This window comes from Vreelandella sulfidaeris (genome assembly GCF_042429665.1).
In the GTDB taxonomy this organism is placed as follows: Bacteria; Pseudomonadota; Gammaproteobacteria; order Pseudomonadales; family Halomonadaceae; genus Vreelandella.
The window spans coordinates 113065-168827 of sequence record NZ_JBHMAC010000002.1; the positions used below are offsets into that span (position 1 = coordinate 113065).

Consider the following 55763-nt stretch of genomic DNA (forward strand, 5'->3'; position numbering starts at 1 on the left):
AGCCGAATGCCATCAAGGGGCTAATCTCCGGCCTGGAATCAGGGCTTGCGCATCAAACCCTACTCGGGGTAACCGGGTCGGGTAAAACGTTCACCATGGCTAATGTGGTCGAGCAGCAACAGCGGCCCACCATTGTGATGGCGCCGAATAAAACCCTGGCCGCCCAGCTTTACGGCGAGTTCAAGTCATTCTTTCCCGATAACGCCGTCGAGTACTTCGTTTCCTACTACGATTATTATCAGCCTGAAGCCTACGTCCCTTCGTCGGACACTTTCATCGAGAAAGATGCCTCGATCAACGACCATATTGAACAAATGCGCCTGTCGGCGACCAAGGCGTTACTGGAGCGCCGGGATGCGCTTATCGTGGTATCCGTGTCGGCCATTTACGGTTTGGGCGACCCCGATCAATATCTAAAGATGCGGCTACATTTCACCCGCGGTGAACTGATCGACCAGCGTGCCTTTCTACGTCGGTTGGCAGAGCTTCAATACACCCGTAACGATATGGATTTCCGTCGCGGTACGTATCGGGTCCGTGGCGATGTCATCGATATTTTCCCCGCCGACTCTGATGAGGAGGCGGTACGTGTGGAGCTATTTGATAGCGAAATAGACACGATACGGCTGTTTGACCCTTTGACCGGCGCTGTCCATGGGGAAGTGCCGCGCATGACTATCTATCCTAAATCGCACTACGTGACGCCGCGAGAAACCATCTTGGGGGCGATTGATGCGATTAAAGGAGAGTTGAAAGAACGCCTGGAATGGATGCGTAAGCATGAACGACTAGTGGAGGCGCAACGCCTGGAGCAGCGTACGCTGTACGATATAGAGATGATGCTGGAGCTTGGCTACTGTAACGGTATCGAAAACTACTCCCGTTACCTCTCAGGACGTGCACCCGGCGAGGCGCCACCGACGTTTTTCGATTACTTACCCGATGATGCCCTGCTGTTTATCGATGAGTCCCACGTCAGTGTGCCTCAGGTAGGCGGGATGTATAAGGGCGATCGCTCGCGTAAAGAAACCCTGGTGGAGTATGGCTTCCGGTTACCTTCTGCGCTGGATAACCGGCCAATGAAGTTCGAAGAGTGGGAGGCGATTTCACCGCAGACGATCTTTGTTTCAGCCACTCCCGGTCGTTATGAAGGTGAACACGCCAGCCAAACCGTGGAGCAGGTAGTGCGCCCGACGGGACTACTCGATCCTGAAATCGAGGTGCGCCCAGCCAGCACACAGGTAGACGATCTGCTTTCCGAGATTGGCCTGCGCACCGCGGTGGGTGAGCGGGTTCTGGTGACCACGCTGACCAAGCGGATGGCCGAGGATCTGACCGAATACTTCGATGAGCACGGAATCCGGGTACGCTATCTTCACTCCGATATTGATACCGTCGAGCGGGTTGAGATCATTCGAGATTTACGCTTGGGTAAATTTGACGTGTTGGTGGGGATTAACCTGTTGCGAGAAGGTCTGGATATTCCTGAGGTCTCGCTGGTCGCCATTCTGGACGCGGATAAAGAAGGGTTCCTGCGCGCCGAGCGCTCGTTGATACAAACCATCGGGCGTGCTGCTCGTAATGCTCACGGCAAAGCGATTCTGTACGGTGATCGGATTACCGACTCGATGCGCAAAGCCATGGATGAAACCGAACGTCGGCGGGCCAAACAGCAAGCGCATAACGAAGAGCATGGCATAACTCCTACGACCGTAACGCGTTCTGTAGCCGATATTCTTGAAGCCGCACAAGCGCCCGGCAAGAAGAGCAGCCGTCGTCGTGGCAGCGAGCGTAAAGTGGCGGAAAGCAGCGCTGAGTATGATGTGGCTTCTATGAGCAAACAAGATCTGCTGGGCGCCATCAGTAAACTTGAAGATGCCATGTTTGAAGCGGCGCAAAATCTTGAGTTTGAAGAGGCCGCCAGGCTTCGTGATCAGCTTCATCAGATGAAAGAAAAACAGCTGGCACTGGGCTAACGGTATGCCGGAAGGCCCAGAGATTCGACGCGCTGCGGATCGCATTCAGCAGCAAATAGGTGGGCGGGTGATCGATTACGCCTGGTTTGCTTTTCCAGCCCTTGCTGATCAAGCCACCTCGCTTATCGGTATCCAGGTAACGCGAGTGGATACCTGGGGCAAAGCGATGTTGATCCGCTTTGCCGACCAGCGTGTGCTTTACTCGCATAATCAGCTCTACGGGGTGTGGAAGCTGCATCGTGACGACCAGCCGCCTGCCACCTCACGTGTATTGCGCGTTCGCTTGGGGGCAGAAGGGCGCTGTGCCAGCCTCTACAGCGCCTCCGATATTTCTCTCTGGCAAGAAGAACACCTTGCACAACACCCGTTCCTGTCACGCCTGGGGCCTGATTTATTGAGCCACGACGTGACTGCCGAGGACGTTTACCAACGCTTAATGCTCAATAGGTTTCACAAGCGCAGATTAGGGACTTTGCTGCTCGATCAAGGGTTGGTGGCAGGACTGGGTAATTATCTACGCTCAGAAATACTGTTTTTTGCTCAGCTTCCTGCCGATGCTCGCCCGGTGGATTTAACCCACGCCCAGTTGCGCGTGTTGGCTCACTGCATCATTGAAACGACTCACTGCGCTTACCATAACGCGGGTGTCACTAATCGTGATGTCTGGATTGAAGAAGCCAAGGCAGCGGGCGAGCCGCGTAGGCAGTGGCGATTTGCGGTATTTGACCGCGCAGGGCTTGAATGTCATCGCTGTGGGGCGCTGGTAGAGCGCGCGATGGTGAGTGGGAGAAGGTTGTATCGGTGCTTGGTTTGCCAACCTTCACTGACCTCATAAGGTTATCGCTCATAATATTTATACCGTTATCTTGCGTGCTGATAAAAATATAACATTAAGCCCTAACAGTTAGATAACGCTAGCCAGGTGCTGCCGTGAAAAGGGCAATACGTTATACTTGCTTTATGCTAAGACGGCACTTTTGCCAATGCGAAAGAAGGCCGCTGACTAGACGATAACCTAGGAGCAGTTAGTTCATGACCGTGATTCGCCAGGACGACGTTATTCAAAGCGTTGCCGATGCACTGCAGTACATCTCTTATTATCACCCGAAAGATTTTATTGATGCGATGGCGGCCGCTTACGAGCGTGAAGAGAACCCGGCAGCTAAAGATGCTATCGCCCAGATTTTGATTAACTCGCGTATGTGTGCCACCGGGCATCGACCGATTTGCCAGGATACAGGTATCGTTACCGTGTTCGTTCATGTGGGGATGAACGTGACCTGGGAAGCCGACATGAGCCTCGACGAGATGGTCAACGAAGGCGTTCGGCGTGCTTATCTGCTTCCTGATAATGTTCTTCGGGCATCGGTGCTGGCGGATCCAGACGGCAAACGCGCCAATACCAAAGACAATACGCCAGCGATTATCCATCACTCGATTGTACCCGGTGACCGTGTTGATATTCACGTGGCCGCGAAGGGCGGTGGTAGTGAAGCAAAATCCAAGTTTGCCATGCTCAATCCTTCCGATAGCGTAGTGGATTGGGTAATGGAGCAGCTGCCGAAGATGGGCGCAGGCTGGTGCCCACCCGGTATGCTGGGCATTGGCATTGGCGGCACCGCTGAAAAAGCCATGATGATTGCCAAAGAGGCACTGCTGGATCCTATCGATATTCAGGATTTACAGGCCCGCGGCCCTAGTAATCGCGCTGAAGAAATACGCCTTGAGTTGTTTGATAAGGTCAATAAGAGCGGCATTGGCGCTCAGGGGCTAGGCGGTTTAACCACCGTGCTGGATATTAAAGTAAAAGATTATCCCACCCATGCGGCCAATAAACCGGTGGCGATTATTCCCAATTGCGCGGCCACTCGGCATGCTCACTTTACCCTGGATGGTTCTGGCCCCGCGGTGCTTGACCCGCCCAAGCTGGAAGACTGGCCAGAAATTACCCGTGAAGCAGGCGATAACGTCAAGCGGGTTGATCTTGATACGGTAACACCTGCTGAGGTCAAAACATGGCAGCCAGGTGACACGCTGCTGTTAAACGGTAAGTTATTGACCGGTCGTGACGCTGCGCATAAACGGATGGTCGATATGCTGGCGAAAGGCGAGCCTTTGCCTGTCGATATGAAAGGGCGCTTTATTTACTACGTTGGCCCTGTTGATCCCATTGGTGATGAAGTCGTTGGGCCAGCAGGACCCACCACCGCGACAAGGATGGATAAGTTTACCCGCACCATGTTGGAAGAAACCGGCCTGTTGGGCATGGTGGGTAAGGCGGAGCGCGGTCAAGCAGCCATTGATGCCATTCGTGACAACGAGGCGGTCTACTTAATGGCGGTCGGTGGCTCTGCTTATCTGGTCGCACAAGCGATTAAAAAATCGCGGGTAGTGGGATTTGAAGACCTTGGAATGGAAGCCATCTATGAATTTGAGGTAGAGGATATGCCGGTCACTGTGGCCGTCGATAGCCAGGGAACCTCCGTGCATCAGACCGGTCCTGCCAAGTGGAAAGAGATTATTGCCCAGTCAGCGTAACGGGAATGGTAAGATTGATTAGGCTTTAACGCATAGGGCTTACAAACAGGTCTAATAAGTAGAGCTAATAAACAAGGCTAATGAACAGGGCCTCGCTGTCGGCGAGGCTCTTGTTTTATAAGGAAGCAGCTATGACCTCCTGGTTGATCGGAACCAGTCTTTTATTAATCCACCTACTGGGTATTGTGTCAGCGATTATGGCGCTGATGTCCAGCCGTACCTCCCAAGGTGCCGTTGCGTGGATTATATCGCTGCTGACCTTTCCCTATGTTGCACTTCCCGCCTACTGGTTTTTTGGACGTCCGCGATTTTATGGCTATGTGTCGGCAAGAGGTCAACGTGACAGCGTATTGAGGCGCGTCTGGCTGCGCTACCGAGTCAATGTACAGCCGCACGTGGCCCCCTCAAGCAATGCAGACATCAAGGCAGTCGAGCAGCTTGCCATGATGCCGTTAACGCAAGGTAATCAGGCAACGCTGCTCATTGATGGCTTAGCCACATTTGAGAGTCTTTTTGACGGCATAGACCGTGCTGAAGAGTACGTGCTCATGCAGTTTTTTATTGTGCGCAGCGATTCCCTTGGGCAACGCCTTAAAGAACATTTAAAGAAAGCTGCCCAGCGCGGTGTACGAGTCTATTTTCTCTACGATGAAGTAGGGAGTCGCAAGTTAGGCGATCGCTACTTCAATGAATTGATCAGTGATGGGGTGGCAGTAACCCCATTTCGTTCGTCTCGGGGCTTTAAACATCGCTTTCAGCTTAACTTTCGTAATCACCGTAAAGTATCGGTCGTCGATGGCAAAGAGGGCTGGGTGGGTGGTTTTAATGTAGGGGTCGAATACCTGGGCGAGGACCCACGCCATGGTGCTTGGCGCGATACCCATTTAAAGCTCGAAGGGCCCAGCGTGCTGGGGTTACAGGAGGCCTTTTGGGAAGATTGGCATTGGGCGACCAATGAGGTTATTAGCCTTCACTGGACACCGCATACATCAGCCTCAGCTGACCATCACGTGGTCATTGTGCCTTCTGGCCCAGCGGATCGACAGGACACTGCTGGTTTATTGGTGCAGCAGGTAATACATAGTGCCAAGCATAGGTTATGGGTCACCAGCCCTTATTTTGTGCCCGACCAGGGAGTGCAGGACGCTTTAAGGCTAGCGGCCATGCGGGGCGTGGATGTCAGGGTGATGATCCCGGAACGACCCGATCACCTATTGGTATTTTTATCAGCGTTCTCTTTTTTACCAGATATGCTGAGAGCGGGTGTAAAAATATACCGTTATCTTCCTGGTTTTTTACATCAGAAGGTAATCTTGATAGATGATCAAGCCGCAACCGTAGGCACTGTGAATCTGGATAATCGCTCATTTCGCTTAAACTTTGAAATCACAGCGTTTATGCCAAGCCAGGAGGTGGCTGCCAATGTGGAAGCAATGTTGGAAAATGATTTTGCACAGTGTCGACGCGTGACCATCGATGAAATCAACCAGCGCTCAATGTGGATGAAGGTCGTTTCGCGTGCTGCTTATTTAATGGCACCAGTGCAATAAATGAAGTCAGCGTAAATAAGGGAGTTGGTATGCGTGCACAACGGGTGAAACAAGGAGTGGTGGGGTGAATCTTGAAACAAAATGGCTTGAGGATTTTGTCGCGCTAGCCAATACGCGTAGCTTTTCCGCCTCTGCCCGCCAACGACATGTAACGCAGCCAGCGTTTAGCCGACGCATCCGGGCGTTGGAACAAGCCGTAGATGTTATTTTAGTGGATCGCTCTACCACGCCTGTGGGCTTAACCCCAGAAGGGCAGCTGTTTTTAGTCACTGCGCGTAACTTGGTTGAGCAATTAAACGAGTCACTTAGCCATTTGCGGGGACTCTCTATCGCTAATGAAGCGTTGGATATTGTGGCGGCGCATTCACTGGCGTTGAGCTTCTATCCTCCATGGATTTCACGCCTGCAGAAGGGATTGGGCGAACTGCCCACTCGCTTGGTGGCCATGAATGTTGGCGAGGCTATCCATGTGCTTCGAGAGGGTAACTGCGATCTCATGCTTGCCTATTTCGATCCATTTGCCACCATGCAGTTGGATGCTGAAGTATTTCCCTCGTTTTCGATTGGCAAAGTGAATATGCTGCCCGTTTCTTTGCCAGATACCGATGGGAACCCGATCTTTTCACTCCAACAAGACAGCTCTATCCCTTATCTCTCGTATACGCAGGGTGCTTTCTTAGGGCGTAGCGTACGGATGTTGCTAAAAAACGATCCCTTACGTATGAAGCTGCGTACCGTTTATGAAACCGCTATGGCCGAAGGGTTAAAAGGTATGGTGTTGCAGGGTGTGGGGGTGGCATGGATACCTGATTTTTGTATTCGGGAAGAGTTGAAGAGTGGTCGTTTAGTAAGAGCAGGGGATCAGAGTTGGGATATCCCCCTGGAAATTCGTTTATACCGCTGCTCAATGGTCCATAAGCCCGGAGTCGAGCGCTTGTGGCGGCAGATGATGAAATTGCCACGCGACTTTCTTCAGGCTTAAGGATAAAAGCGCCGCGCTATCAGTGGCTTAACTGCTGCTAAAATCGGCGGGGAGGCCTAGAAAATTTTGAATTATAAAAAAGTGGTCTTCGAATAGGCTTTCAGGCTCAAGGTCGGCAAGGGCAACCCAGCGCGCATGATCGCCCCCTTTCACTGGCTTTAAGCGCGGCAGCTGTTGGTCGGGACGAAGTGCAAAATAAAAAGCCTCTGCCAACGTGCGCCCGCGCCAACTACGATGGGGTTCATCAAAAAGCCGTTGCCCCCGCATAGAGCCTTTAAGCACCGGTTCAGGGACTTTTAAACGTATACGCTCACGTAGCTCGCGCAAGCAGGCATCCAGCAAGCGCTCATGGGGATTTATGAATCCGCCTGGCAGTGTATAAAGCCCTTTCCCTGGGGCCGCGGTGCGCTTAACAAGCAGCACATGTCCCGACTGCACCACGACTGCATTAACCGTGACAAAAATAGGCGGGTAGGGGGCTTCGGACCATGCCTGACGATATTGGTCCAGTAACTGCTGCTCCTCCAGCAGACGTTGGTAGGCGTCTGTATGGCAAAAGGTATTGACGCCCTCTACTACGCCGGGTGGCAGGTCGTGGTAGGCCCCGGTGCTCAGATAATCTTCCGTCGAACTAGGCGAGCGAAACAATCGCTCACGAATTTGGCTTGCCGAGATCCCCTCTACCGGCGCTACACTGACCGATTCCCACTGGGGAAAGAGCGACAAGTAATAGCTTGACTGGCCTCGACTGGCTCCAATCAGGCCAATCCGGGGCAATCGAGCATTGGCGGGCGTCGCCAGATCGCGAACCTTGCGCTGAACATCTCGCACCCAAACATCGTCGTTATAAAGTGCATCAAGTAAAGGGGTGATTTCCAAACGCTGATTGTCTTGGTCATCGAAACCTGACCGTAGCATGGCTTGCCGTTCGTCAAATCGCCATGGATTGCGAAGCGAGCGCGCTTGCCAGGATGAGCCAACCAGAACGATCACTTGTCGAGCGCGTTTCAGTGCCTCACGTATAATGGCTAAATGACCGAGATGGGGAGGTTGGAAACGACCAATAAACACTAAACAATCGAAGTCGAAGTCGTTCCCGGGGCGCGTCGTGTCGTTTGCCATTCAAGCGTCCTTTCTCATGCGCGGTTAGAGAGATGCAACGTACCAGAAAACTGCGCTAAACGCTGTGGTTAGGTATGCTAGAAATAGAGCGTATTGATAATGCTTAAAAAAATACCCAGCTAATGACTATACAGGGATAGATTATGATTAAACGCGCGATGTATTTCTGGTGGAAGGTGCTGCAGGACGCGACGGCACTGTGGCTTGAGCGTAATGCTTTCAGCTATGCAGGTTCGTTAGCGTTTTATACCCTTTTTTCATTGGCGCCCACTATTATCATCGCGGTAACCGTTATAGGTGTCGTGATGGGCGAAGAAGCCGCTCAGGGGCAAATCGTTGCGCAACTGCAGGGAACGCTAGGAATGGACGCTGCCATTGCGATTGAACAAGCCGTTGCCCAATCGAGAATAGAGGAATCCGGACTATTGCCGACATTCCTGGGGGCCGGCGCGCTGATCGTCGGTGCCACCACCGTTTTTGCGCAAATGCAGTTTTCACTTAATACCATTTGGGGCGTTACCGCTAAGCCCACCTCTAATAGCGCGTTAATGTTTATTAAGAATCGATTGTTGTCGCTAACGGTAGTGCTTTCTATCGGATTTATCTTGCTGGTCTCACTAGTAATGGGGGTCGTGGTAAGGGGGATGCTTCAGGCGGCTGATAATCTGGTGCCCTATGCAAGCTTGCTGACCACGACGGTTGAATCACTGATCTCGCTGGGTGTCGTTACCTTGCTGTTTGCGACTATTTTTAAGGTGTTGCCCGATGTAGTGCTGCGCTGGCAGGATGTATTGATTGGTGCGGTAGTCACCGCGGTACTATTCACGATAGGCCGCAGCGTGATCGCGATATACCTTGCTTATACCGCTACAGCCTCTACCTATGGCGCTGCCGGGTCGGTAGTGATGATTTTACTATGGGTTTACTACAGTTCGCTTATCCTGCTGTTTGGGGCCGCTTTTACACGTTCATTACTATTGAGGCGGGGACGCCAGCTAATTCCGCGCAATAGCGCTGTGCTCTTCAAACGCGAGTTCGTTTGAACTCATCGTTTGAGCCAGTTTGTCTAAAGTAAGGAGTGCCAACGTATGGCTGACTGTTGTGTCTGTGCACTAGTGACGGGGAAGGTTCAGGGGGTATTTTATCGCCGTGCAACCCAGGAACAAGCCCTTCAACAAGGTATTACCGGGCATGCTAAAAACCTGCCCGATGGCCGCGTCGAGGTATTGTTATGTGGGCATCCCGACGCGGTCAAACGGTTAAGTGAGTGGCTATGGCAAGGTCCAGACGGCGCGCAGGTCACCCACGTTGAGCTCAATGTGTTGGATAACTGTCGCCCACCAAGCCACTTTGCCACTTATTAGAACGCCCTCTTGGCTTAAAGGGGCCGCTCTATTCTCTGGCGCTTTTCCATTCACCAATATTGTTAGCTGTCAGGCTGACAATATTCTGGCGTGCTTCAGGGGTTATCCAGGCGTTATGCGGGGTGACGAGTAAATTAAGTCCTTCGCTAAGCGCGTCGAGCAGGGGGTGACCGTCTCGCGGCGGCTCGGTAGGCAGTACGTCGACTGCTAGCCCACCCAGTTGGCCATTGCGCAGCGCCTCTAGGGCAGCCTCTTCATCAATGATGCCCCCGCGTGCGCAGTTAACCAGCAGGAGTGATGGCTTGGCGTTAGCTAAGCGATGACGGTTCATTAAATGCTTAGTGTCATCGCTTAGGGGGCAATGGAAGCTGATAATGTCGGCGTCTGGTAACAGCTCGTCGAGGGAAGGGCGCTGATCGTTAGCCTCATTGCCAGGCCGGGCGGCAAAGTGAACCTGCATACCAAAGGCTTCTGCCAGTCGCGCCACTTCAGTGCCAAGTTCGCCTTGTCCAACCAACACTAAGTTTTTGCCAGACAACTGTAATGTTGGATAGTCCTGCAAACAGAAGAAATCGCTGCGCTGCCATTCTCCGGCTGCAACATCACGCTGATAACGAGGCAGGCGATTGGCGAGCGAGAGCATCAACATCAGTGTGTGTTGAGAAACACTGGCAGTGCCGTAAGCATTGACGTTTTTGACCACAATCTGTTGCTCAGAAGCCGCCTTGGTATCGATATTATTGAGTCCTGTAGCCAATACGCAAATCAGCTTCAGTTTAGGAAGTTGGCGAAGCGTATCGCCATCAAGTACCACCTTGTTAACAATGGCAATATCGGCGTCAGCCAAGCGCTCTAGCGCCTGCTGGGTAGTGCTTTGTTCGAAAACCTCCAACTGTGAGACTGATTCTTTTATCGCCGTTAAATCGATTTCAGGGCCAAGGCTTTGCGCATCCAGTATCACTGCATGAGGCATGTTATTCTCTCCATAAGTTGCCGTAGGTTTTATAACCTTGCTCGGCAGGGGGAACAAAAGGGTATAATGGCGATGCTTTATCAACCGCAGCCTTGGAATTTACCCCGACTGGCCACATATTGGCAGCCTGGCAGCGTGTGTGTTCGCCATTATGGTGGCAGCGCTGAGTTAACTAGCACTGAGTCTGCCAGAACCAAGCCCGTCAGAGTTGAGCTTTTTAGGAGTCATCAACATGCCTATCTATGAATATGAGTGCAAGGCCTGCGGCCATCGCATGGAAAAATTGCAAAAGATTAGTGCCGATCCCCTCAAGGATTGTCCCGCATGCCAGCGCGATGGCTTGGAGCGTCTAGTCTCGGCAGCGGGTTTCCGCTTGGCTGGTGGCGGTTGGTACGAAACCGATTTCAAAACGGGTAGCAAAAAAAATCTGGTCGCTGACGGCAAGACTGCTTCGGCAGATGCCGGTAAATCAAGCGATACCAGCGCTACTGCTAAGAGCGCTACTCCCAGTGACAAAGGCGCCGCAGCTTAGCTGCGGCCGTCAGGCTCGGGACGCCCGCGACACATTACTTGCCACGTAACAGAACAGGATTTGACATGCGCAGCCATTATTGCGGCCAGCTGAACGAAACTTTGGTGGATCAAACGGTAACGGTATGCGGATGGGTTCATCGCCGCCGTGACCACGGGGGCGTTATTTTTCTCGATATGCGCGATCGTGATGGCGTCGCTCAGTTCGTGGTCGACCCTGATACCGCTGAGGCCTTCGAAACCGCCGACCGTGCCCGTAGTGAGTATGTCTTGCGCATCACTGGTCGCGTTCGGTTGCGCCCAGAGGGAACCCAAAACCCCAACATGCCGACAGGTATGATTGAGGTATTGGCGAAAGACGTTGAAGTGCTTAATACCGCCGTGACCCCGCCGTTCCAGCTCGATGAGCATGGCAAGGTGGGTGAAGAGATCCGTTTGAAGCATCGCTACATCGATCTGCGCCGGCCGGACATGATTGAAAAGCTGCGCCTACGTTCGCAAATTTCCCACAATGTGCGCGCCTACCTTGAAAGCCAAGGGTTTCTGGATATCGAAACGCCGGTGCTCACTCGTGCCACACCAGAAGGGGCACGAGACTATTTGGTGCCTAGCCGTACCCACGCCGGTAGCTTCTTTGCGTTGCCCCAGTCCCCACAGCTATTTAAGCAGCTTTTGATGGTGGCAGGCTTTGACCGCTACTACCAAATTGCGAAATGCTTCCGTGATGAGGACCTGCGCGCCGATCGTCAGCCTGAATTCACCCAGATTGATATCGAAGCGTCGTTTGTGGAAGAGAGCGACATCATGGGCATTACGGAAACCATGATTCGCCAGCTATTCCAGGACGTATTGAACGCTGAACTGCCTGAATTTCCGCGCATGACATGGCAGGAAGCCATGGATCGTTTTGGCTCCGATAAGCCGGATTTGCGGATTCCGCTTGAGTTGACCGATGTTGACGATCTGATGCAGCAGGTCGATTTCAAGGTTTTCTCTGGCCCAGCCAGTGCGGACGATGGTCGCGTCGCGGCTCTGAAAGTGCCCGGCGGTGCCAAGCTTTCGCGTAAAGAGATCGACGAATATACCAAGTTTGTGGGTATTTACGGCGCTAAAGGCCTGGCGTGGATCAAGGTCAATGAGCGCGCCAAAGGACTTGAAGGTCTGCAGTCACCGATCGTCAAGTTCATGGAAAATATCGTTGAAGAGCTGCTCGATCGCGTGGGTGCTGAAGATGGCGATATTATCTTCTTCGGTGCGGATAAAGCCCGTATCGTCAACGAAGCGATTGGCGCGCTGCGCGTTAAGCTGGGGGCTGACCTAGAACTCTACACTCAACAGTGGGCGCCGCTGTGGGTAGTTGACTTCCCCATGTTTGAGGCCGATGACAATGGTCGTCTCAGCCCTCTGCATCACCCCTTTACAGCGCCTTCTTGCACCCCGGAAGAGCTTAAGGCGGACCCTGCCAGTGCGCTTTCACGTGCCTATGATATGGTTCTGAACGGTACTGAGTTAGGGGGCGGTTCTATCCGTATCCATGACCAAACCATGCAGAGCACAGTGTTTGAGATACTGGGTATCGGTGAAGAAGAGGCCCAAGAAAAATTCGGCTTCCTGCTTGATGCGCTTCAGTACGGTGCGCCGCCTCACGGTGGTTTAGCGTTTGGATTGGATCGTCTGGTAATGTTGATGGTCGGCGCCAAGACCATTCGTGAAGTCATCGCCTTCCCGAAAACACAAAGTGCTGCTTGTTTGATGACCAATGCACCAGGTGAGGTAAGCCCCGAGCAATTGAAAGACTTGAACATTCGCCTACGCCAGAAAGCCAAAGTGGAATCAGCGGGCGAATAAACCGTCTGATCTGCTCATTAGCACCGACGCTACGGCGTCGGTGTTTTTGTATGTTACTCAGCTAAGTCTTAAACCCACGTGAGCCATCATGTTATGAATGCAAAACCGCCTCCTGTTGCCAATCGTATATTAGGCATTGATCCGGGTTCGCGAGTGACCGGCTATGGGGTGATTGATGTGATGGGTGCCAACATTAGCTATGTGGCGAGTGGTTGTATCCGCACCGCAGACGGCGCATTAGAACAACGTCTGGCACAAATATACGCAGGCCTCAGCGAGATCGTTGGTTTACATCGTCCAAACGCCGTCGCCATTGAGCGCGTATTCATGGCGAAAAATCCTGACTCCGCGCTCAAACTAGGGCAAGCCAGGGGAGCGGCGCTGGTCTGCATGGCCAACCATGGATTGAGCCTTGCTGAATATGCCGCACGACAGATCAAACAGTCAGTAACCGGGCAAGGTGGTGCCGATAAAGCGCAGGTGCAGCACATGGTAACCGCTGTGCTTAACCTGTCTGCCACGCCGCAGGCTGACGCTGCCGATGCGTTAGCCATTGCGCTCACTCATGCCTATAGCGCGAATGGTCTACTGACGACTTCTTCCCGTGGCCGTCGTCGATCCACTGGCCGCTGGCGATTATAATTCGCCTAGCGCTGAATGCCTTACCACTGGTCACCTGTACAGAGTCGCTTTATAGTAACCATCTGTTTTTTCATCCTCTTGCTTTACACGCTTTTGTTTTTCACCCTCCGGTGCGAGTGACTTTATGATTGGACGTCTGAGTGGCCTATTATTGGCAAAGCAACCTCCCTGGATTGTAATCGACGTTCATGGTGTAGGTTATGAGTTAGAAACCTCGATGAACACCTTAGTGGCGCTGCCTGCGGTCGGTGAGAGCGTGTCGTTGTTTACGCATCTCACCGTGCGTGATGATGCGCACCTGCTCTATGGCTTTGGGCGAGAGCATGAGCGCGCCCTTTTCCGTGCGTTGATTAAGGTCAATGGGGTCGGGCCCAAACTAGCGCTGGCTATCCTGTCAGGTATGGATGAAGACGCGTTCATGCGCTGTGTGCGAGACGACGACAATAAAGCACTGACAAAGCTGCCGGGAGTCGGTAAAAAAACCGCTGAGCGCCTGATTATTGAAATGCGCGACCGCTTCCCCGAGTGGGAGGATGGTAGCAACGCACTGCTGCCTCTTGAATCAACCAATGGGCGTGCTCCCAGCCGCGATAGCTTCGCTGATGCTGAGGCCGCGCTGGTCAGCCTGGGGTACAAGCTCACGGAGGCATCCAAAATGCTGGCAGATATGGATCCTAACCAATCGACCGAAGCACTTATCAAAGCGGCCCTCACTCAACGTATGAGTGGTTAGCCAAGCAGCGGTGATGGTCAAGTTGAGCACTCTAAACGTAACATCGCGATAAAGAAGAACACTTATGCTAGAACACGATCGGCTGATCGCCGCTGAACCTGAACAGGGAGAGGGGCGCTTTGATTATGCGATTCGCCCAAAGCGGCTGGATGATTATATTGGCCAGCCGCGTGTGCGTGAACAGCTGGAAATTTTCATTGGCGCCGCAAGGCTGCGCGAAGAGAGCCTGGATCACACCCTGGTATTTGGCCCCCCTGGCTTAGGTAAAACAACGCTTGCCAATATTATTGCCACCGAGATGGGCGTGGGCATGAAGTCGACCTCGGGTCCGGTGTTGGAACGGGCAGGGGATTTAGCCGCCATGCTGACCAACCTCGAACCGGGCGATGTGCTGTTTATCGATGAAATACATCGGCTTTCGCCGGTGGTTGAAGAAGTGCTTTATCCGGCCATGGAAGATTTTCAGCTGGATATCATGATTGGGGAAGGGCCCGCCGCCCGCTCCATTAAACTCGACCTACCGCGTTTTACACTGGTCGGGGCGACTACTCGAGCCGGGTTGTTGACCTCACCACTACGCGATCGGTTTGGTATTGTTCAGCGCCTTGAGTTTTATAATCTTGAAGAACTCACCGAAATTGTTTCACGCTCAGCGCGCCTGCTGGGGGTTGAAACGAGCCATGAAGGGGCGATTGAAGTTGCTCGTCGTTCCCGCGGGACACCCAGGATAGCCAACCGTTTGCTACGCCGCGTACGCGATTACGCAGAGATGAAAGGCAACGGCGTCGTGGATGTCGCCATGGCGGATGCCGCGCTCAATATGCTCAATGTCGATAATCATGGGTTGGATCATATGGATCGACGACTGCTATTGGCGATGATTGATAAGTTTGATGGAGGGCCGGTAGGCATCGACTCGCTCGCCGCCGCCATTAGTGAGGAGCGAGACACTATCGAAGATGTCATTGAGCCTTATCTTATTCAGCAAGGGTTAATCATGCGCACCCCCCGAGGCCGCGTCGTCACCCGCCAAGCCTGGCTGCACTTTGAGCGCGTGCCGCACGAACAGGCATCGGATATGGAGGGGGAACGGCGCCCATGAGCGAGCATTCCAATAGCTCAGTTAACGCCTCGGCCACCACCACATTGAGTGCACGCTTTCGTTTGCCGGTGCGGGTTTATATGGAAGATACTGACGCCGGTGGTATTGTCTACTACGTTAACTATTTGAAGTTTATGGAGCGTGCCCGCAGCGAATGGCTACGCCAATCAGGTCTTGATCAACAAACGCTGCTAGACGAAGGTACACAGCTAGTGGTATACCGCTTGGCCTGTCACTACGCAAAACCGGCCCACTTGGACGACGCGCTCGATATTAGCGTTGACGTCACTAACGTTGGCCGTTGCCGCATGACCTTCGAGCAGCAAGTTTGGCGTAACGAGGAACTCCTATGCTCGGCGACAGTCGAGATAGCGTGCTTAAGTACCGAGCGTTTACGGCCTAAAAAGTGGCCGGCAGCGCTTGCTGTTTTGACCCGGATCTCTTAACCAAGAGGTCACTCACTGTGTCGGCGATACCGACCCTAATAAATTGATGAGGGCACCTGTGAACGATAACACCATGTCCATTCCCCACCTGATTATGAATGCCAGCACCGTCGTACAGCTGGTAATGCTGCTGCTGCTGGTGGGATCGGTTCTCTCTTGGGTGGTGATTTTTCAGCGCAGTATTGCGCTGCGCCGTGCCAAACATGAGTACAATCAATTTGAAGAGTCTTTCTGGTCAGGTGTCGACTTGAACGAACTCTACCGAGAAATCCCTGCTGACGACCCGCGTCACGGCGCCGAGCATATTTTCCAGGCTGGTTTTCGCGAATTTAATCGCCTGATGCCTAAAACCCGCGACGCGGGCACGGTGCTTGAAGGTGTGCAGCGTAGCATGCGCGTGGCTTGGTCAAGAGAAGAAGATCGCTTAACCCAGCATCTGGTGTTTTTGGCAACAGTAGCCTCAGCCAGTCCCTATATTGGTCTGTTCGGTACCGTTTGGGGCATCATGGGGTCTTTTCAGGCGCTATCACTGACACAACAAGCCACGCTTGCAACCGTTGCACCCTGGATTGCGGAAGCATTGATTGCCACCGCTATGGGGTTGTTCGCGGCTATTCCTGCGGTCATTTTCTATAACCGCTTATCTAATGCTTCTTCTCGTTTGCTCGGTAAATACGAAGATTTTGCCGAAGAGTTTCACGCCATCCTGCACCGTAATTTGCAGGGACGTGACGGCAAACCCAGCGCGAGTTAAGGGAGAAGACCCATGCAAGGACCGTTCAATCGTAGCGGTAAACACAAGCCAATGGGGGAAATTAACGTCGTCCCCTTCATTGACGTCATGTTGGTGCTGCTGGTGGTCTTTATGATTACCGCGCCGATGCTTACTCAGGGCGTTCAGGTTGAGCTGCCTCAGGTAACATCACAGCCGATCGAGACCCAGGAGGATAATGATCCTATTGTGATCTCGGTGGATAGCGAAGGCGGCTACTTCATCTCGCTGGGCGAGGACTCCACCGCGGTCACGCTTGAGGAAATGTCCGCGCGGGTAATCACTATCCTGGAGCGGCGTCCCGGTACGCCGGTCATGGTACGCGGTGACCGTAATGTGGCGTATGGTCAGATTGTGGTATTGATGAGTACCCTGCAAGGCGCTGGCGTGGCTAACGTGGGGTTGCTTTCTGAGCCGCCGCAAGATGGGTAAGGGCAACGCGCACATGGCAGCAAAGACCGCCCGGGATCCTCAAGACGTCGGCTATAAATGGCCGACGGTGCTGGCCATAGGGGTACACGTCGGGATTGTCCTGTTCAGTTTGATTAGCCTGCCCAGCAGGACGGCGGAGCCGGATAGCTCCTCTATTGTTCAGGCAACGTTGGTCAGTACGGAAACGTTTACCAATCAGGCGCAACAGGCAACAGAGCAGCAGGCAGCGATGAGCGCTCCTGCGCAAGCGCCAGCAGAGCCCGAGGCGCCGCCAGCACCCACGCCCGATGAGCAGCAGGCCGCAGCCGACGCGCAAGCGGCTGAAGAAGCGGCCCAACAAGCGGCTGAAGCCGAAGCCGAGGCGTTGGAACAGGCCCGTGCAGACGCGGAGGCAGAGGCCCAGCGCCGTGCCCAAGCCGCCGCTGAACAGGCTGAACAACAGGCCGCCGAAGCCGCGCAGCGAGAAGCCGAAGCGGAGGCTGCCGCAGAGCGACTTCGCGAAGTAGAAGAGGCACAGCGCCAGCAAGAAGCGGCTGAGCAGCGTCAACGCGAAGAGGCAGAAGTGCAACGCCAACGCGAAGCGGAGGAAAAGCAGGCCGCTGAGGCGGCAGAAGCCGAAAAACAACGTGAAGCCGCAGAGCAGCAGCGTCGTGAAGAGGCAGAAGCTCAGCGTCAGCGTGAAGCAGAAGAGCAGCGTCTGCGTGAGCAAGAGGAAGCGCAACGCCAGCGTGAGGCCGAAGCACAACGCCAACGCGAAGCGGAAGAACAGCAGCGTCGTGAAGCAGAAGCTCAGCGGCAACGAGAAGCTGCAGAAGCCGCTGAAGCAGCGATGCAACGCCAGCTAGCGGGAGAAGCCGAAGCCGCTGCTAATGCTCAGCAGGCGGAACAAGCAGCCAATAGTTTTATCAATATTGTTCGTCGGGCCGTCGAACAAGCGTGGTTGATTCCTGCTGATGCAAGTTATTCGATGAGTGCTACGCTACAGGTTCGTCTGGGGCCATCAGGCGAATTATTGGCAACGTCGATAGTGACATCAAGTGGCGATAGTGCTTTTGACCGGTCTGTGATGCAAGCCGTTGAACATGCTGCACCGTTTGGTGAATTACGAGATTTACCAGCCGATCAGCAGCGCAATTTACGTCAGTTTAATCTGCGATTTACTCCGGGAGATGTTCGCTGATGCAAAGCTTGAGCAAAATATGGTTACTCTGCGTGCTGCTGTTAATTAGCAGCGTGGCAAGTGCCAACTTAACGATTGAAATTACGCGAGGCAGTGACCAAGCGTTACCTATCGGCGTCGTACCGTTCGCAGGTTCCGACGGATTACCTGAAGACGTTGCCCAGATTGTCCAGGACGACCTGCAACGCAGTGGTTATTTCGCTCCTTTGGAGCGCAGCGCCATGTTTGAACAGCCAAGCCAGTCTGATGACGTGCAGTTCGGCACTTGGCGTTCGCTGGATGTGCGCTATCTAGTGGTAGGGCGCGCCGAGCAAACGGAGGGCGGTTACGAGCTACAGTTTGAGCTTATGGATATCAGCGGCCAGCGCCGAATGATAGGAGAAACGATCACGGTAAGAGGAGATGATTTACGCGGTGCTGCGCATTATATCAGCGACCAGATCTTCCAGGAAATTACCGATATTCGTGGTGCGTTCTCTACCAAAATTGCCTACGTCACGGCGCAAGGCAGCGCTGACAATATGCAGTTTGGTCTATACGTTGCCGATGCCGATGGTCGCCGCAGTGAGCAGGTCTTGACCTCTGACGAGCCGATTATGTCACCGGCGTGGTCCCCCGATGGTACCAAGCTAGCCTATGTTTCTTTTGAAACCGGGCGTCCGGCCATCTATATCCAGTCGGTGGCGACCGGGCAGCGGGTAAAAGCGACCGCCTTTGAAGGGATCAACGGCGCACCAGCGTGGTCGCCCGATGGTCGTCGTATTGCGATGTCACTATCCAAAGATGGCCAGCCTGAAATCTACATCATGGATGTGGCAAATCGTTCGTTGGAGCGTATTACCAACAACAATAGTATCGATACTGAGCCTGCCTGGGCACCGGATGGTCGTCGTTTGCTGTTTACCTCTGATCGTAGTGGTGGCCCCCAGCTTTATCAGTACTCATTGGGCGGTGGTGAAGCCGAGCGCCTTACCTTTACCGGTAATTACAATGCTCGGGGACGCTATTCTCCCGACGGCGAGCAGATATTCCTGATTCATCGCTCTAACCGTGGTTACCAAGTGGCAAAGCAAGAGTTGAGCGGTAATCGCTTAGTCATATTAAGTGAATCAACAAGAGATGAATCTCCTAGTGTTGCCCCGAACGGGACCATGGTAATCTTCGCTACCCAACAGGGTAATAGTGGGGTACTAAGTGCCGTTTCTGCAGATGGTCGCTCTTCATTTAGGCTTCCATCAGCGCAGGGTGACGTGCGAGATCCAGCTTGGTCACCCTTCTTAAATTGATCAAATCGTTTTTACAGTTTTCAGGCAAGGAGTCTGATTATGCAACTTAAGCCGTTGGCTCGCTCATTAGCAGCAGCGCTATCAATCGTGGTAATCGCTGGCTGTTCCAGCACCGGCGGAACCCAAGACGGTGACTCGTACGGTAGCCAGGACGGCAGTATGTCCGGCTCTGGCACGTCTGGCATGGGCACTGGCACGGGTAGTAGTCAATATGGATCGACGTCTGGTTCAGGTGCGGGCCAGCAGGCTGACTCACGCATTCCTGAAGTACGTACCATCTATTTTGATTATGATCGCGACACCATTAAAAGTGATTACGAGTCCGTCGTGATGGCTCATGCGCGTTACTTACGTGCTAACCCAGGTGCTCAGGTCGTTCTGCACGGGCATACTGACGAACGCGGCACACGCGAATACAACATGGCGTTGGGTGAGCGTCGTGCCCGTGCGGTTGAACGCTTCCTGAATATTCAGGGCGTCTCTCCTTCACAAATGAGTGTCGTCAGCTACGGCGAAGAACGTCCGGCCGTGAATGGCAATAACGACAGCGCTTACGCTCAAAACCGTCGCGTAGTGTTTAACTACTGATGAATTCGGCGAGCGGTTAACCGCTCGCCGTTTTTATCTATGGAGTCATCATGTATCACAGTCTCAAGCGTTACGTTGAGAGGCTGTGCGGTGCGGGAGCCTTAGTGCTCCCGCTGTCCGTATTGCCGCTTACCGTCGACGCACAGCAGCCCCTTGTTCAAGATCTTTCCGGCGGCAACGCTTCCTCCAACGGCTTCTATCAGCAGACACAGCGTCAGGAAGCTTCCAGCGGTAACCTTGTACTGTTTAATCAAGTTCAAGAACACCAGCAGGAAATCCAGCAACTGCGTGGCCAGATTGAAGAATTACGCCACCAGATGGAACAACTGCGACGCCAGTCTCAGCAGCAGTATCTCGATATCGAAGATCGCCTGATGAGCAGTGGCCCGAGCCAAATTGAGCAGTCAACGCCAGCAGTTGAGCCAGAAGCCGTGGAAGAAGTCGTCAATGCGCCGTCGACTCGAAATGTCAGTGAAGATGCTCAAGCCGATTACCAGGCAGCCTTTGCTCATGTTCAGGCAAGGCGCTTTGATGAGGCTATCGCGGCATTCGAGGCATTTGTAAAAAATCATCCCGATACCAGCTTAACCGCTAATGGCCATTACTGGCTGGGCGAACTCTACGCCGCTGAAGGCGAGTTGGATGCTGCTGACCAAGCGTTTAGCCGCGTGATTGAAGAGTATAGCGGTAGCAGTAAGATGCCTGATGCGATCTACAAGCTGGGCTTGGTCAAAGCACGTAAAGGCGAAGCGGAACGCAGCCGAGAGTTACTTGAACAAGTCCGCGATGACTATCCACAAAGCAGTGCTGCGGGCCTCGCCAATGACTTTTTACGTCAGTCGGCGGGGTAATATATTTAGCTCCTTATTTGCTTCAAGGAATTAGCATGAGCTGTAAGATCGACTATCAAGCAGCGCCCAATCTATTGGAAAATCGCATTGTGCTGGTTACCGGCGCAGGCGATGGAATCGGCCGTGCGGCAGCGTTGAGCTATGCTCAACATGGAGCAACCGTGATTCTTTTGGGGCGCACTATTGCCAAATTAGAACGCGTTTACGATGAGATTGAGGCGGCTGGTGGCCCACAGCCCGCTATTTTTCCGCTCAATTTTGAAGGCGCCACGCTAAAAGATTTCCATGACATGGCCGAAACGCTGGACAAAGAGTTTGGTCGCCTGGATGGCCTGTTGCACAACGCAGGTTTGTTAGGTCGTATTACCCCCTTTGACCAGTACAATCCTGAACTTTGGCAGCAGGTCATGCAGGTAAACATCAACGGCCCCATTTGGATGACGCAAGCGCTATTGCCGTTGCTCCAGCAGTCTGAGGACGCGTCGGTGATTTTTACTTCCTCAAGCGTAGGTCGAAAAGGGCGGGCGTATTGGGGGGCGTACGCGGTTTCTAAATTTGCGACGGAAGGATTTGTCGACGTGTTGGCCGATGAGGTGGACAACCAGCCTAATATTCGCGTCAATTCGCTTAATCCAGGCGCCACGCGTACCCAAATGCGGCGGACAGCCTTTCCTGGTGAAGACCCTTTCACGCTTAGAACCGCTGACGATATTATGCCCACTTACCTATGGTTAATGGGGCCTGACAGCGCAGGCACCAATGGGCAAAAACTGGACGCTCAGCCACCCAGGCTTTAGCTTCACGTTTAACGTGGTCGGTGTGCTGGCTTGGTTAACGCTTAAAGGCATCCAGGGCATCGACCAGCGATTGGCAATCCGAAAACCATAAATCAGCTGGCCACCGCTGGTAGTTATCTTCCTCACTCATGTAGCCATAGCCGACCGCTACTGCCGTCATTCCCGCCGCGACCGCCGCCTCTATGTCGCGTACATGATCGCCCACATACCAGCAATTTTCTGGCTTGACGCCCAGGCGTTTAGCCGCTTCCCAGAGCGGCTCAGGGGCTGGTTTTTTAACGCTTAGATCGTCTGCGCAGAGTAACGCGCCTGGTTGCAATGCCAGAGCTTCCAGTAAGGGCAGGGTATAGCGACGTGGCTTGTTAGTCACAATTCCCCAGAGACGCTGGTCGCCATGCCACTCTTCCAGCCAGATATCCAGGGGCGAGAAGACCTTGCTATGCACGGCAACCGCCTTTTCATAAGCATCCAGCAAATACTGACGCGCCTGAGCGTGCTCACTAGAGTCAGTATCCAGACCCAATGCAAGCGTGACCAATGCATTGCCACCGTTAGACACTTGCTCCCGGATAATTTCAAACGGTAGCGGCGCCAGCCCATGATGGTGCCGCAAGGCGTTGGTCGCGCTAGCTAAATCGGGGGCTGTGTCGACCAGTGTACCGTCCAGGTCGAAGAGGATCGCCTGAGGCGCTTGCGTTGCCATTTAGTTACTCACCTTACGGCAGTACATCATGTAGTTAACCGAGACATCATGGCTAACCAGGCGGTAATGGCGAGTTAGCGGGTTATAGGTCAACCCTGTTTGTTCGCGAACTTCTAATCCGCTACTGCGACACCAGGCAGCCATTTCGGAGGGCCGGATAAACTTGGCATAGCTGTGTGTTCCCCTAGGCAGCAGCTTGAGTACGTACTCGGCGCCTAAAATTGCAAACGCATAGGACTTGGCAGTGCGATTCAGGGTCGAAAAAAACACGTAGCCGCCAGGGCGCACAAGCTCACTGCAAGCACGAATCACAGAGGCCGGGTCGGGGACGTGCTCCAGCATTTCCATGCAGGTGACTACATCATAATAGCCGGGGGCTTGAAGCGCCTTGGCTTCTACGCTGATATGTTGGTAATCAACGTTAACGCCATGTTCTTCCGCGTGCAGACGAGCCACCGCTAACGGCGCTTCGCCGAGATCAATACCTGCTACCTTAGCTCCGCGGTGTGCCATTGATTCACTCAGGATACCGCCGCCACAGCCCACGTCGAGTACCTTTTTGCCCGCTAAGCCCGCCCGTGCATCAATGAAGTCCAGGCGTAAGGGATTTATATCGTGGAGGGGTTTAAATTCACCCTGCGCATCCCACCATCGGCTAGCGAGTGCTTCAAATTTAGCAACTTCGGCAGTATCGACGTTGCCTTGATAGTGTTCAGCAGTGCTATCCTGTGGTCTCGTTTGCATGATGTAACTCCCAGGGTCATTGAGCAGTCGGCGAGAGGGTATCCCCAAATTAATGGTAATGGTCTATATGCGCTTGTTACCGTTCATTAACAAGGTGGCATCCACTCACGCCTTCAGTATTATGGACATTCTAACCATTCCTGTGTCGGAACGCATGAAAAGGACCTCGCTATGATTCGTAAGCCCGTACTTCCTGTCGCTGGGTTTGACACCCAATGCTTGTCAGCGACAAAGGCGATTATCAGGGAGATGATTACGATGGTGGGTGGCTTTGCTCAATCGCTTGGAGATCTGAAAGCGACGCTTGCCTCTGCCCGTCGTTATCCTGAAGGTAGAGGGGCTTGCCAAACGCTGTTCTCACGTTACCAGTGGGGAGCGTAAACTATGCGGGTGTTACTCTATGGTAGTGAGTTAAGCGCCGCGACAGCAGCGGCTGCGCTGGCTTGGGTAGGACATCAGGTGCAATGGCTACCCCATGCTGATGCCCCCTGGTCATCACTTTCCAAAGTGGACTGGTTAAGCAGCGAACCACAGCTAATGACCCATCTTGAGCAGGGCATGGCAGAAGGCACCCTACAGGTGATCGAGCAGCTTCACGACGTCACTCTTCCTGAAGTGATCTGGCTGGCGTTGTCACCTGCCCAGCGGCGCTCCGCCAGTACGCTACTTGAGGATCCTTTATTCACGGATCAGCACGGTATCGTACTTATTAATAACTCAACGTTCCCTGTTGGTGAGACCGAGCGGCTGCAGGCGCTGATGGGAACTCAGCATATCAGTGTAGCGCTGCCTGATACTCTGGAAGAAGGTCGTGCGTGGGAATCATTCACTCGTCCCACCAGACGCTTGTTAGGTTGTGATGATGCGGTAGGAGAGCAGGTAACTCGCGAACTATTACGCGCTTTTAACCGGCGCAGTGAAGTATTTCAATGCATGCCTAGGCGTGCGGCGGAACTCACCAAGTTGGCCATCAATGGCATGCTCGCCACACGTATTAGTTATATGAATGAAATCGCTGGCTTGGCTGACACGCTTGCGGTGGATGTAGAACACGTTCGCCAAGGCATGGGAGCAGATTCACGGATTGGGTTTGAGTACCTGTACCCCGGCTGTGGGTTTGGGGGGCCTAACTTCTCCCGTGACTTAATGCGCCTCGCCGACGTGCAGCTGCAAAGTGGTCGCCATTCGGCGCTGCTGGAACAGGTAATGGATATTAACGAGCAGAAAAAGGAGACGCTGTTCCGAAAGTTATGGGCTCACTTTGGCGGCCAGATGAGCGGCAAAACGGTCGCGATATGGGGTGCTGCGTTTAAACCGGGAACAGCTCGGATTGATCACGCACCTGTATTGCCACTACTAGAGGCGCTGTGGGCTCAGGGAGTAAAGGTTCAATTACATGACCCGGCAGCCGTACCCGCGCTTCACGCGTTGGTAGGCCAGCGCGATGACCTTCAGACCTTTATTCATGATCCTTATCAAGCCTGTGAGGGGGCGGATGTATTGATGTTGGTCACCGAATGGAAGACCTATTGGAACCCAGACTGGCATCGACTCGGCTCGCTATTGAGCGCTAAGCTCGTCCTGGATGGACGCAACATATACGATCCCGAGTTTGTTGCCAGCTGCGGATTAATGTACCGAGGTATAGGCCGTCGTGCCGACCCGAAGACTCTTTGAGGAAATGTCATGCCAGATGCCACCGGATCCTCTCGCATTGTGCCCGATGTGGATCAAAGCTTGACGGCGCAGCATTTGCGCCACCGAAAGGGGCCAACGCTATGGCCACTATGGCTTTGTTTGTTATTGATCATAGCGTTACTGGGCACCGCGGCGGCAGGGCTTTGGTACGAACGCGAACGTCTGCTAAGTGAGCTACACCGCGTGAGTGGTGAAGTCTCTAACGTTCATGCCCGGTTGGATTCGGGTGACACTGATGTACAAGATAGGTTAACCTTTGTACAAGCTCAGATAGCGACTCTATTCCAAGAGCAGGAGCAGTTAGCGGTCACGCTAAGTGATACGCGTGAAGAGCTATATAGCTTACTCAACATGAACGAGGAGTTGGCCTCCAGCGATTCGATTAATTCACTGTTACAGCAATTAGCCCAGTTGCGAGAACAGGCTGAACTACGCGACAGTCAGTTAATGGCGTTGAGAGAATCGCTGGAAGCGCTGGAACAAACGGGCACGTCGGGTCGTCAGAATCTGGTTCAGGAAGTCGCCCATCTAGAGCGACTTACCGAACAACGCCTTAGCGTACTGGATAATCAAGTCAGTAATATCAGCAGTCGTTGGGAGGAGCAATTAGCCGCGCAAAGGCAAGACCTTGAAGACCGTCTTGCTGACCTGGAAGCCTCGGTTGCCTCGATTGATGCGAGCGTGGATGAGGAGGCGCTGGACAACTTAGCGCAGGAGTGGTCGCAACGCCTGAACGCGCTTGAAAGCGATGTACGCCAAGTGCGGCAGGCACAGCTTGCGTTTAGTGCCCAGTTAGAAATGTTGCGTTAATACGTGGCGTCGATTGGATAAGTGCTATTACTAAAGCATGGGAATGGCGAAGCGTTAACATGCTTTGGCGATACAGCCGATGATTAGGTTGGGATAAAAATGTATGGGAAGACAACGGCAATGGACACCAGCCAATGGACGCACGTTGTGGGTAGTGCTGCCAATATTATGTTTATCCCCGTCAGCCTTTGCAGTAGAGGCGACCATTGAGGGGGTTAGTGGTGATATCGAAGACAACATTCAGGTCTATTTGCAAAATATAGAGGCTGAACAATATACCGATGTTCGTTTAGAGGGCGAAGTACGACGGCGCACGCAAGAAGCAATGCGCGTGTTTGGCTACTATGAGCCAGACATCACCTTCGAGAGCGCCACTGACGAACGCGTTCAGCTGACGATTGATCCTGGCCCTCAAGTGGAAGTTGAAGTGCTTTCGATCAATCTTGAAGGCGATGCAACTAACGACCCCCCGTTTCAGGAGGCAGTCGACGGCTTTCCGCTTAACGAAGGTGACGCGTTACGCCATGCGCCTTGGGATCGGTTGAGTAGTCAGCTATCCGGGTTGGCTATCGAACGTGGCTATTTCGACTGGGGGTTCACCGATCGTCGAATGGAGGTGCGGCCCTATTTGCAAAGTGCGCGCCTTTATATGGATTTCGATAGCGGCCCGCGCTATCAATTTGGTCATACCGCCGTCACCGGTAGCCACATTGCAATAGACCGTTTGCTGCGCATGCGGCCCTATGAGCGTGGCGGCCCCTATTTAGCGCAGACACTTGCTGAATATAACCAGTCACTGGCGGAAACCGGCTGGTTTAGCTCGGTATCGGTTCGTCCGCGTCTTGAAACGGCCCAGGAATTGACCATTGCCCCCAACACCGGCGGTGACCCCTGGTGGAGTGAGGCGACTGCATCACAGCCAGAGCGACCGCGTGTCAGCAGTGCGGCGCTGGCCAGCGTACTCAGCCTGAATAAGCGCAACGATACGCAGTTGCCTATTGATGTTAGCGTTGAGCCGGCGGATCGCCATCAGTTTGAAGTGGGTATCGGCTATGCCACCGACGTCGGACCCCGCCTGCGATTTGGCTGGGAGCAGCCCTGGATCAACCGCTATGGACATAGCCTAAATCACGATCTCTATTTATCCGCTCCGGAACAACGTTTTACCGGCTTATATAACGTGCCCCTTGAAGACCCGCTGAGGGACAGTTATCGACTCCAATACGGCATTCGTAATGTCGATGACAACGATACCAAGTCGCTGGAAGGGACCGTAGAAATAGCGCGGCGCTGGGAATTCGATAACGACTGGGTGCAAACTCTGTATCTTCGCACTACATATGAGGATTTCGAGCAGGGCGGCAGAGCCGATGAAGTGTGGTTGTTATACCCAGGTATTCAATGGACGCGCACTCGCACTCGCCCGCAGCGATTTCCTATGTGGGGGGACCGTCAGCAGCTCTCACTAGAGTATTCGGATACCACATGGGGGTCTGACGCACAGTTCGCACGCATCACGGCGGACACCGAGTGGATCCGCACACTGGGTAGCGATAACCGCTTTTTGGCAAGAATCGGCTTAGGCGCCATTGAAACCGATGATTTTGATAAAATCCCACCCTCGTTGCGCTTTTTTACTGGTGGCGATCGCAGCGTACGCGGTTACTCCTACGAAAGCCTTTCGCCACGTAACGCTGAAGGCCGGTTAAGAGGTGGGCAGCAAATGCTGACGTCCTCTCTTGAATATCAACGCCGCGTCACCGGCGATTGGTGGGCCGCCACCTTCGTGGATAATGGCAATGCGTTCGATAACTGGGGGCCTGATGATCTAAAAACAGGCGCCGGGGCAGGGGTACGGTGGGTTTCGCCGGTTGGGCCTATTCGCCTGGACATCGCCCATCCCTTTGATAGTGAAGATGACTGGCGTTTGCACTTTTCCATCGGGCCTGAATTCTAGGAGAGAGACTTGTCTGAAGTTGAACCATCTACGGCTGATCAGCGCCACCGTCTATCTCCGAAATACCGCGCTTGGCTACTGCTATGGAGTGCTATTCGCCTGGCCATCGTGCTGCCACTTTGGCTATTCGGCTTAGTAGCTTTGATCCTCGGTGCCGCGTTGTCGCCTTGGGGGACTGGGGTGCTTCTCTCTCAGGGCGAGCAGCGTGACTGGCTCTCGTATAGCCATCATGAGGGCGGCTTGCTTGATGATTTCCTGATCCAGGATTTTAACCTTGCGTTGGGTGAAACCCGTATTAACGTGGATGAATTCGAACTGCAGTGGGCCGATGACTGCGTCCTTTCAGGACGGCTATGTATCGACACCCTGCATGTTGACGGCGCTGACATTCGCCTGGGGGCATCGAATCCGCAGGAGCCGCCTGCCGAAGAGGAATCCGGTGGGCCGTTGGCGATTAATTTTCCTTTCCCGATCGAAATACGCTCGCTACTGCTTGAAGACGTGAGCCTGCAGCTTGCCGATGGTATTGAGGTGGCGTGGCGCTCTGTGAACACGGCGGCGGTAGCCGAAGGCAATGAGGTGCGCTTCGCAGCCACTCACTTGGAACAACCTCGCGTGTATTTGCCCCCATCGCCTGGTGTTCTGCTGACCCAGCATATTGAAACACCGCTAAATGCTGAGGCCATCGATGCCGCCCAAATGATCAACCAGCCTCAAGAGGCAACCGAGCTGGTAGCAGCGTCGGAGCAACCGCTAGAAGCGCGCGAACGTCTTGAACTGCCTGATATCACCCTACCGGTCGATATCCAGATGCCTGAATTTACGCTCAATGATTTACGCTTGGAAGGAGCCTTTGATTACCAGGTTGAGCGGCTGAGTTTAGGAGTGGCAACCGAGGGCAACAGCGTTACATTACAAGAGCTCGCCGTCGTGACGCCAGATGCCCAGGCGGAGCTAAGCGCGAACGTCACGTTAAGCGACAGCTATCCTCTGGAGGCTCGTTTAGACGTCGACGTGTTTTTACCTGAGTTGTTACCTGCTGTATTTAATAATCAGGAGCGTGAAACGGTCACCCTGACCTTGTCTGGCTCACTAGAGGCACTAGAGGCGCAGCTTGATGCATCGGGTGCGGTGACTGCTTCGCTCAACGCTCAGGTAGATGCCTTGGCGCCTACTCTGCCTTTCCAGCTACAGGTGCAAAGTGATCGGCTTCAGTGGCCTCTTTCGACGGGCGCTGATTCGGTCGACCAAGCTGATGATACCGACAATGCTGATGATACCGACAATGCTGATGATACCGGCAATGCCCCCTATGTCGTTGACGACCTCAATTTACAGGTAACGGGGAGCCTCAGCGACTATAGTGCCCAATTGGCAATGGCCGTCGAGGGGCCGAGCTTGCCAACGACGCGTATTAACGTAGCAGGCGAGGGTGACCTTGAGCAGTTTCGCTGGCGGCCACTGACGCTGGCAGTTGAGGAGAGTACCTTGCGCAGTGAAGGGTGGGTTAACTGGGCAGCGCCATTACAGGTCGAGACCACTCTTCGTCTGGACCAGTTTGATCCCTCTCACTTCGTTGATCAGTTAGCGGGGAATTTAAACGGTGATATTGAACTAAGCGTTCGTCAACAAGACGACCTATGGGCCATTAGCGTACCCAACCTGTCAATTGATGGTGAGCTGCGCGACTATCCATTAACGCTGCAAGCCGTGTTTGACGCCAACAGTAATATGCAGGTGGATATTGAAGAACTGCTATTTACCCAAGGCGATAACCGCTTGGAAGCAGCCGGCCAGATCAATCAGCAAACCATGTCGTTACAGGCGGATATTGCCTTACGCCAACTGCAAACCCTGTCACCTGATTTAGCGGGCACCATCGTCGGCAACCTGCAGGCAAGCGGTAGTTTCAATCAGCCGGAACTGCTCGCCGACTTGCAGGGGAATGGCGTCCGATTTGGCGAAAACCGTATTGAACAGCTTTCGCTTGATGCCGCCATAGAAGGTATTGACGATCCGACGCTGGATATACAACTCGCGCTACAGAATATTAACGCGGGAGGGCAATCGCTGAGCACGGTGGGGGCCGATATCACTGGCAGTCTTTCTCAGCACCGGCTTGAACTGACGGCTCAAGGAGCGGATAACAATGTGCTCAGCCGGGCACTCATCGCTCTGGAGGGTAGGTTTGACCAACAGGCGCAGCGTTATGACGCCCGTGTCACGCCGTTAGAAATTGATTCTGAGGCAGGCGATATTCGCCTCGAAGCCCCCTTGGACCTGCGCTACGACCTCACCAATGGCCAGGCTCGTCTGTCACCCTTCTGCCTACGCCGTGAGCAGGGCGGATTAGTGTGTTCCGAGCAGGAAATTAATGCCTCTGCGCAACAGGGCAATGCCGTTCTCTCGCTGCGCGAAGTGCCGATGGAAATGGTCGAGCCATTCCTGCCGGAAGAGTGGCAGTTAGAGGGTGATACAACGGCGGATCTTACCGCTAGTTGGCGACAAGGCGGGGCGCAATGGCAGGCGAACATGCAGGTGCTCAGTGAGCTTGCGATTACCGCCATTAATGATTATGGCCAACCGGTACAGTTGCCTGAAATCAATCTAGATGCCCAGCTTGAGGCCAATCAGAGACAAGCGGATGCCAATGTGTCGCTTTCTTTGGCTGAGGCGGGTGATCTTAACTTAGCGCTGTCGATCAACAATCCGTTAGGATCGGGTGAGCTGTCTGGCGAGCTGCGTGCCAACAATGTGTCGCTACAACCCTATCGCCCCATGATAGTCGGCATGGAACGACTACAGGGTGATCTAACCGGCAGCGTGCAAATTACCGGCACCACCGAACAGCCTGATTTGCAAGGTCAGCTCGGACTGCGTGGTATTGCACTTCATGGTCCCGATATTCCAGTTGATATTCAGGACGGCGAGTTGGTAGTCACCTTTGATGGTGAACAGGGTGATATCAACGGTTATCTGGCCGCCGAGCGTGGGCGTTTGGAAATTTCCGGTGATGCCTATTGGCCAAGCGGTGATGATTGGCGAATTGGCGTCGACCTTAATGCCGTTCAAGATCCGATACTGGTGGAGCTACCCCAGTTCGGCCGTCTTGAGGCGGCACCTGATATCCGCGTTCGAGTAACGCCGGAAAGACTTCAGGTAAGAGGCGACGTTAACATTCCCTGGGCGCGGCTTGAAATTGGTGATATGCCATCATCGGCGATAACACCAAGCGGTGATGAAGTAATTATTACCCAGCGCGACGATCGCCAGGCGGAAATTGAAGCCCAGCGTACGGCTGCTAATGATGCAGGCCCTAGTGCGGCAGATGAGCTCGCCGCCACTGGTATGGAACTGGATGTGCTGGTAACCCTGACGCTCGGAAGCGATATGCAAATATCGGCTTATGGATTAGAGTCGGGCCTGGGAGGCAGCCTGGAAATTCGTCAAAGCAGCGGCTCACTACAGTTATTTGGCGATGTTAGTCTCGTCGATGGTCGCTTCCAGGCGTTTGGTCAAGACCTGATTATTCGTCGTGGCGAGCTGCTGTTCAGCGGTCCTCCGGGGCAGCCCAGACTCGACTTTGAGGCCATACGCAATCCAGATGTGACCGAAGATGACGTGATTGCCGGGCTGCGTGTCACCGGTAGTGCTGAATCGCCCAATGTGATGATCTTTTCAGAACCGGCGATGAATGAATCGCGTGCGCTCTCTTACTTGCTGCGTGGCCGGGCGCCCGATGCCACCGGGGGTGGCCTGGATAACGCGCTAACCACCGCACTTATCGGTATGTCGCTAGGTAGAACAGGCGGGGCCGTAGGCTCGATTGGCGAGGCTTTCGGTATTGACGACTTAACGTTGGATACCGCCGGTGCGGGTGACGATAGTCAGGTAGCGTTAAGCGGCCAATTGACCGATGACCTTAGAATCAGCTACGGGGTGGGAATTTTCTCACCTATTGCGGAACTGACACTGCGCTATACGCTCTGGCGTAACCTCTATGTGCAGGTCATATCGGGAACTAACCAGGCGGTTGACTTAATCTATACATTTACCCGCTCCGGTGATCCTGAGATCATACAGCAGCAATAAAGGAGGACGACCCTATGTCTCTTTTTTCAAGTGCGAACAAGGTATTGCCTGGACGCCAAACGCCCATAGATACAAGCGAATCACATACCATCAATGGACATTCGCTACACCCTCCGTTTCCTGCGGGGCACGAGGAAATCGTGCTCGGCATGGGCTGTTTCTGGGGTGTCGAGCGGTTGTTTTGGCCGTTGCCCGGTGTTTATGTCACCGCGGTAGGTTATGCCGGCGGTGAAACACCCAACCCCACCTACGAAGAGACATGTACTGGGCGCACAGGCCACACCGAGGTCGTTCGGGTTATTTATAACCCTCAACAGGTCGATCTTGAAACGCTGTTACAGGTGTTCTGGGAGCAGCACGACCCGACGCAGGGAAACCGCCAGGGCAATGACATCGGCTCTCAGTACCGTTCGGCTATTTTTACCACCAGCCAAGCTCAGCAAGCCACCGCAGAGCAGAGTGCGCAGGCTTTTCAGCAGGCGCTCAATAAGGCAGGTAAGGGGACAATCACTACCGAAATAAAGCCGCTGGACAGCTTTTATTATGCCGAGGCATATCATCAGCAGTATCTTGATAAAAACCCTAACGGCTATTGCGGCTTGAAAGGTACCGGCGTCACGTGTCCGATCGGATAAGAGAGCTGTGTGCCAAATGCCAGCCAATATCAATCACTGACTATCAACAGGATTCCATTATGCAGCAGCGCCATTCTCTAACGTGGGCTTTCGGATATCGCCCTATAGGCGGGTGTATGGCGCTACTGCTGTGTATATCGGTTGGCTGGGCAGGACAGGCGTCAGCAGATCAGCCAGATAGTGAGCTTGCCATGCCTGAGTCTGTCAGCGCCACGCCCTTCAGCAGCGACCGAGAGGCTGTTATTTGGCGTCGCGAGACGTTTAAAGATATTGAAAGTCTGCTGCGTCAACTGCGCTTTGATTTGGTGAATAATCAGGATATTGAAGCTGCACAGCCGCGATTACGTGAACTGCAGGAAAAAGCCAGTGGGGCTAATCTGCTTCCGGCCTTTATAGCGGGCACCCATGGCGGCGGTTCTGATGCGCGTGATTCCATATGGGAGGAGTGGGATGACTTTTCCAGCGGCTTTAACGACCTTGAGAAGAGAATCGCAGACTTGATAGAGGTAGCTGAGCAGAATGATCCGCGCGCGACCGCCCAAGCCCTGGCCGCTGTAGGCGCTAGCTGTAAAAGCTGTCATCGCTCATACCGCTACGACTAGCGTAGCGGTAGTATGGATAGCATGGCTGTATTTCTTAGTCGCCTGTTTGTATTCGATCAATGCGGTAAAGCGTTTCCACTTGTTCCAGGCCAGTAATCGTGCAGTTCAGATCTTTGACTCGGCCATCACTTAATCCATAGACCCAGCCATGAACCGAGATTTCCTGACCACGCTGCCAAGCGCGCTGCAAAATCTTGGTTCTACACAAGCTATTAACCTGTGCTTTGACATTAAGCTCACACATACGATCAATTTGATCTTCAAGAGGAAGATGATCCAGTGAGTCACGATGGTGGTTGTACTGTTCCCGCACCGAATGCAGCCAGTAATCGACGACGCCGCATTCACCTCCCATCATGGCGGCTTTAATGCCTCCGCAACCATAGTGACCCACAATCATTATATGGCTGATTTTCAGAACATCTACCGCGAACTGCACCACCGAAAGCGCATTCATATCGGTATGGTGGAGCAGGTTGGCAACATTACGATGGACGAATACTTCCCCAGGGGGCAGCGCAATGATTTGGTTGGCAGGGACGCGGCTATCGGAACAGCCAATCCATAAATAATCAGGATTTTGTTGGTTTGAGAGGCGTTTAAAGTAGTCGGGATCCTCTTCACACATGCGCTCAGCCCAGGCACGGTTATTATCAAGAAGGGTCGCAATAGGGTCAGACATAAAATCTCCGATAAGTTAAGTCGCTGGCCGCTAAGCAGAATATTAAACAGCAGGCAGTATAAAATAGCAGTACAGGGTTTTAACCTTCTCCACGAGACAGGTCAATAACTCCGTTAGGGCATTGAGCGTGACACGAATATTAACTCCACAGGAGCAAATGATGGCAGGCGTTTCAGAATATGAATATGACCTTCTGGTCATAGGGGCAGGGTCTGGTGGTGTCCGTGCCGCTCGTATGGCAGCGACTACCGGCGCCAAGGTGGCAATCGTCGAGGATCGCTACTTGGGCGGCACCTGCGTCAACGTTGGCTGTGTGCCTAAAAAGCTCTACTCGTACGCTGCCCACTATCATGACAGCTTTGACGATGCAGCTGGCTATGGTTGGCAATTGCCGGGGCCAGCAAGCTTTGACTGGTCCACGCTGCGTGATAATAAGATAAGTGAAATCAAACGCCTTAATGGTATTTACCAGCGCATGCTCGAAGGCGCTGGAGTAACCCTTATTAATGCACGGGCTAGTCTGGCAGACGCTCATACGGTGACGCTGCATGAAGAACAGAGAGATAGCACGGTAACGGCGCAAAAGGTGTTACTTGCGACGGGTGGATGGCCGTGGATTCCTGAATTTCCCGGCAGTGAATATGCAGTCGATTCTAATCAGGTTTTTGACCTTGAAACGTCCCCAAAGCGTTTTCTGGTGCTGGGCGGAGGCTACATCGCCGTCGAATTTGCCAGCATATTTAACGGGTTAGGCAGCGAGACTCACCTCATTTATCGTGGCGAGCTATTTTTAAGAGGCTTTGATCAACAGGTGCGTGAATTCACCTGTGCGGAAATGGAGCGAAAAGGGGTCAACCTCCATTTCAATACCAATATAGAGCGTATTGAAGCCACCCAAGACGCCTATAACGTCTACCTTACCAATGGCAACATGCTTGAAGTTGACGTGGTGCTGGCCGCCACGGGGCGCAAAGCCAATATTCAAGGATTAGGGCTCGACAAGGTAGGGCTTGAGTTAGATGAAACGGGCAAGATCCCCGTCAACGACCGCTTTGAAACGGCGTGTCCTTCTATCCTCGCGCTAGGTGATATAACGCCAGGCCCGGAGCTGACGCCAGTGGCCATCGCGGAGGCAATGCACCTTGTCGAATCTCATTTTAAAGAAGGGACTCCCGAGGCGCTGGATTATACGACAATCCCAACCGCCGTTTTTTGCCATCCCAATATTGGTACCGTAGGGCTTTCTGAAGAGGAGGCGAGAGAAAAATTTACCAACATTCGCGTTTACAGCACTAATTTCCGTGCCATGAAGCACACCCTTTCGGGGAGCCATGAACGTACTTTAATGAAACTTGTGGTAGACGATGCCACTGATGTCGTGGTGGGTGCTCATATGGTTGGCGATGATGCAGGCGAAATTATTCAGGGCATCGCCATTGCGGTCAGAGCGGGCCTTCGTAAACACGATTTTGACCGTACGGTGGGAATTCATCCGACAGGGGCAGAAGAGTTTGTCACTATGCGGACACTGACACGTACGTAAGCGTCGGCATTTTTTGCATCGATACAAGCGCTGCGGCTATTGACGGTCTATTATCCAAACAGACATTAACCTCTGGGCTAGCGGTAATAGGTCGTCGATTCAGGCTTTTTGGCAATATATAGCTTGGCTAATCCAATTTAGCCATCACGCGACCAAACAGCGGTTGTGTAGTACTGATAGAATCTATTTATAATAAAAAATTATGGAATTTGAGGTCTTGGATAATATGCCTTTTGAATTGCTCATAATCAGCTGTTATAATAAGAAACAAATTCGCTACAGCGAAGCATAACTATGAGTACGCAGATACAACCGTTTACCCCTTCCGCTGAGCTAGCCCGACCAACGGTCGCCGATGCAGTAGTAGGGCATGCAGAGATGCCGCTTTATATTCGCAAACCCAATGCGGACGATGGTTGGGGGATATATGAGCTGATCAAATCCTGCCCACCATTGGATGTAAATTCAGCCTATGCCTATCTGCTGCTAGCTACCCAATTTCGTGATACTTGCGCCGTAGCGACTAATGAAGAAGGCGAAGTGGTTGGATTCGTATCCGGCTACGTCAAAGATAATGCCCCCGATACCTATTTTTTGTGGCAAGTGGCGGTGGGTGAGAAGGCGCGTGGTACCGGTTTGGCGCGGAGATTGGTCGAAGCGATCATGTCTCGCCCAGAACTTGCCGATGTGCATCATCTTGAAACCACGATCACGCCTGACAATCTTGCATCGTGGGGCCTTTTTCGTCGGCTAGCGGCTCGTTGGCACGCTGCTCTCAATAGCCGTGAATACTTCTCTACCGAACAACTCGGAGGAGAGCATGATCCGGAAAACCTGGTTCGTATAGGTCCGTTCCAAACGGATCGAATCTAGCCTGTTAGGCACGATCTGAACGTGACTGCTTAACGAAGTGTTATTTTCCCGCTCATGTTGCTCCAGGCAACTATCGCCTGAATGGACTAATGATCAACTAAGGAGGTCGCCAATGCAGACCCAGACGCTAGAACGCATGGAATCCAATGTACGTACTTATTCTCGTTCATTTCCGGTGGTGTTTACCAAAGCGCAAAATGCGCGCCTGACCGATGAGAACGGCCGTGAGTATATTGATTTCCTCGCCGGCGCGGGCACCCTTAACTATGGTCACAATAATCCGCATTTAAAACAGGCAATGATCGATTACCTGTCAACGGACGGTGTGGTGCACGGTCTTGATATGTGGACGAATGCAAAGCGTGATTACCTGGAAACGCTTGAGAACGTTATTTTCAAGCCGCGCGGGCTTGATTACAAAGTGCATTTGCCGGGGCCGACAGGCACTAATGCGGTTGAAGCGGCTATTCGCTTGGCGCGTGTTGCCAAGGGTCGCCCTAATATTGTCACGTTTACCAATGGTTTCCACGGCGTCACCATGGGTGCCTTAGCAACAACGGGTAACCGTAAGTTCCGTGAAGCAACAGGTGGAATACCCACGCAAGGCGCAAGCTTCCTGCCCTATGATGGCTACATGGGTGAGCACACCGACACCCTGGATTATTTTGAAAAACTGCTGGGCGATAAATCCGGTGGCTTGGATATTCCCGCGGCGGTCATTATTGAAACCGTGCAAGGTGAGGGCGGTATTAACGTTGCAGGCCTGGAATGGCTGAAGCGTTTGGAAGGCATCTGCCGCGAACACGATATTCTGCTGATTGTAGATGATATTCAGGCAGGTTGTGGCCGCACCGGAAAGTTCTTCAGCTTCGAGCATGCCGGTATTACGCCTGACATTATTACCAACTCGAAGTCACTCTCTGGCTTTGGACTACCCTTTGCCCACGTACTAATGCGCCCCGAGCTTGATAAATGGAAGCCCGGTCAATACAACGGTACTTTCCGTGGCTTCAGCTTGGCGATGGTCACCGCGACCGCCGCATTAAACAAATACTGGGCCAACGACACCTTCGAGCGTGATGTTCAGCGCAAAGGGCGTATTGTGGAAGAACGTTTCCAGAAACTGGCGGCGCTACTTACCGAAAACGGCATGCCAGCCTCGGAGCGAGGTCGCGGGTTAATGCGTGGTATTGATGTCGAGTCGGGTGATATCGCAGATAAAATTACCAGTAAAGCCTTTGAACACGGGTTAGTTATTGAGACCAGTGGTCAGGATGGCGAAGTGGTTAAGTGCCTATGTCCTTTGACGATCTCTGATGAAGACCTGCTGGAAGGCCTCGATATTCTTGAAAAGTGTGTCACTGCGGTTGCTAGTGAGTGATTTGTCGCTAGGATGAACCTGTAGGCTCACGGTTTTTATTAGGGAGACAGCGTCTGGTAATCACCAGGCGCAACGCAACGGAGTACTTCTATGATCGTTCGTAATCTTGAAGAAGCGCGCAAAACAGAGCGTCTAGTAACCGCTGAAAACGGCAACTGGGACAGCACACGTCTCGTTCTTGCCAATGATAATGCTGGTTTCTCGTTTCATATTACCCGCATTTTCCCCGGTACAGAGACCCATATCCATTATAAAAATCACTATGAAGCAGTGTTTTGTTATGAAGGTGAAGGCGAGGTGGAAACCCTGGCCGATGGTAAAATCTGGCCGATCAAAGCAGGCGATATTTACCTGTTAGACCAGCACGATGAACATCTGCTGCGTGGTAAAGAGAAGGGTATGACGGTAGCCTGTGTCTTCACACCGCCCATTACGGGCAACGAAGTTCACCAGGAAGATGGCTCCTACGCAGCGTCTGAATAACCCATCGGTTTCTGATGCGATAGTGTAAAACGGTAAAAAGGCCTGCTATTCAGTTAGCAGGCCTTTTTCCGTGCAGCGAATATGGCCGCTCAGCCAAGCATCGTTTAACGGATTGGCTTTTCAAACATCAGCGTAATCTCGCCAAGCGTAACACCGAACTTTTGCATGGAGGTTCGATTGATCACGCGGCCATCGGGCTGCAGATACATCCAGTCGTCCATGGTAAATGAGATCATTCGTCCATCAATTTCAAGCTCTAGCGGATAACGCATATGGAATACATGACCATATTGGCGGGCCTCAACACTGCCTTCCACATCACTGGCAGTGCCTAACCAGCGGTGCTCATCAATACGCTCAAATGTCCAAACGCGACGGTCGGTTTCACCATCCGCAAATACAAACGCTTCATCCAGCGTTAATCGGTCATCTGAATATGTGCCTTCGATTGCTACCGTAAAACGCCGCTGCACCTCGCCAGAGTAATCCTGTAACATGCCCCAAGCTTGGGTGGTGCCGCTAAAGTACTCCGCGATATCCAGGCGCGGCTCGGAGCCCTCATAGTCTTCAATATCAGGGCCGGCGCAACCAACCAGAAGCAAGAGCAGAGCGTAAAGGGTGATACGAAGAGAATGCTTCATGTCGACATTTCCTATATGCAAGATATGAGCGGTACAACACCTGTGAAATATTCTACATCAAAGAAAGCGGACCAAGGGCTAAATGTCATCTCTCTATACGGGTTCGCTTAATATATAGTTAGTTAGATCAAAGGGTTAATCCATAAAGCCCCTGCACCATACCCCACCAGCCCCACAACCACGGGCACCGCAGCCACTTCCAGCCTCTTAGCCATAGCTTTCCAAACTTGGAACGTCGCGTTCCCTTTATCCCTTTCTAAATGTAAGTCAATAAGCACCTTAACCGGGTCTAAACCAATCGACTCTGCCACCTTTACGCCTGTCTCGTCGGACATTGTGCCGCCGCCTTTCCAAGCGCTTACCGTCTGATGGCTGATGCCAAGCATTTTAGCGGTGCGATAGTCAGTAATGCCGCCATGGTGGGCTTTAAAGCGTGTCAATAGGTCAAGTGTGGTCATTGGTCTAATCTCCTGGGGCGTGACGTTCTTACTAAGGATATGTGAGCGCAAAAGCCATTGATATACGCCAAAGTGATTTGCCTACGCTAATCCTTTTTGCTTACTCTATTGCCGTCCGTCGCTGGAAAGGGGCAACCGCTCCGGGCTGGGATTGATCCCCCGGCCTTTTTTCAGCCAGCGCGGTAGCGATGGGGTAACGACCATGGATACACGCCAGCATGAAACAAATCGCGATGCTTTTAGCGCTGTGGCTAGTGAGTTACGGGCCAGTCAGTGTGCCAATCGCCTGAAAGCCGCACGTAATATTGCCTTTGACGCCTACAGCGAGTTACTAGGGGCCAGAGAAAATGCCGTCGCCACAGGCGACCAAGCGCGGGTAGACCTGATCGAAGCCGCCTTGAATGAGCAATGGGCCGCTATTGATACCCTCGTTAATCGGTTGGGCGCGTAATGACCAGCCACGCCGCCGCTATCGACCGCCAAACCCTAGCCGATGGCCTGCTTAAATGCGGGCCGTGGCATTGTCTCGACGATGACCAGGCGCTAATCGATCACGCCACCGCACAAGCGCGGGCCGTCGAAATTGACGCCGCCGAGCTAGACCATGAAAAAGCGTTAGCGCTGGCCATCCACCGCGTGACCGCACACCACATAGAACCCCCCAATGAACCCGAAACGGGCCAGCTTAAACGGCTGGCTTGTTCTAATTGGTGGCGTCGCCAGTTGCGGCGCTTAACCAGCCGTAGGCGTGAGCAACGCCAGCGCGTGCTAGGCCGGGTACATGACCGGGCCGGGATCTACGTAAGCCACGAAGGTTACAAGCGCCGCCGTGCGCAGCAATTCCGCAATCAAGCCATGCTGGAGGCCGTGACCGCCATCAATGAGCTTGATCAATCCTATACGCTGGCCGAATTGGCCGAGCTTGGTCTGGCGAACCCGGATAACCGCCGTGCCGAGCTGATGCTACGCATTGCCGATACTGAGCGCGAAGCGGTACGCCTGGGCCATGTGGGTTTGTTCCTTACCATAACCGCGCCGTCACGGTTCCACGCCGTGCACAAGGGCACCGCCAGGGTTAACAGCAAGTGGGAGCGTGACGGACGGTCAACACCGCGTCAGGCTCAAGACTACTTGCAGCGGCTGTGGGGAAAGGCGCGTTCTTTCCTGGGGCGTCGCAACCTGGGCACCTACGGCATCCGCGTAGTAGAGCCCCATCATGATGGCTGCCCGCATTGGCATTTATTGCTGTGGTGTGAGCCGCAGAACGTGGCTGCAGTATTGGGCGTGATGCGCAGCTACGCGCTAGAAGATTCCCCCGGCGAAGTGACAAAAGACGAAACCGTCCGCTTTGACGCCAAGCTGATCGACCCGGCAAAGGGCAGTGCTGCAGGGTACGTCCTCAAGTACGTGACGAAGAACATCAACGGGAAGCAGTACAGCCGCCAGGGCGTTGAAGGCGATCACTTGGACGCCTACGGCCACGACCTGCAAACCAGCGCACCGCGCATTGAGGCATGGGCCGCGTGCTGGGGTATCCGTCAGTTTCAATTCTTTGGGCTGCCGTCCGTCACCGTGTGGCGTCAAACGCGCAAAATCCGCGAAGCCACCGACCTGCTTGAATGGCTGGAAACCTATTCCCCCGACCCCGCTACCGCTTCGCTCATGGGCCAGCTTTGGAAAGCCTGCGACGCGGGCGAATGGGCGGAATTCCTTCGCCTGATGGGCGGGCCAATGACGCGCCGTGATGACCAGCCCGTTAAGCCTTGGACGATTGAGCGCCTTAACGGCAAGGGTAACGGTGAGCTGCAAACGGGCGCTTATGGCGACGTTAAGCAGTCAATCATTGGTGTGGTGGTCAACGGGTTTGAGCTGATGACGCAGCAACACTTTTGGCGTGTCGAGCAGACGCCGAAGTCTGGCGGTTTTGACCTGGAGGGTTTGACCTTTGATGGCGAAGCCATCACTCGGACTCGTGTGAATAACTCTACGCAGCCAGAATATTTTAAGCAGTTGTTGCGCTCGCTGAGGTTACAGCTAAGCCATAAACAGCATACGGAAAGCGCCCTAAATGATTGGGAATGGCACAAAACACAAGACTTTAGACGCCGTTTCCCGGTGGCCGACCCGGCCACCGTGGCCGAGCTTCGCCACCAAGTGAGAATCGACGTAGAGCGGGACGAAATACACCGGGCAATGCGTGATGAACGCGAACGCCTGGAAGCACAGCGCAAAGCAACGATTGAGGAAGGCCAGCATCTTGTTATTGGGTGGCTTGCCCGCGGCGAAATGGACATTAACGACTTAACCCCACAAATGATTGAGGCATTGACCGCATGACAAATGCAGAACTAGCGCGAAAGCGTGAGCAGCTACGCCAGAAAGCAGACGGTATCGCAGGTATGAACCCGCTTTTTGCCGCTAATGAAATAAAAATCGCGGCGCTGTTAGCCGCTGAAATCACAGACGAACTAACGCGGCGGGAGCTGCAACGGGGGGAACATGAGTAACCCAACGCTGGGCGTTATCGACTGCCCAACATGCAACACCGAAGGGGCCGAAGTGCGCCAAACCAAGCGCCGGGGCGCTCGCCTGTATTGGCAGTGTGCCGAGTGCGGTTTAAATCAACCGACCGGGGCGAAAATTCAAGCGAAGCTTTGGCAGGAAACCCAATGGAACGCAGGCGCCGAGCCAACGCGACCGGGCAACGTGGAAAGCGAAGCCGCACGCTCTACGCCACCAGAATTTGACCCGGCAAGCGACGACGCAAGCGAACCGGCACCGACCCGCCAACCGGCACAGCAACCGAGCAAAGCGAAAGGGCTAGGCGTGCTGCTACTCGCCAGCCTGGGGCTGGGCGTCTTTTTGTCTGCCCGCTAACCGATAACCAACCGAAGGGGAACCCAACGATGACCGTAGAAGCGACCACACCAGAGCATGACGAAGCCGCCGACGCTATCGAACTGATGGCACAGCAGGCCGAGCGCGAAGAAACCGCACAGCAGGCCGCCGACGAAACCGCAGCGGGCGAATGGGAGGACGTAGACGCTCAAGAGGAGCAAGCCGCCGCAGTCGCTAAAATGATGGTACAAGTGGCCGGGATGGCAGCGGGAATGATTCATCCGGGGCATAGCCTGACCGCTGAAAAGCGCCAAGAGGGTGAGGTGGTCATGCTGCCGGTAGCGCGTGACTTTTCCGGGGAACTGCCCGAATGGCTCAAGCCATACATGCACTACTTGGGGGCGGGCATGTGGCTAGGCGGTGTGATGATCGGCGCTTACAAAGCGAAAAAAGAGGAAGACGCCGAACGTGAGCAGGAAAAACGCGAAGCGGGCCAGGGGGCAGCCGATGGCGTCGAATCCTGATACGTCGCTCAAAAACCGTCACCGGTTGGTATTAGGGGCAACCGGGGCGGGCAAGTCGCAGCTAATCCGTGAATTGATCCCAGCGAAGGGCATAAGGCTATTGGGCTGGGATACCGACGAAGACCACGAAGGGCATCACATAGAAAACCGGGCCGACTATGCCCGGTTAGTAGCGAAGGCGCTTCGCTCAAAGAAGCCGTTTAGGCTGCTATGGGCCGGGGCCAACGACCTAAAAACGTTTGAATGGTGGTGTGAACTGGTATTTGCCGCCTTAGATGGCCGGTACCCAACCGAAATCTTGATCGAAGAACTAGCCGATGTGTCGCCTAGTGCGGGCAAAGCGTCGCCTAAGTTTGGCGAGCTAATCCGCCGGGCGCGCAAGTATAACGGCGGGCTGACAATGGCCAGCCAGCGCGGGACGGAAATCAGCAAAACGGTCTATACCCAAGCCGCTGAATTCTGGATTGGCCGCCAGGAGGCCACCGATATTCCGCGAATGTCACGCCTAGCCGCTGTGACTGAGGCGCGATTAACCGCCGTGGCAGCGTTGCACTACATACGCAAAAACGGGCCTGATGTGAGCTTTTACAAGCTGGAATTCACCAAAAATGGCAGGAAGTTAACCGAACTGAGCGAATAGCAATGGACAGTTAACCGAAACGATAGCCACCGTTAGCCCCGACAAGCACCCGCTTCGGGGCTTTCTTTTTTCTATTGGTCAATAAAGGGCTAACGCAATGGCTGACGTAGTAACCAAATATAAGGACAACGTTGATTGGACGATCATCGTTTCCACCATCACCGCCGCCGTGATTATCGGTGGAGCCGCTTACGGTCTGCGCAAAGCAGGTCTAGGCACCGTCGCAAACGTCATTAAATAAGGGGCTGTCATGCGCTTAACAACCCGTATGCCGTCCCTGTCCAACGTAACAGCGGGCGGTACTGCCACACTCAACGCACCCATTGGCCGCACCTATGAACGCATGGTGTTTGCCTTTTCCGGTGTGACCCGTGCGCAGATGAAAGATATTAAAGTCGTGATCGACGGTAAGCCCGTAATGGAGTTTGCCGACGCTGAGCAAGTGGCCGCGCTGAATAAATATTATGGCCGTCACGATGGGGCCGGTTTTTTCACGCTGTGGTTTGTGCGCCCTGAGTTGAACGCACTTGAACAGCAGCGCGTTACCGGCTTAGGCACTGGCGACCGGGCAGGCAACGGCAAAATCTCAACGCTTCAGTTTGAAATCGAAATCGACGCCGCCGCCGCTGATCCCAAGATTACCGCTAACGCGATCCAATCCGACCCGGCACCGCTGGGCATGATCAATAAGGTAAAACGCTTTACCTACTCAAGTGCCACCGCTGGCCAGTTTGAAATCGACAATATCCCCAAAGGGCCGCGCCTGTGTGCGATCCACTTCGTCAAAGAAGCGGGCGACGTTTCCCGCGTCGAAGTCGAGCAGAACAGCCGCAAAATCGTAGAAGGCGATAAGCCGCTATTGCAGTACCTGCAAAAAGAATCGGGCCGCACGCCGCAGCCTAATTACTTGGCGGTTGACTTCACGCAAGAGGGCGACGTGTATCAATCCATCGTCACCGATCCGCGTCAAATTCAAGATCAGCGTTTCCGTTTGACACTCGATACCGCCGGTCAAGTAACCGTGCTGGTTGAGTATCTCGACGGCTTCGCGGGCATCTAAGGGGCTGCAATTATGGCAGGTTACGGAATGACAGATTGGGGCGGTTTTGCCGGGTTAAGTAACACCGGCACCACTGCCAACAATTACAGTTGGGGTGGTACCTCAAGCCTCGTGGATGCAGGCGCGGGCCTGTTTTCGGACGCGCTAGGCGCCTGGGTCGAAATCGAAAAGATCAAGGGCCAGAGCAGCAGCAGCGCACAAGCCCAAGAGGCCACGCGAAACGCCACCATGTACCCCAGCGGTAGCGGGCAACCGGCAGCGGCGGGCTTTGCAGCACCGGGCATGAGTATGTCACCACAGATGTTGATTGTGGGCGGTGTGCTGGTGATCGGCGCGGTAATGCTACTCAAATAAGGGGAGCGCTATGGCAATGCCACCGATGACACGCCTACCCCCCATAACCGGGGGGCACGCTGGGCCATCAAGCGCCGCCGATACCGGCCACACTGGCGACGTTGGCGGCATGACCGTTGGCGACTACTACGGCAGCGGTTCCCGCGTGCGTAAGCAAGAGGGCTGGAACTGGCAGGAATTGGCAATCCTGGGGGCCGTGGCCCTGGTTGGGGTGGCGGTATGGAAAAAGCTTTAACCACCAACGACCTAACGACACTGGCCCCCGCGCTGGGGGCTGATGCCGAGCAGGTAGCCGCCGAAGTCGCGGCGGGCATTTCTCAGCTAATCCGCTATGCCGATGGTTCCCGCATTGTTGCCCGCGTTGAGTACGACACCAACGGCGGGGAACTGGTGATTGTGGCCGGGGCTGGGCGTGACGCACCGGGCAAAGTGGCGGCACTGGTTGAGCAAGCGACCCGGCGCGGCTGGTCGGTACGTTTCCACACCAAGCGACCCGCGCTAGGCCGGATGCTGGCCCGCTTAGGCTTCACAGAATCAGAGAGGGTTTACCGCTATGGGGGGAAGTAGCAGCAGCAGCACTAAGCGCACCTACCAGACGCAGAACATTAGCCAGCAGGGCCATGCCAACGTTTACGGCAGTGGCAACCAGACAACGGTTTACCGGGCCGACGCTATCACGCTGGACAACATCGCCGCTGCACTGGCCGCAGGCGTTGAAGACGTTACCAACGCCGGGACTAAGCAGGTAGAGGCCACGCTCGACAGCAATACGAACGTGACGCGGGCCGCACTCGATAGCAATACCAGCGTGACCCGCGACGCAATGAGCAGCATGGAAAAACTGGCGTTAGAAATCCAGCAAGGGGCCGAAAAGGGCACCCAACAAGCCATGGATTTTGTCAGCAATTACACCGAACGCGAGCAGATCGGCAGCGAAGGCGAGCAGCTTAGAACGCTGCAATATGTCGCCGCCGCCGTGGCCGTTGCGTTGGTGGGCATCGCCTGGGCATCGAAAGGGAGCATAAAAGCATGAGTACACAACGCGGGGCGCTGCGCGATTACGTTCTAAACATTGAGCCCGGCGCGCAATCGCTCGTTCAGGCCATTGGTGACTATTTTCGCATTACTGACGCCAGCGGTGGCCGCGTCAACGTCTCGACCAGCGCGGGCGATGCGTTCGACGTACAAGAGGGCGAAGGGGCCAGAGTGCGAGCGTTTGAGACGCTACGAGTCCGCAACGACTCCGGGGTAACGCTTCGCGTCCGCTTGATTGCGGGCACTGGCGAATTCGAGAGCGCACGCACCACCGGCAGCGTGACGTTAAACGCCGCGGGCACCATTCAGGAAGTGGGCGCGATTGCAGGCGGTGGCACGATCCCCGCGAACCCAGACCGCCGTCAACTGGTGATGATTGCCAACACTGGCAACGCCGGGGCCGTGACCGTCGCGGGGCTCCCGCTGCAACCGGGCGATGCCTTGGACCTAGAAGTGACCGGGGCCGTCGCGGTGGGCGGTGCGGCTGGCGACACGCTACACGTTGCAGAGGTTATCTAATGGCACGCATTCGACCGGGCTTTAGGCTCAGAAGGGGGCAGAACTTGGCCGACCTTACCGACAAGGCCGCCGCACGGCAAAGCCTAGAATTGGGGAGCGCCGCGCTCAAACCTGCCGGGGGCTGGACGGGGCTGAACGCTGACACGCTAGACGGCCAACACCTAGGTTATTTCGTCAATATACCGGCACGGCTGGGCTTTACGCCTTTGCAGCAGGGTGGCGGGCAATACATGCAAACCAACAAAGTAATTGTTGGTTGGGATGGGCCAGCGGGCAGATTAAGGGCGCAAGTTGACGCGACGCTATTAGGGTTTTTGGTGACGAATGAAAATCTTAATAGCGTATTAGCAGAGCGAGCCACACAAGGCGAGCTTGGCACATATGCCTTTTTGCAGAACCGCAGCGGTACCACTTTAGGGCCGGGGCAGCTTGTTAATGGGGCACAGTTGGTCTGGAGTTCTTCGTCTGGCAATGATGGCGGCGGGCCTATTTATGGGACGTGGCGAACGTTGGGTAATGTCCTAAACACCAATTCAACGCTATTTGTCAGGGTAGGTATCTCATGAATATTAAAAACCCCGTTTTTAATGCGTTCGGCGGCATTAACGCTGAAATTGAGCATTCAAAGCTTGGCTGGATACCCTGCACGCTGCACCCCGACGACGCCGAAACCGCCGAGCTATACGCCAAGGCCGAACCCGACGCCGCACCGGCACCGGCGCCGGTACTCGCTGACGTAAAAACCGCTAAGCGGGCCGCACTCGAAGCCGCGCGCAAAGACGCCGAGCGCGAAGGCGTCACGGTTGAGGGCATCCGCTACGCGGGCGACCCCAGCAACCGCCAAGCGCTATCCGAAGCGCTCGACCTCGCCGCCATTACTGACCAGACGCATTTTTCAAGCTGGAAAGATTCAGATGGCCAATTCCACGCCGCGCACCCAGTGGCAGACGTTCACGCCGCGTTGCTAGCGATCGGCCAACGCCGGGGCGAGCTAATCGACCGGGAAGGCGCTTTAAATGAGCAGATCAGCGCGGCCACCGATGTTGAAACCCTGGAGGCCATCCAATGGTGAAAAAACTATTAGCGCTCGCCCTGATCGGTGGCGGTGCCTATTTCATGATTAAGCCGGGGCAGCTTCGCGCCTTTGGCCAAACGGGCATACCGTACCGACCCGATTACAGTGAAGGCGCGTTTGGGGAGTCGGGCGTCCCGTTTTTACCGGGGCTCTTTCCCGAAGACCAGCGAAATCACGACCTTGAGAACGGCACACTGGAACTAGGCTGGCTTACCGATTGGATGGGCGGCGGTGGCGGTGTGTCAGACATGTTAGACCCTGATTGGAGCATTTTTGATATGACCAAGCCACGCGGCATCCGCAACAACAACCCCGGTAACATTGAGTACACCGGCACCCAATGGCAGGGGCTCGACAGTCCCGCCAGTGATGGCCGGTTTATGCGATTCGTAGCGCCTGAATGGGGCATCCGGGCGTTAGCGCGCACGCTCGACACTTACCACAACACGCACGGCATCGACACCGTTCGCGGGATAATCAACCGCTGGGCGCCCAGCTTTGAGAACAACACCAGCAGCTATATCGGCCACGTTGCCCAGAGTGTTGGCGTGTCAGCCGATCAACCGTTTGATGTGAACGCCAAGATGCCGCAGCTAGTGCGGGCGATCATCCAGCATGAGAACGGCGAGCAACCGTACTCAACCGCCTTGATCAATAAAGGGATTAGCATGGCATGACAAACCGTGAGCTAGTCATATTGGGCGCGGTGGGCCTGGGGGCTTACTGGCTCATACGGCAAATTCCCAAGCCGCCTAGCGTCACTGAGGCCGCGCATACCGGCTTTTGGTATAGCAGCTTTGGGCAGCTAGCCGACAAGGCGGCGGGGCTTTATAACGGCTGGGGGCAATTCGACCCATTAAGCGACGCAGAGGCCGCCGAAGTGCAAGCGGTTGTCGATCAAATCAACAAAGAAACCGGGTATTCAAACGGGGGATGGGGGTCACTATGAAATGGAACGAACGCACCAAGAAAAGCGCCGCCTTTGGGCTGGTGGGCCTAGTGGGTATCTTTACCGGCACGTTTTTGCCGCCTGAGATTTTTACCCAGTTGCTAGGGGCTTTCTGATGATCGACAGCACGATCATTCAGGCGATACAGGCGGGCGGGAACGTGGGCCTATTAATGATGGGCTTATCACTAATGCGGCTCCACGTCCGCGTAGCTAAAATCGAATTACGCTATGAAATGAAGCAAGAAGCCAAAAACGATAGGCACTAGCTGCTTTTCACCGGCCATTGCTTACGCAGATCATCCGGCACCCAGCGACGGCCATCGGATGACACCAGCACGGCAAACGGCTTTCTATTAGGCGCTGGCCCTAGTTGCCTAACGAACCTAAATCCTTCCCAACGTTCAAACGGCACCACCTGACCGGACAATATCGCCAGCAGCTTGGCACGTTCCGGGCTGATGCGTTGCTGACCGTGTGCCCAACGGTAAGCGGTTTTTGGATGCACCCCCAGTAGCTCGACTGCCTGCGTTTGCGTGACCCACGCACAGCCCCAAGGCGTATCTAGCTCGATTACCGTGTGAAAGTTTTTCACGTTAAACGCTCCCTATGATTAAAAAATATCATGAGTGCGCTGGGCTTGTGGTTTGCCCGAGCGCGGGGGAGGATGGGCACCCAGAAGCCACCAGGAACAGGCCAGAATGAGTAAAAAATAAGGACAAATGACAGGCACAAAAAAAGCGCATTAGCGCCGCTACATATTCTTAGGATTCGCATAATATATATTATGTTAAATTGAATAAAAGTATGTCTGATCAACGCGCGTAAAAAGCGATCATGACGTTGGACACTAGTCTCCCATCTCCTTATTATTCCCCCCACCTATTTTCCAAGGATATTTCTCGTTATGCGCCCAGGTGTTTTGTGGCTAATAGCTGGCTTGTCGCTCTCTATCGCGGGCTGTGCAGCAACGCAGCCGGAAACTGTTCAACCGCCACCTCTGAGTGAAGCCACCTTTAACTCACGTATCCTGGAATTAGAAAGCCAGTTGGCGAGCCAATGTGATAGCCACTCTGCCTATCAGGCACGTCAGCTTGATCAACAGCAGGTGCTGACTGCCGATGTACGTGAAGTGGGCAGCTTGCTACGTTCGCTGCGCCAAGATGTGCAACAGCTTGAAGCACGAGATGATGAACCGGTTATTATTCGTGAGGAGTGTCAAATAGATGAATCGCTAACCACGAAAACGCTGGTGGGACGCAGCGAATGGGTGGGACTGCCGAGCCTGGGCACTTACCTGAAAGCGCGTATCGACTCAGGCGCTAATACCTCCTCGCTTTCCGCGGCTGAGATTACGCGTTTTGAACGTGACGGCGAAAACTGGGTGCGCTTTAAACTCGCTCTCAATGAAGATGATGTGGCCGTAGACGCCAAGCGTGATGAATGGGTAGAAGCGCCTATTGTGCGCCGAGTGCGTATCGTTCAAGCGTCTGGTGAAGAGTCTCGCCCGGTTATTTCACTGTTGATGACGCTCGGTCCTATTCGTGAAAACGTCGAGTTCACGCTTAATGACCGTACCCATCTGGATTATCCGGTGCTGCTTGGCCGGCGCTTTTTAATGGATATTGCGGTTATTGATGTTGCCGATACTTATCTACACGAGCGCCCCGAGTTTCCTGGTGGCGAGCCCGCTGAGCAGGCTGCTGAAGATGAAGCAGTTGATGAAGACGATAGCGAAGAGTAACTGCTCTCCCCTGGCGCTTTACGCAGATAAGGAAATTCCATGTCTCGGTTAATGTTTTATATAATTGTCGGCCTCTTGATGGTGGCGGGTATCGCCACCAGCATTCACCGTCATGTGCAGTTTGAAATTCCCTGGTTGCCTGGCGAGCAACGTCAGGTATGGGAGATTGAGGCTGGTATTAACTTTACTGCCCAAGGCGGTCCTGTTCAGGTAGACCTGGCGCTACCCTCGCATCAGGCAGGCTATCGCGTGCTTACGGAAAACACCGCTTCCTCAGGCTATGGGCTTGCCTACCAAGCCGATGAATTGGGCCGCACCGCTCAGTGGACTATTCGTAACGCGACAGGTAATCAAACGCTCTACTACTCGGTTCAGATGCTGGTATCGCAAGATGCCCGTTCACCCGTGCAAACACCGCCTGAAGCGTCAGCGACAACCCCTTGGGAAAGCCCTTATGACACCGCTGCCAGCCAACTTATAGAACAGGCTTGGGCACGAAGCGCCAATAACGCTACTTTTGCCCGTGAACTGATCCGCGATATTAATGGTGAGCGTCAAGAGGAAAACGCGCGGCTACTGCTGTCTCAAGAAACACCCGCAGCGCTGGTGGTGCGTTTGTTAAACCAAGCGGACGTTCAAGCGCGCGAAGTAAGCGGTCTTCTGCTGGAAGACGGTCGTCGCCGCCAAACACTGAGTAGCTGGATTCAAGTGTTTGATGAATCAGGCGAACAGTGGAGCATTTTCCATCCGCTAACGGGTGAGCAAGGTAAACCGGAAAATCTGATACTTTGGGAGACCGGCGGTCGAGCGGTATTGGAAGTTCAAGGTGGCACCAATTCCCGTGTTACCTTTTCAATGATGACGCATAATCAGCCTGCGTCCGCAGCGGTACGTAACCACTACTCTGATGACACGTTGCTGAATTTCTCGATTCATAGTCTGCCTTTGGAAGAGCAAGCGCTGTTCCAGACAATTCTATTGATCCCGATTGGCGCATTAATGGTGGTGTTTTTGCGCGTGTTGGTCGGTATCAAAACGTCCGGTACGTTTATGCCCGTGCTGATCGCACTGGCTTTCATACAAACCACGCTACCGACGGGTCTGATTGGCTTCCTGCTGATTGTCGCCATTGGTCTGATTATTCGTAACTATCTTTCTTACTTGAACTTACTGCTTGTAGCGAGGGTGTCGGCGGTCATCATCACGGTAATCGCGATTATTTCAGTCTTTACCGTACTGGCCTATCGTATGGGTCTCAGTGCCGGACTCACCATCACGTTTTTCCCGATGATTATTCTGGCCTGGACGATCGAGCGGATGTCGATTTTATGGGAAGAGGAAGGCCCGAAGCAGGTGTTAATCCAGGGCGGCGGCAGTTTAATTACCGCTATTCTTGCCTACCTGGCGATGAATAACCCCTGGATACGCCACATCACGTTCAACTTCCTGGGTGTTCAATTTATCCTGATGGCGTTGATTTTGCTGTTGGGTAATTACACGGGTTATCGCCTGCTAGAACTGCGTCGCTTTAAGCCCATTACCGATGATGAGAAACCCTCATGAGTTGGTTCAAAGATTGGACCTGGCCGACGCGCCTTCGGGATAAAGGCATTATTGGCATGAACCGGCGTAATATTCGTTATATTGGCCGCTATAACAGCCGTCGTCTTTATCCGCTGGTGGATGATAAGCTAAAAACCAAGTTACTGGCCCAGCAGTACGGCATTACCTCGCCGGAACTGATCGGCACGGTGACGACTCAGTTTGGTGTCAAGCACATTGGCGACATGCTGACCGGGCACGCGGGGTTTGTTATCAAACCCGCCAAAGGCAGCGGCGGCAAAGGAATTTTGGTGATTGAAAAGGTAGAAGATAATGCCTTTATCAAGCCCAGTGGCGCGACGTTATCGATTACCGATGTGGAGCGCCACGTATCCAATATTCTGTCGGGTCTCTACTCGTTAGGCGGCTCGCCCGATGTGGCCGTCATTGAAACGCTGATTAATTTTGACGAAAGCCTGATGGATTACACCTACGAAGGGGTTCCCGATATTCGGGTAATTATCTTCAAAGGGTACCCTGTCATGGCCATGATGCGTCTCTCTACCGCTGCTTCTGATGGCAAAGCTAACTTGCACCAAGGGGCTGTGGGAGTTGGTTTAAACATTGCCACTGGCGCAGCGCTCCGCGCCGTGCAGTTTGATCGGCCCTGCTTTAGCCATCCCGATACCGGTCATGACCTGGCTAGTTTAGTCGTGCCTCAATGGGAGACACTGCTAAACCTCGCGGCGGGTTGTTATGAAATGACCGGGTTGGGCTACCTGGGCACCGATATGGTGCTGGATCGCAAGCATGGACCGATGCTGCTTGAGCTTAACGCGCGCCCTGGCCTCGCCATTCAAATGACCAATGGTGAAGGTTTGCGTCGCCGCCTGGATCTTATCGAACGCCAGCCCGATAACGTTCCTGCAAAACAGCGTGTGGCGTTTGCTCAGCATCATTTTGCTCGGCGCAGCGAGCTGGTAGAAAGCCCTGACACCTCTGCTGCTAACGCGTAGACTAGGTAAACCACGTTCAACGAGTTGCCCATGACCCAAGCGAATACACTTTTGCAGCAGGCTGAGTCCCAGTGTCACCTCCGCGGCGTACGGTTTACTCCAATTCGTCGACGTGTACTGGAACTTATTGCTGAAAATGGTGGCGGCTTAAAAGCATATGATCTGCTGGATAAGCTAACGACCGAGCATGCTGCTGCTCGCCCACCGACGGTCTATCGAGCGTTAGAGTTCTTAATTGAGCAGGGCTTGGTACACCGAATTGAGAGCCAAAACGCTTATGTAGCTTGCGCATGCCCTGAGCATACCCACGGTTTCCAGCTACTGATTTGTCGCCAGTGCGGCTATGTTGAAGAGCTGCATTTAGACGAGATTAGTGCCCAATTGGCGGCGTTGGCCAAACAGCGTGGCTTTAATGTCGAGCGCCAAACAATTGAGCTACAGGGCCTCTGTCAGGACTGCCGCCCCAGCTAGCTTGTCAGCCCAATGTCTCCATGACTGAGTCTCAGTGCTGTTGCTCAGTGATAAAGATCAGTGCTAAAGAAAAGCACTCCGCATCGCCATGCACCGTAGAGAGCCCCTGTATGTCCCGTTTTGATCAAACAGCTCCCGAAGCACTTTTTAAGCAGTTAGAGCATGCCACGCCTGATGATAGCCTGCCGGATGTTGCCACACTGCTTGACGCCATACGCTTTAATGCTGATGGCTTAATTGCAGCGATTGCCCAGCAACACGATACAAAAGAAGTATTAATGATGGCATGGATGAACCGTGAGGCCTTGGAAGAGACCCTGTCCACTCAGCGTGTCTGTTACTACTCCCGTTCGCGTAAAAAACTATGGCGTAAAGGCGAAACATCGGGTCAGCAGCAGCTGCTTAAATCAGCCAATCTCGATTGCGATGGCGACGCGCTTTTGCTGTCCGTTGAGCAGACAGGACCGGCCTGCCATACTGGCCGACGCAGCTGCTTCTATATTGCGTTGGATGATAAACAGGCAGCGATTACCAGCACGCCACTGATCGATCCCGAAAAGCTCTATGGTAAACAGTGAGCCCTTCAATAAGCTCTTGAGTAAGTGGCGTTCTTCAGAGGCTAATAGATGACGTCACTGAAAGGTCTCCGTAACGCACTGCTAACTGGCCTTACGAGCATAGCCTCGAAAGCCATGATCGGCTGTATCATTGTCTATCGCTACACTATCAGCCCCCTGCTAGGCCCCCGTTGCCGCTTTTGGCCCAGTTGCTCATCGTATGCGATTGAGGCGATTCAGGTGCAAGGCCCGCTAAAAGGCGGCTGGATGGCGGCTAAACGAATCATCAAGTGCCACCCTGGCAATGCCGGTGGCATGGATCCCGTTCCCGGGGGTAGAAGCGAACAGCTTTGCCGCGAGGACGAGTCCCCAACCCACGCAGGCTGCGACCACCCTCCTCGCTAGCATGTCATTTTCTGCTTGACGGTATTATTGATACTGTTCAGCGGTCTGGTAGATCTTCTCTAACATGGCATGCAGGCCGTTGCTGCGGGTAGGCGAAAGATGTTTATCAAGCCCTAAATCAGCCAGGAAATGGGGTTCCGTCGCACGGATTTCAGCAGCGCTTCGATCACTGTAGATGCGCAGTAATACGGCGATTAAGCCGGATACAATGGCGGCATCCGAGGTCGCTTTAAACACAAGCTGTCCGCCCTCTTCTTCGTATCGCATCCACACATTGGACTGACAGCCCTGGATTTTAAACTCCTCGACTTTCCATTCATCAGGAAAGTCAGGGAGCTGTTTGCCCATATCTATAATGTATTGATAACGATCCATCCAGTTATCAAATATCTCGAAATCCTCGATCAACTCTTGCTGGGCCTGCTCGGCGCCGGATGTGCTCATGGTGCTTCCTTCTGATTGGGGGTGTATGCCGAATGAGAACAATGGCAGTCAGCATTACTTCTCCCCATTATAACGGTTCACTGGCGCCTTGAGAGGGGGGGTGTTTCTGAAATTGCCAAACGATGGCGCTGCTGTTCACGATGCCACTCATTGTCTTCGGTATGTAAGTAGCGCGAGGTGGTCTCCAGGCGAGCGTGACGGGCGCTCTCTGCCAAGTGGCGCAGGCTGATACCCGATTGAGCCTGATGGGTAATAGCAGTATGACGCAGCCAGTGCGGCGTCGCGTTGCGCAGCGCGCTTATATAGTGGGAAGAGCCGTCTTCTTCTTCAAGTGCTTGGGCCGCCTGCTGAAAGGTGGCGCTAATAAGGCGATAAAGCTGATTGTTGCCAATACCGCGCTGGCCATCCAGGGCACGCAGTAATGGAGCATGTGCTTCCAGTTCGCTTGGGTGCTCAGGCAGGTCTAGTGCGTAGCGCCACTCGCGTAGACAACTCAACATGTCATCGGGTAGTGGAATGCGTGCCACTTTACTGCCCTTGCCTACCACGTTCCACCACCAGCGCCCTTCGCTGCGCTGGAAATCGCCCATTTGCGTATTTGCCATTTCACTTATGCGTGGGGCAAGCAGGTAGGCAAACGCAAAGATAAAGCGCTGCCTTGCATGCTCAAAGTGGGCGCGGCCGCCCTCCTCTTTACCTAGCGGTCTGTTAAGCCATGCCCAAAGCCACGCCCATAGATCGCTTTCAAGATAGCGTTCAATACGCTGTGTCTGATTATTTAGACGGCGTGATTTATCCCGCATAAGACGAAACGGATTGTGATGCACCCACCCCGCTTCCACTAGCCAAGCGAACATTCCCTGCAGAATGACCAGGCTTTGACGTCGGCTAGCAGGCGACAACACCCCCCGAAACGGACGCCATGCAGGATGCGCCCGGGGTTTCGAGGGCCCCACCCACTGTTCATGAGGCTGTGGATCAGCAAGAAATGCCTCAAACCGGCGCAATATATCGCGATTAATATCAACTAGCCTGAGCTGTTGGCTCGCTAGCCAGAGCAGTAGTCGCTCCGATTCTCGACGATAGGCTTTCCATGTTTGCGGGCTCTCCGTGTACTCATCAAGCCATGCCATGACTGCCTCGGCGTCGCTTTGAGCGCCAATTCTGCCGACTTCCTGCTTGTCGACAAGTGCCCTTTCGGTCGTGATAGGCGCTGACAACGTTGGTATTGGCTCAACCGACATTGGCCACCCTTTCATGGTGCCGCGAAGCGTTCGTCATTTAAGTGCGTCCCCTTTCCCAAAGCCCTTGGACGCAAAGTGTGGCGTTATTGTTGTAAAAACTCAAGATAAGACGAGTAATCTTGAATTTATAGCTTTTATCATAAATAAAATTACGTAATACGTTTTATGTAATAATTGCCTTTTGGCACCAAAATACCGACAATGACGGTCTTGCATTGCCACTATAGAATCACTTGGAAAAGGACGAACGCATGGCGCGTAACGGCATTCAATACCACGATGTTCAACAGGCCATTGATGCGCTACTAGCCCGTGGAGACACCCCTAGCGTG

The 55763-nt window shown here is 53.8% G+C and carries 64 protein-coding genes and 1 pseudogene (2 of these 65 only partly in view); 55 read left to right on the forward strand and 10 right to left on the reverse strand.

The annotated features are described in order from the left end of the window. The 5 genes from uvrB to ACFFLD_RS00590 form a co-directional block, all read left to right on the forward strand. Positions 1-1976, forward strand: the 3' portion of a protein-coding gene (gene uvrB / locus ACFFLD_RS00570) for an excinuclease ABC subunit UvrB (protein WP_386072409.1). 49 nt of this gene lie to the left of the window's left edge; 1976 of the gene's 2025 nt are visible here — the last part of the coding sequence; the start codon falls outside the window, past its left edge; its stop codon occupies positions 1974-1976. A gap of 4 nt (positions 1977-1980) precedes the next feature. Next, positions 1981-2811, forward strand: a complete 831-nt coding sequence (gene nei, locus ACFFLD_RS00575; protein WP_386040462.1) for an endonuclease VIII — start codon at positions 1981-1983, stop codon at positions 2809-2811. Between the two features lie 197 nt (positions 2812-3008). After that, positions 3009-4514, forward strand: a complete 1506-nt coding sequence (locus tag ACFFLD_RS00580) for a fumarate hydratase (protein WP_386040464.1) — start codon at positions 3009-3011, stop codon at positions 4512-4514. A 131-nt stretch (positions 4515-4645) separates the two neighbouring features. After that, positions 4646-6064, forward strand: coding sequence for a cardiolipin synthase (gene cls / locus ACFFLD_RS00585; protein WP_386040466.1), 1419 nt, complete (start codon positions 4646-4648; stop codon positions 6062-6064). A 64-nt stretch (positions 6065-6128) separates the two neighbouring features. Next, positions 6129-7046 (forward strand): LysR substrate-binding domain-containing protein, encoded by a 918-nt coding sequence (locus ACFFLD_RS00590; RefSeq protein WP_386040469.1) that lies wholly within the window; start codon positions 6129-6131, stop codon positions 7044-7046. 27 nt (positions 7047-7073) lie between these two features. On the opposite strand, the gene ACFFLD_RS00595 is transcribed toward ACFFLD_RS00590, so the two are convergent. Beyond that, positions 7074-8168 carry a bifunctional nicotinamide-nucleotide adenylyltransferase/Nudix hydroxylase gene (locus ACFFLD_RS00595; RefSeq protein WP_386040471.1) on the reverse strand — a complete coding sequence of 365 codons (1095 nt, stop codon included), beginning with the start codon at positions 8166-8168 and terminating at the stop codon, positions 7074-7076. Positions 8169-8311: 143 nt separating this feature from the next. Here ACFFLD_RS00595 and ACFFLD_RS00600 point away from each other — a divergent pair, with 143 nt between their 5' ends. Beyond that, the gene (locus ACFFLD_RS00600; RefSeq protein WP_386040473.1) at positions 8312-9211 is read left to right on the forward strand and encodes a YihY/virulence factor BrkB family protein; all 900 of its coding nucleotides are present in this window, start codon (positions 8312-8314) and stop codon (positions 9209-9211) included. Between the two features lie 45 nt (positions 9212-9256). Further along, on the forward strand, positions 9257-9532 hold the full coding sequence (locus tag ACFFLD_RS00605; RefSeq protein WP_386040476.1) for an acylphosphatase: 276 nt from the start codon (positions 9257-9259) through the stop codon (positions 9530-9532). Between the two features lie 28 nt (positions 9533-9560). Here ACFFLD_RS00605 and ACFFLD_RS00610 read toward each other — a convergent pair whose 3' ends face one another. Further along, positions 9561-10505, reverse strand: a complete 945-nt coding sequence (locus ACFFLD_RS00610) for a D-2-hydroxyacid dehydrogenase (protein WP_386040478.1) — start codon at positions 10503-10505, stop codon at positions 9561-9563. Between the two features lie 232 nt (positions 10506-10737). Between ACFFLD_RS00610 and ACFFLD_RS00615 the strand changes: the two genes are divergently transcribed. The 13 genes from ACFFLD_RS00615 (at position 10738) to ACFFLD_RS00675 (ending at position 21713) form a co-directional block, all read left to right on the forward strand. Continuing rightward, a complete protein-coding gene (locus ACFFLD_RS00615; protein WP_386040480.1) occupies positions 10738-11037 on the forward strand; it encodes an FmdB family zinc ribbon protein in 300 nt (99 codons plus the stop codon). A gap of 65 nt (positions 11038-11102) precedes the next feature. Then, positions 11103-12884 (forward strand): aspartate--tRNA ligase, encoded by a 1782-nt coding sequence (gene aspS / locus ACFFLD_RS00620; RefSeq protein ID WP_386040482.1) that lies wholly within the window; start codon positions 11103-11105, stop codon positions 12882-12884. Positions 12885-12977: 93 nt separating this feature from the next. Continuing rightward, positions 12978-13526, forward strand: coding sequence for a crossover junction endodeoxyribonuclease RuvC (ruvC, locus tag ACFFLD_RS00625; protein WP_386040484.1), 549 nt, complete (start codon positions 12978-12980; stop codon positions 13524-13526). A gap of 124 nt (positions 13527-13650) precedes the next feature. After that, complete coding sequence (ruvA, locus tag ACFFLD_RS00630) at positions 13651-14259, forward strand: Holliday junction branch migration protein RuvA (RefSeq protein WP_386040486.1); 609 nt, start codon at positions 13651-13653, stop codon at positions 14257-14259. 64 nt (positions 14260-14323) lie between these two features. Continuing rightward, entirely contained in the window at positions 14324-15361 is a 1038-nt protein-coding gene (gene ruvB, locus ACFFLD_RS00635) for a Holliday junction branch migration DNA helicase RuvB (protein ID WP_386040488.1), read from the forward strand. After that, positions 15358-15807, forward strand: a complete 450-nt coding sequence (gene ybgC / locus ACFFLD_RS00640) for a tol-pal system-associated acyl-CoA thioesterase (protein ID WP_386040490.1) — start codon at positions 15358-15360, stop codon at positions 15805-15807. The genes ruvB and ybgC overlap by 4 nt, the downstream gene beginning before the upstream one ends. 58 nt (positions 15808-15865) lie before the next feature. Beyond that, positions 15866-16561 carry a protein TolQ gene (tolQ, locus tag ACFFLD_RS00645; protein ID WP_386040492.1) on the forward strand — a complete coding sequence of 232 codons (696 nt, stop codon included), beginning with the start codon at positions 15866-15868 and terminating at the stop codon, positions 16559-16561. Between the two features lie 12 nt (positions 16562-16573). Further along, positions 16574-17011 (forward strand): protein TolR, encoded by a 438-nt coding sequence (gene tolR, locus ACFFLD_RS00650; protein WP_386040494.1) that lies wholly within the window; start codon positions 16574-16576, stop codon positions 17009-17011. A 13-nt stretch (positions 17012-17024) separates the two neighbouring features. Further along, positions 17025-18191, forward strand: a complete 1167-nt coding sequence (tolA, locus tag ACFFLD_RS00655) for a cell envelope integrity protein TolA (RefSeq protein ID WP_386040496.1) — start codon at positions 17025-17027, stop codon at positions 18189-18191. Next, positions 18191-19477 (forward strand): Tol-Pal system beta propeller repeat protein TolB, encoded by a 1287-nt coding sequence (gene tolB, locus ACFFLD_RS00660; protein WP_386040498.1) that lies wholly within the window; start codon positions 18191-18193, stop codon positions 19475-19477. The genes tolA and tolB overlap by 1 nt, the downstream gene beginning before the upstream one ends. Before the next feature lie 39 nt (positions 19478-19516). Then, on the forward strand, positions 19517-20065 hold the full coding sequence (gene pal, locus ACFFLD_RS00665; protein ID WP_386040500.1) for a peptidoglycan-associated lipoprotein Pal: 549 nt from the start codon (positions 19517-19519) through the stop codon (positions 20063-20065). A 50-nt stretch (positions 20066-20115) separates the two neighbouring features. Next, positions 20116-20916 carry a tol-pal system protein YbgF gene (gene ybgF / locus ACFFLD_RS00670; protein ID WP_386040502.1) on the forward strand — a complete coding sequence of 267 codons (801 nt, stop codon included), beginning with the start codon at positions 20116-20118 and terminating at the stop codon, positions 20914-20916. A gap of 35 nt (positions 20917-20951) precedes the next feature. Then, positions 20952-21713 (forward strand): YciK family oxidoreductase, encoded by a 762-nt coding sequence (locus ACFFLD_RS00675; RefSeq protein ID WP_386040504.1) that lies wholly within the window; start codon positions 20952-20954, stop codon positions 21711-21713. A 34-nt stretch (positions 21714-21747) separates the two neighbouring features. Here the strand turns inward: ACFFLD_RS00675 and ACFFLD_RS00680 are convergent, their stop codons facing one another. Next, positions 21748-22416 carry an HAD-IA family hydrolase gene (locus ACFFLD_RS00680; RefSeq protein ID WP_386040506.1) on the reverse strand — a complete coding sequence of 223 codons (669 nt, stop codon included), beginning with the start codon at positions 22414-22416 and terminating at the stop codon, positions 21748-21750. Then, complete coding sequence (gene ubiG / locus ACFFLD_RS00685; protein WP_386040508.1) at positions 22417-23160, reverse strand: bifunctional 2-polyprenyl-6-hydroxyphenol methylase/3-demethylubiquinol 3-O-methyltransferase UbiG; 744 nt, start codon at positions 23158-23160, stop codon at positions 22417-22419. It abuts the gene before it with no gap. 171 nt (positions 23161-23331) lie between these two features. Here ubiG and ACFFLD_RS00690 point away from each other — a divergent pair. From ACFFLD_RS00690 to ACFFLD_RS00720, 7 genes and pseudogenes are all read left to right on the forward strand, one after another. After that, a pseudogene (locus ACFFLD_RS00690) lies at positions 23332-23424 on the forward strand (UTP--glucose-1-phosphate uridylyltransferase); the annotation flags it as partial. Between the two features lie 120 nt (positions 23425-23544). After that, positions 23545-24837 (forward strand): nucleotide sugar dehydrogenase, encoded by a 1293-nt coding sequence (locus tag ACFFLD_RS00695; RefSeq protein WP_386040510.1) that lies wholly within the window; start codon positions 23545-23547, stop codon positions 24835-24837. 9 nt (positions 24838-24846) lie between these two features. Next, entirely contained in the window at positions 24847-25668 is an 822-nt protein-coding gene (locus ACFFLD_RS00700) for a hypothetical protein (RefSeq protein ID WP_386040512.1), read from the forward strand. Between the two features lie 103 nt (positions 25669-25771). Then, complete coding sequence (tamA, locus tag ACFFLD_RS00705; RefSeq protein ID WP_386040514.1) at positions 25772-27625, forward strand: autotransporter assembly complex protein TamA; 1854 nt, start codon at positions 25772-25774, stop codon at positions 27623-27625. A 9-nt stretch (positions 27626-27634) separates the two neighbouring features. Beyond that, positions 27635-31717 (forward strand): autotransporter assembly complex protein TamB, encoded by a 4083-nt coding sequence (gene tamB / locus ACFFLD_RS00710; RefSeq protein ID WP_386040516.1) that lies wholly within the window; start codon positions 27635-27637, stop codon positions 31715-31717. 14 nt (positions 31718-31731) lie between these two features. Further along, positions 31732-32352, forward strand: a complete 621-nt coding sequence (gene msrA, locus ACFFLD_RS00715; RefSeq protein WP_386040518.1) for a peptide-methionine (S)-S-oxide reductase MsrA — start codon at positions 31732-31734, stop codon at positions 32350-32352. Positions 32353-32468: 116 nt separating this feature from the next. Beyond that, a complete protein-coding gene (locus tag ACFFLD_RS00720; RefSeq protein ID WP_386040520.1) occupies positions 32469-32954 on the forward strand; it encodes a c-type cytochrome in 486 nt (161 codons plus the stop codon). 34 nt (positions 32955-32988) lie between these two features. Here ACFFLD_RS00720 and can read toward each other — a convergent pair whose 3' ends face one another. Further along, positions 32989-33636 (reverse strand): carbonate dehydratase, encoded by a 648-nt coding sequence (can, locus tag ACFFLD_RS00725; RefSeq protein WP_386040522.1) that lies wholly within the window; start codon positions 33634-33636, stop codon positions 32989-32991. Positions 33637-33796: 160 nt separating this feature from the next. Here can and gorA point away from each other — a divergent pair, with 160 nt between their 5' ends. From gorA to ACFFLD_RS00745, 4 genes are all read left to right on the forward strand, one after another. Then, complete coding sequence (gene gorA, locus ACFFLD_RS00730) at positions 33797-35179, forward strand: glutathione-disulfide reductase (protein WP_386040524.1); 1383 nt, start codon at positions 33797-33799, stop codon at positions 35177-35179. A 294-nt stretch (positions 35180-35473) separates the two neighbouring features. Continuing rightward, on the forward strand, positions 35474-36052 hold the full coding sequence (gene ectA, locus ACFFLD_RS00735) for a diaminobutyrate acetyltransferase (RefSeq protein WP_386040526.1): 579 nt from the start codon (positions 35474-35476) through the stop codon (positions 36050-36052). A 112-nt stretch (positions 36053-36164) separates the two neighbouring features. Further along, the gene (ectB, locus tag ACFFLD_RS00740; RefSeq protein WP_386040528.1) at positions 36165-37433 is read left to right on the forward strand and encodes a diaminobutyrate--2-oxoglutarate transaminase; all 1269 of its coding nucleotides are present in this window, start codon (positions 36165-36167) and stop codon (positions 37431-37433) included. Between the two features lie 90 nt (positions 37434-37523). Then, on the forward strand, positions 37524-37916 hold the full coding sequence (locus tag ACFFLD_RS00745; RefSeq protein WP_308323048.1) for an ectoine synthase: 393 nt from the start codon (positions 37524-37526) through the stop codon (positions 37914-37916). 104 nt (positions 37917-38020) lie between these two features. Here ACFFLD_RS00745 and ACFFLD_RS00750 read toward each other — a convergent pair whose 3' ends face one another. After that, positions 38021-38557: a DUF3833 domain-containing protein gene (locus ACFFLD_RS00750; RefSeq protein WP_386040530.1), complete on the reverse strand. Its 537-nt coding sequence runs from the start codon at positions 38555-38557 to the stop codon at positions 38021-38023. A 122-nt stretch (positions 38558-38679) separates the two neighbouring features. Continuing rightward, positions 38680-39015 (reverse strand): hypothetical protein, encoded by a 336-nt coding sequence (locus ACFFLD_RS00755; RefSeq protein WP_386040532.1) that lies wholly within the window; start codon positions 39013-39015, stop codon positions 38680-38682. 202 nt (positions 39016-39217) lie between these two features. Here ACFFLD_RS00755 and ACFFLD_RS00760 point away from each other — a divergent pair, with 202 nt between their 5' ends. From ACFFLD_RS00760 to ACFFLD_RS00840, 17 genes are all read left to right on the forward strand, one after another. After that, positions 39218-39466 (forward strand): hypothetical protein, encoded by a 249-nt coding sequence (locus ACFFLD_RS00760; protein ID WP_386040534.1) that lies wholly within the window; start codon positions 39218-39220, stop codon positions 39464-39466. Next, positions 39466-41352 carry a replication endonuclease gene (locus ACFFLD_RS00765; protein WP_386040536.1) on the forward strand — a complete coding sequence of 629 codons (1887 nt, stop codon included), beginning with the start codon at positions 39466-39468 and terminating at the stop codon, positions 41350-41352. The genes ACFFLD_RS00760 and ACFFLD_RS00765 overlap by 1 nt, the downstream gene beginning before the upstream one ends. After that, complete coding sequence (locus ACFFLD_RS00770; RefSeq protein ID WP_386040538.1) at positions 41349-41522, forward strand: hypothetical protein; 174 nt, start codon at positions 41349-41351, stop codon at positions 41520-41522. Before ACFFLD_RS00765 ends, ACFFLD_RS00770 begins: the two co-directional genes overlap by 4 nt. Next, positions 41515-41892, forward strand: coding sequence for a hypothetical protein (locus ACFFLD_RS00775; RefSeq protein ID WP_386040540.1), 378 nt, complete (start codon positions 41515-41517; stop codon positions 41890-41892). Before ACFFLD_RS00770 ends, ACFFLD_RS00775 begins: the two co-directional genes overlap by 8 nt. A gap of 29 nt (positions 41893-41921) precedes the next feature. Continuing rightward, entirely contained in the window at positions 41922-42377 is a 456-nt protein-coding gene (locus ACFFLD_RS00780) for a hypothetical protein (RefSeq protein ID WP_386040542.1), read from the forward strand. Beyond that, positions 42361-43017 carry a hypothetical protein gene (locus tag ACFFLD_RS00785; protein WP_386040544.1) on the forward strand — a complete coding sequence of 219 codons (657 nt, stop codon included), beginning with the start codon at positions 42361-42363 and terminating at the stop codon, positions 43015-43017. Before ACFFLD_RS00780 ends, ACFFLD_RS00785 begins: the two co-directional genes overlap by 17 nt. A gap of 97 nt (positions 43018-43114) precedes the next feature. Continuing rightward, a complete protein-coding gene (locus ACFFLD_RS00790) occupies positions 43115-43258 on the forward strand; it encodes a hypothetical protein (RefSeq protein WP_386040546.1) in 144 nt (47 codons plus the stop codon). 9 nt (positions 43259-43267) lie between these two features. Then, positions 43268-44077: a major capsid protein P2 gene (locus ACFFLD_RS00795; protein WP_386040547.1), complete on the forward strand. Its 810-nt coding sequence runs from the start codon at positions 43268-43270 to the stop codon at positions 44075-44077. A gap of 12 nt (positions 44078-44089) precedes the next feature. Then, positions 44090-44431 (forward strand): hypothetical protein, encoded by a 342-nt coding sequence (locus ACFFLD_RS00800; RefSeq protein WP_386040549.1) that lies wholly within the window; start codon positions 44090-44092, stop codon positions 44429-44431. 10 nt (positions 44432-44441) lie between these two features. Further along, positions 44442-44666 (forward strand): hypothetical protein, encoded by a 225-nt coding sequence (locus ACFFLD_RS00805; RefSeq protein WP_386040551.1) that lies wholly within the window; start codon positions 44442-44444, stop codon positions 44664-44666. Then, positions 44651-44998, forward strand: coding sequence for a hypothetical protein (locus ACFFLD_RS00810; RefSeq protein ID WP_386040553.1), 348 nt, complete (start codon positions 44651-44653; stop codon positions 44996-44998). The genes ACFFLD_RS00805 and ACFFLD_RS00810 overlap by 16 nt, the downstream gene beginning before the upstream one ends. Beyond that, positions 44985-45464: a hypothetical protein gene (locus tag ACFFLD_RS00815; RefSeq protein ID WP_386040555.1), complete on the forward strand. Its 480-nt coding sequence runs from the start codon at positions 44985-44987 to the stop codon at positions 45462-45464. Before ACFFLD_RS00810 ends, ACFFLD_RS00815 begins: the two co-directional genes overlap by 14 nt. Further along, the gene (locus tag ACFFLD_RS00820; protein WP_386040557.1) at positions 45461-45985 is read left to right on the forward strand and encodes a hypothetical protein; all 525 of its coding nucleotides are present in this window, start codon (positions 45461-45463) and stop codon (positions 45983-45985) included. Before ACFFLD_RS00815 ends, ACFFLD_RS00820 begins: the two co-directional genes overlap by 4 nt. Beyond that, positions 45985-46551 carry a hypothetical protein gene (locus tag ACFFLD_RS00825; RefSeq protein ID WP_386040559.1) on the forward strand — a complete coding sequence of 189 codons (567 nt, stop codon included), beginning with the start codon at positions 45985-45987 and terminating at the stop codon, positions 46549-46551. The genes ACFFLD_RS00820 and ACFFLD_RS00825 overlap by 1 nt, the downstream gene beginning before the upstream one ends. After that, entirely contained in the window at positions 46548-47057 is a 510-nt protein-coding gene (locus ACFFLD_RS00830; RefSeq protein ID WP_386040561.1) for a DUF4376 domain-containing protein, read from the forward strand. The genes ACFFLD_RS00825 and ACFFLD_RS00830 overlap by 4 nt, the downstream gene beginning before the upstream one ends. After that, the gene (locus tag ACFFLD_RS00835; protein ID WP_386040563.1) at positions 47051-47737 is read left to right on the forward strand and encodes a hypothetical protein; all 687 of its coding nucleotides are present in this window, start codon (positions 47051-47053) and stop codon (positions 47735-47737) included. Before ACFFLD_RS00830 ends, ACFFLD_RS00835 begins: the two co-directional genes overlap by 7 nt. Beyond that, positions 47734-48009, forward strand: a complete 276-nt coding sequence (locus ACFFLD_RS00840) for a hypothetical protein (protein WP_386040565.1) — start codon at positions 47734-47736, stop codon at positions 48007-48009. Before ACFFLD_RS00835 ends, ACFFLD_RS00840 begins: the two co-directional genes overlap by 4 nt. Before the next feature lie 264 nt (positions 48010-48273). On the opposite strand, the gene ACFFLD_RS00845 is transcribed toward ACFFLD_RS00840, so the two are convergent. Continuing rightward, positions 48274-48603 (reverse strand): hypothetical protein, encoded by a 330-nt coding sequence (locus tag ACFFLD_RS00845; RefSeq protein ID WP_386040567.1) that lies wholly within the window; start codon positions 48601-48603, stop codon positions 48274-48276. 312 nt (positions 48604-48915) lie between these two features. On the opposite strand from ACFFLD_RS00845, the gene ACFFLD_RS00850 reads away from it, so the two are divergent. From ACFFLD_RS00850 to yidD, 6 genes are all read left to right on the forward strand, one after another. After that, a complete protein-coding gene (locus tag ACFFLD_RS00850; RefSeq protein WP_386040569.1) occupies positions 48916-49752 on the forward strand; it encodes an ATP-dependent zinc protease family protein in 837 nt (278 codons plus the stop codon). A 39-nt stretch (positions 49753-49791) separates the two neighbouring features. Continuing rightward, positions 49792-51315: an inactive transglutaminase family protein gene (locus ACFFLD_RS00855; RefSeq protein WP_386040571.1), complete on the forward strand. Its 1524-nt coding sequence runs from the start codon at positions 49792-49794 to the stop codon at positions 51313-51315. Next, a complete protein-coding gene (locus ACFFLD_RS00860; protein ID WP_386040573.1) occupies positions 51312-52310 on the forward strand; it encodes an alpha-L-glutamate ligase-like protein in 999 nt (332 codons plus the stop codon). Before ACFFLD_RS00855 ends, ACFFLD_RS00860 begins: the two co-directional genes overlap by 4 nt. Before the next feature lie 30 nt (positions 52311-52340). Then, positions 52341-52781: a transcriptional repressor gene (locus ACFFLD_RS00865; RefSeq protein ID WP_386040575.1), complete on the forward strand. Its 441-nt coding sequence runs from the start codon at positions 52341-52343 to the stop codon at positions 52779-52781. A 110-nt stretch (positions 52782-52891) separates the two neighbouring features. After that, positions 52892-53359: a phosphoribosyl-AMP cyclohydrolase gene (gene hisI / locus ACFFLD_RS00870; RefSeq protein ID WP_386040577.1), complete on the forward strand. Its 468-nt coding sequence runs from the start codon at positions 52892-52894 to the stop codon at positions 53357-53359. 48 nt (positions 53360-53407) lie between these two features. Then, the gene (gene yidD, locus ACFFLD_RS00875; protein WP_386040579.1) at positions 53408-53743 is read left to right on the forward strand and encodes a membrane protein insertion efficiency factor YidD; all 336 of its coding nucleotides are present in this window, start codon (positions 53408-53410) and stop codon (positions 53741-53743) included. Between the two features lie 24 nt (positions 53744-53767). On the opposite strand, the gene ACFFLD_RS00880 is transcribed toward yidD, so the two are convergent. Beyond that, a complete protein-coding gene (locus tag ACFFLD_RS00880; protein WP_386040581.1) occupies positions 53768-54187 on the reverse strand; it encodes a SufE family protein in 420 nt (139 codons plus the stop codon). Between the two features lie 77 nt (positions 54188-54264). Beyond that, complete coding sequence (locus ACFFLD_RS00885) at positions 54265-55431, reverse strand: tyrosine-type recombinase/integrase (protein WP_386040583.1); 1167 nt, start codon at positions 55429-55431, stop codon at positions 54265-54267. Positions 55432-55682: 251 nt separating this feature from the next. Between ACFFLD_RS00885 and ACFFLD_RS00890 the strand changes: the two genes are divergently transcribed. After that, positions 55683-55763, forward strand: partial view of a DNA-binding protein gene (locus ACFFLD_RS00890; RefSeq protein WP_386040585.1) — the 5' end (the start) only. 960 nt of this gene lie beyond the right edge of the window; 81 of the gene's 1041 nt are visible here — the first part of the coding sequence; its start codon is at positions 55683-55685; its stop codon lies beyond the right edge, outside the window.

Coding starts and splice junctions, on each gene's coding strand:
- tolR (WP_386040494.1), top strand. CDS start 16,574: ATGCAAGGACCGTTCAATCGTAGCGGTAAACACAAGCCAATGGGGGAA.
- aspS (WP_386040482.1), top strand. CDS start 11,103: ATGCGCAGCCATTATTGCGGCCAGCTGAACGAAACTTTGGTGGATCAA.
- can (WP_386040522.1), bottom strand. CDS start 33,636: ATGTCTGACCCTATTGCGACCCTTCTTGATAATAACCGTGCCTGGGCT.
- ruvC (WP_386040484.1), top strand. CDS start 12,978: ATGAATGCAAAACCGCCTCCTGTTGCCAATCGTATATTAGGCATTGAT.
- ACFFLD_RS00680 (WP_386040506.1), bottom strand. CDS start 22,416: ATGGCAACGCAAGCGCCTCAGGCGATCCTCTTCGACCTGGACGGTACA.
- ACFFLD_RS00615 (WP_386040480.1), top strand. CDS start 10,738: ATGCCTATCTATGAATATGAGTGCAAGGCCTGCGGCCATCGCATGGAA.
- yidD (WP_386040579.1), top strand. CDS start 53,408: ATGACGTCACTGAAAGGTCTCCGTAACGCACTGCTAACTGGCCTTACG.
- ACFFLD_RS00865 (WP_386040575.1), top strand. CDS start 52,341: ATGACCCAAGCGAATACACTTTTGCAGCAGGCTGAGTCCCAGTGTCAC.
- tolB (WP_386040498.1), top strand. CDS start 18,191: ATGCAAAGCTTGAGCAAAATATGGTTACTCTGCGTGCTGCTGTTAATT.
- ectA (WP_386040526.1), top strand. CDS start 35,474: ATGAGTACGCAGATACAACCGTTTACCCCTTCCGCTGAGCTAGCCCGA.
- ACFFLD_RS00805 (WP_386040551.1), top strand. CDS start 44,442: ATGGCAATGCCACCGATGACACGCCTACCCCCCATAACCGGGGGGCAC.
- ACFFLD_RS00850 (WP_386040569.1), top strand. CDS start 48,916: ATGCGCCCAGGTGTTTTGTGGCTAATAGCTGGCTTGTCGCTCTCTATC.
- ACFFLD_RS00880 (WP_386040581.1), bottom strand. CDS start 54,187: ATGAGCACATCCGGCGCCGAGCAGGCCCAGCAAGAGTTGATCGAGGAT.
- tolA (WP_386040496.1), top strand. CDS start 17,025: ATGGCAGCAAAGACCGCCCGGGATCCTCAAGACGTCGGCTATAAATGG.
- ACFFLD_RS00745 (WP_308323048.1), top strand. CDS start 37,524: ATGATCGTTCGTAATCTTGAAGAAGCGCGCAAAACAGAGCGTCTAGTA.
- ubiG (WP_386040508.1), bottom strand. CDS start 23,160: ATGCAAACGAGACCACAGGATAGCACTGCTGAACACTATCAAGGCAAC.
- ACFFLD_RS00815 (WP_386040555.1), top strand. CDS start 44,985: ATGGGGGGAAGTAGCAGCAGCAGCACTAAGCGCACCTACCAGACGCAG.
- ACFFLD_RS00695 (WP_386040510.1), top strand. CDS start 23,545: ATGCGGGTGTTACTCTATGGTAGTGAGTTAAGCGCCGCGACAGCAGCG.
- ACFFLD_RS00755 (WP_386040532.1), bottom strand. CDS start 39,015: ATGACCACACTTGACCTATTGACACGCTTTAAAGCCCACCATGGCGGC.
- ACFFLD_RS00595 (WP_386040471.1), bottom strand. CDS start 8,168: ATGGCAAACGACACGACGCGCCCCGGGAACGACTTCGACTTCGATTGT.
- ACFFLD_RS00785 (WP_386040544.1), top strand. CDS start 42,361: ATGGCGTCGAATCCTGATACGTCGCTCAAAAACCGTCACCGGTTGGTA.
- ACFFLD_RS00790 (WP_386040546.1), top strand. CDS start 43,115: ATGGCTGACGTAGTAACCAAATATAAGGACAACGTTGATTGGACGATC.
- pal (WP_386040500.1), top strand. CDS start 19,517: ATGCAACTTAAGCCGTTGGCTCGCTCATTAGCAGCAGCGCTATCAATC.
- hisI (WP_386040577.1), top strand. CDS start 52,892: ATGTCCCGTTTTGATCAAACAGCTCCCGAAGCACTTTTTAAGCAGTTA.
- ybgC (WP_386040490.1), top strand. CDS start 15,358: ATGAGCGAGCATTCCAATAGCTCAGTTAACGCCTCGGCCACCACCACA.
- ACFFLD_RS00775 (WP_386040540.1), top strand. CDS start 41,515: ATGAGTAACCCAACGCTGGGCGTTATCGACTGCCCAACATGCAACACC.
- ACFFLD_RS00750 (WP_386040530.1), bottom strand. CDS start 38,557: ATGAAGCATTCTCTTCGTATCACCCTTTACGCTCTGCTCTTGCTTCTG.
- ruvA (WP_386040486.1), top strand. CDS start 13,651: ATGATTGGACGTCTGAGTGGCCTATTATTGGCAAAGCAACCTCCCTGG.
- ACFFLD_RS00610 (WP_386040478.1), bottom strand. CDS start 10,505: ATGCCTCATGCAGTGATACTGGATGCGCAAAGCCTTGGCCCTGAAATC.
- ACFFLD_RS00770 (WP_386040538.1), top strand. CDS start 41,349: ATGACAAATGCAGAACTAGCGCGAAAGCGTGAGCAGCTACGCCAGAAA.
- ybgF (WP_386040502.1), top strand. CDS start 20,116: ATGTATCACAGTCTCAAGCGTTACGTTGAGAGGCTGTGCGGTGCGGGA.
- ACFFLD_RS00795 (WP_386040547.1), top strand. CDS start 43,268: ATGCGCTTAACAACCCGTATGCCGTCCCTGTCCAACGTAACAGCGGGC.
- ectB (WP_386040528.1), top strand. CDS start 36,165: ATGCAGACCCAGACGCTAGAACGCATGGAATCCAATGTACGTACTTAT.
- ACFFLD_RS00675 (WP_386040504.1), top strand. CDS start 20,952: ATGAGCTGTAAGATCGACTATCAAGCAGCGCCCAATCTATTGGAAAAT.
- ACFFLD_RS00720 (WP_386040520.1), top strand. CDS start 32,469: ATGGCGCTACTGCTGTGTATATCGGTTGGCTGGGCAGGACAGGCGTCA.
- ACFFLD_RS00855 (WP_386040571.1), top strand. CDS start 49,792: ATGTCTCGGTTAATGTTTTATATAATTGTCGGCCTCTTGATGGTGGCG.
- gorA (WP_386040524.1), top strand. CDS start 33,797: ATGGCAGGCGTTTCAGAATATGAATATGACCTTCTGGTCATAGGGGCA.
- ACFFLD_RS00780 (WP_386040542.1), top strand. CDS start 41,922: ATGACCGTAGAAGCGACCACACCAGAGCATGACGAAGCCGCCGACGCT.
- ACFFLD_RS00700 (WP_386040512.1), top strand. CDS start 24,847: ATGCCAGATGCCACCGGATCCTCTCGCATTGTGCCCGATGTGGATCAA.
- ACFFLD_RS00830 (WP_386040561.1), top strand. CDS start 46,548: ATGAATATTAAAAACCCCGTTTTTAATGCGTTCGGCGGCATTAACGCT.
- ACFFLD_RS00765 (WP_386040536.1), top strand. CDS start 39,466: ATGACCAGCCACGCCGCCGCTATCGACCGCCAAACCCTAGCCGATGGC.
- msrA (WP_386040518.1), top strand. CDS start 31,732: ATGTCTCTTTTTTCAAGTGCGAACAAGGTATTGCCTGGACGCCAAACG.
- ACFFLD_RS00580 (WP_386040464.1), top strand. CDS start 3,009: ATGACCGTGATTCGCCAGGACGACGTTATTCAAAGCGTTGCCGATGCA.
- ACFFLD_RS00885 (WP_386040583.1), bottom strand. CDS start 55,431: ATGTCGGTTGAGCCAATACCAACGTTGTCAGCGCCTATCACGACCGAA.
- ACFFLD_RS00600 (WP_386040473.1), top strand. CDS start 8,312: ATGATTAAACGCGCGATGTATTTCTGGTGGAAGGTGCTGCAGGACGCG.
- ACFFLD_RS00840 (WP_386040565.1), top strand. CDS start 47,734: ATGACAAACCGTGAGCTAGTCATATTGGGCGCGGTGGGCCTGGGGGCT.
- ACFFLD_RS00825 (WP_386040559.1), top strand. CDS start 45,985: ATGGCACGCATTCGACCGGGCTTTAGGCTCAGAAGGGGGCAGAACTTG.
- ACFFLD_RS00820 (WP_386040557.1), top strand. CDS start 45,461: ATGAGTACACAACGCGGGGCGCTGCGCGATTACGTTCTAAACATTGAG.
- ACFFLD_RS00800 (WP_386040549.1), top strand. CDS start 44,090: ATGGCAGGTTACGGAATGACAGATTGGGGCGGTTTTGCCGGGTTAAGT.
- ACFFLD_RS00810 (WP_386040553.1), top strand. CDS start 44,651: ATGGAAAAAGCTTTAACCACCAACGACCTAACGACACTGGCCCCCGCG.
- nei (WP_386040462.1), top strand. CDS start 1,981: ATGCCGGAAGGCCCAGAGATTCGACGCGCTGCGGATCGCATTCAGCAG.
- ACFFLD_RS00605 (WP_386040476.1), top strand. CDS start 9,257: ATGGCTGACTGTTGTGTCTGTGCACTAGTGACGGGGAAGGTTCAGGGG.
- ACFFLD_RS00835 (WP_386040563.1), top strand. CDS start 47,051: ATGGTGAAAAAACTATTAGCGCTCGCCCTGATCGGTGGCGGTGCCTAT.
- ruvB (WP_386040488.1), top strand. CDS start 14,324: ATGCTAGAACACGATCGGCTGATCGCCGCTGAACCTGAACAGGGAGAG.
- ACFFLD_RS00760 (WP_386040534.1), top strand. CDS start 39,218: ATGGATACACGCCAGCATGAAACAAATCGCGATGCTTTTAGCGCTGTG.
- ACFFLD_RS00860 (WP_386040573.1), top strand. CDS start 51,312: ATGAGTTGGTTCAAAGATTGGACCTGGCCGACGCGCCTTCGGGATAAA.
- cls (WP_386040466.1), top strand. CDS start 4,646: ATGACCTCCTGGTTGATCGGAACCAGTCTTTTATTAATCCACCTACTG.
- tamA (WP_386040514.1), top strand. CDS start 25,772: ATGGGAAGACAACGGCAATGGACACCAGCCAATGGACGCACGTTGTGG.